The organism is Pantoea sp. (assembly GCF_028283705.1).
Lineage (GTDB): Bacteria > Pseudomonadota > Gammaproteobacteria > Enterobacterales > Enterobacteriaceae > Pantoea.
The window spans coordinates 114,653-168,786 of record NZ_JAPWKD010000034.1 but is presented as its reverse complement, the minus strand read 5'-3'; the positions used below and the strand labels follow the sequence as shown (position 1 = coordinate 168,786).

Genomic DNA, 54,134 nt, shown 5'->3' with positions numbered 1-54,134 from the left:
GCTTTAATTTCAACCACTCACCCCTTATCCTATGCGTTACCTTTGGGCACAGGATGAAATGAAATGAAACGGACTAAAAATATTCGACATGCCGCTTTCCGTAAAAGCTGGCAGGCACGCCATTTAACGCCAGTGGCACTCGCGGTGACCGCAGTGTTTATGCTGGCTGGCTGCGAACAGAGTGACGAAACCGTCTCGCTTTATCAGAATGCAGACGACTGCGCTAAGGCCAATCCGAGCCAGAGCGCACAATGTACCACCGCGTATAACAACGCGAAGAAAGAAGCGGAACGCACCGCCCCTAAATACGCGACGCGTGAAGATTGTGTGGCGGAATTTGGTGAAAACCAGTGTCAGCAGACCCCTGCTCAGGCGGGCACCAATGCCGAAGCCCAGCAGAGTGGCAGCTTCTGGATGCCACTGATGGCCGGTTATATGATGGGCCGTATGATGGGCGGTGGCGCAGGTTTTGCGCAGCAACCGTTGTTCTCACCCAAAACCCCCAACAGCCCGGCGAATGGCCAGTTTGTTGATGCATCCGGTAAGAACTACGGAACGGCAACCTCTGGCCGTACCATGAACGTGCCGAAAACCGCTATGGCACCAAAACCCGCCACCACGTCAACCATCACCCGTGGCGGTTTTGGTGAAACAGTAGCGAAACAAAATACCATGCAGCGCAGCAGTGCCACCGGCACCAGCTCCCGCTCGCTGGGAGGCTAAGCAGCATCATGCAACGTATTACCATCACCGAACGCCCGGACTGGCGCGAAAAGGCCACCGAGTATGGTTTTCAGTTTCACACCATGCATGGCGAACCTTACTGGAGTGAAGAGGCGTATTACCAGTTCACGCTGGCGCAAATTGAGCAGCTGGAAGATACCACCGCAGAGCTGCATCAGATGTGCCTCCAGGTGGTGGATAAAGTGGTGAGCAGTGAAGCACTACTCACCCGCTTCTGCATTCCAAAGCACACCTGGGACTTTGTGCGTGATTCGTGGAAATCACGCCAGCCCTCGCTCTATTCGCGTCTCGATTTGGCCTGGGACGGCAAGGGCGATATCAAACTGCTGGAGAATAATGCCGATACGCCAACCTCACTGTATGAGGCGGCATTTTTCCAATGGATTTGGCTGGAAGATCAACAGAATGCGGGTAACCTGCCGCAGGGAAGCGACCAGTTTAATAGCCTGCAGGAGAAGCTGATTGCCCGCTTCGCTGAGTTACATCAGCAGCATGGCTTTAACTGGCTGCATTTCGCCTGTTGTCGGGATACTGAAGAGGATCGCGGCACAGTGCAATATTTGCAGGATTGTGCTACCGAGGCCGGTCTACCGAGTGAATTTCTGTATATCGACGAAATTGGTTTAGGTGAAAAAGGCCAGTTTACGGATCCCAATGACCAGATAATCAGTAACCTGTTCAAGCTTTACCCGTGGGAATTTATGCTGCGCGAGGTGTTCTCCACCAAGCTGGCAGATGCTGGGGTACGCTGGCTGGAACCGGCATGGAAAAGCATCATTTCCAACAAAGCCTTGCTGCCATTGTTGTGGGAAATGTTCCCAAATCATCCCAACCTGTTGCCCGCTTACTTTGCCGATGCCGCCAATGTGCCACCGATGGACAAATACGTGGTGAAACCGCTGTTTTCGCGTGAAGGTGCCAATATCCGCATTATCGAACACGGTCAGGAAATTGCGCGTGTCGATGGGCCATATGGTGAAGAAGGGATGATTGTGCAGGAGTTCTATCCACTGCCGAAATTTGGCGATAGCTACACGCTGATTGGTAGCTGGCTGATTGACGATCAACCTGCCGGGATCGGGATACGTGAAGATCGTGCACTGATCACGCAGGATCTGTCTCGCTTCTATCCGCACACCTTTATTGAGTAATCTGCTGCCGCCCGCAACTATTGCGGGCGGCATCAACGTTACCCCACCTGAACCGAAAGCATGCTGATAGCACCCATCTCCATCCCTTCCACCGGGATAGACACGGGTTCATCTGTGCCACGCGCACCCAACACATACAGCAACGGCAGGTAATGGTCAGGGGTCGGGTTAGACAATTTCGCCCCTTCGTGTTGCAGGTAATTCACCAGCGGATTGTTCTCGATATCGCCCTGATAATCCAGGTTATCCAGCACATACTGGTTGAAGCTTTCCGCCCACGGATAGGCTTCAGTTGCGCCTTCCCAGCGTAACATGCGCAGGTTATGCACCACATTGCCGCTGGCAACAATCATCACGCCGCTATCACGCAACGCCGCGAGTTTACGTCCCAGCTCAAAGTGCCAGGCAGCGGGTTTGGTGCCATCGACGCTCAGCTGTACCACTGGGATATCGGCATCAGGATACATTTTCACCAACACGCCCCATGAGCCGTGGTCAAATCCCCATTCCTGATCGAGATGCACCGCCACCGGTGCCAGCAAATCCGCCACTTCCTGAGCCAGTTCCGGTGAACCCGGAGCCGGGTAACGCACATCAAACAACGCCTGCGGAAAACCGCCGAAGTCGTGGATGGTGCGCGGATTGTTCATCGCCGTCACCGCCGTGCCGCGCGTGTACCAGTGCGCCGATACCGCCAGAATCGCGCGTGGACGCGGTAGTGTTGCGCCTAAATGCTGCCAGGCCTGGGTATAGCGGTTGTCTTCCAGCACGTTCATCGGGCTACCGTGGCCGAGAAACAGAGCGGGCATACGGGTGTTGCTCATGATTAATCCTCTGACGAAGTGTCGTTTTCTTAAGCTTAAGATACGCCGATTCGTTGCCGGATTAACGCTGATAACCATGATGATCTTTATCAGGGAATTTGAATAAGAAAGGGGGTGAGCAAGGGGCATAAAAAAGGCCGGATGATGATCCGGCCTCAGGGGATGCTGTGTCGGCTTAGCTTGCCTGACGGGTTTCGCGCTGACGGCGATACGCCACCAGATCTTCAATTGTCACTACCGGCATATCATGCTGCTTAGCAAACACAATCGCTTCCGGAGCATGCGCCATGCTGCCATCATCGTTGGTCAGTTCACACAGCACACCCGCAGGTTTGAAGCCGGCAAGTGTAACCAGATCGATGGTGGCTTCGGTATGACCACCACGTGCCAGCACGCCGCCTTCACGGGCGCGCAGCGGGAACACATGGCCCGGACGGTTCAGATCGCTTGGTTTCGCGCCATCAGCAACAGCGGTACGAATAGTGGTGATACGATCTTTGGCAGAAACGCCAGTGGTCACACCCTGCGCGGCTTCGATAGTCACGGTAAAACCGGTGCCGAAGGAGCTGGTGTTGTTCTCCACCATCATCGGCAGATCGAGCTGCTGACGGCGTTCTTCAGTCAGGCACAGGCAAACAATGCCGCTGCCGTGGCGGATGGTCAGCGCCATCTGCTCAACAGTCATGGTTTCGGCGGCAAAGATCATGTCGCCTTCGTTTTCACGATTTTCATCGTCCAGCACCATCACACCGCGACCATTACGCAGTGCATCGATGGCGCGTTCTACACGCTGTTCCGGCGTGCCAAATTCAGAAAGTAGCGTCTGATTCATGGTAAAAAACCTTTATTTAAAATATGAGTTACCAGAATCAGGGCGAGCTTAGGAGTGCGTAAAAAACACATGGCAATAACGTGATACGGGCATAGCCCGTTTGATGTCGTTACCCTCTCCCATCCGGACTTTAACCGTCGGCCCCGGAATTACACCGGATCTGCTGACCTTCCACTTTGCAGTGGAAGCGCTCGCGGGCTTTCAGCCGAAGCTGATTTACCGCCGGTGGGGAATTTCGCCCCGCCCTGAGAATAAGCAAAATCACTATAGCGCCAATCATCTGGTCGGGCAATCAACAAAAGCGCAAATGCTTTTGCATTTCCTGCTGTGCAGATTTCAGGTTTAACCTTTTCGTTTCTGGCATTACACTTAAGGCTTATAAAGACCGAACACGTGCTGTCATCGGCCCCGTAACCAGGAAATTATCATGATCGACACGAAAAAAATTGAACAACTGGCTCGCCAGGTGCACGAAGCCATGCCAAAAGGAATTCGCGAATTTGGCGACGATGTCGAAAAGAAAATTCGTCAGGTTTTGCAGGCGCAATTAACCCGTATGGACCTGGTTAATCGTGAAGAGTTTGATGTGCAGACCCAGGTACTGCTGCGTACCCGCGAGAAACTGGCGGCGCTGGAACAGCGTCTGGCTCAGCTGGAAAGCCGCAGCGTGCCACCCGCCGCTGACGTGGTGAAGGCTGAAGAAAGCAAATAAAAAATGGGAGCCTGAGGCTCCCATTTTTATGCCGCTTAATGGCTGCGAATGGTTTTGATGATATTGGTGGTAGAGATACCGTCTTCAAAGTTGAGCACCCGCACGTCACCGCCGTTGGCCCACACCTCTTTACTGCCTGCGATATCTTCCGGTTTGTAGTCACCGCCTTTCACCAGCAGGTCCGGCAGCACTTCAGCGATCAGGCGCTGCGGCGTGTCCTCTTCGAATGACACCACCCAATCCACCGCCTCCAGTGCACCCAGGACAATCATACGATTTTCCAGCGGATTGACCGGACGCGTCTCGCCTTTCAGGCGTTTGGTCGAGGCATCACTGTTAACCGCCACAATCAGACGATCGCCCAACTTGCGCGCATTCGCCAGGTAGGAAACATGTCCCGCATGGAGGATGTCGAACACACCATTGGTCATCACCACTTTTTCGCCGCGCTGGCGAGCCATTGCCACCGCGGCTTTCAGCTGTTCCTCGTCCATAACGCCAAAACCGCTGTCCGGGCGGGCATGGATCGCATTCTCCAGTTCAACCGGGCTGACAGTTGACGTACCCAGCTTGCCAACCACCACACCCGCCGCCGCATTCGCGAGGAAACACGCTTCTTCAAGGCTTTCACCCGCAGCCAGTACCGCAGCCAGCACACCAATCACCGTGTCACCGGCACCCGTCACGTCATACACTTCCTGCGCCTGGGTGGGCAGATGCAGCGGTGCTTTACCCGGTTGCAGCAAGGTCATCCCATTCTCTGAACGGGTCACCAGCAACGCAGAAAGATCATAATCGGCCATCAGTTGCACGCCACGGCTGACAATCTCGTCTTCGTTTTTGCATTTGCCAACTACCGCTTCAAACTCTGACAGATTCGGCGTCAGCAGCGTAGCACCGCGATAGCGGGCAAAATCGGTGCCTTTCGGGTCGATCAATACGGGCACTTTGGCTTCGCGCGCCAGCTGGATCATGGTCTGCACGCTATTCAGCGCCCCTTTGGCATAGTCAGACAACACCAGCGCTCCCGCCTGGGCCAGCGACTGACGCAGACGCTGATGGATCGGCTCAGGATCGACCTGCTCAAACCCCTCTTCAAAATCGAGACGAATCAGCTGCTGATTACGCGACAGTACGCGCAATTTGGTAATGGTCGGATGGCTTTTTACCGCCACGAAATCGCAGTCCACCTTCACCTGCTGCAATGTGCTGCTCAGCACACGCGCCGCATCATCTTCGCCGGTCAGGCCAATCAGACGTGAAGCCGCCCCCAGTGCTGCAATGTTCATCGCCACGTTGGCCGCGCCGCCAGGACGCTCCTCCACGGTATCCACTTTCACCACCGGCACCGGTGCTTCAGGAGAGATACGGCTGGTAGGGCCATACCAGTAGCGGTCTAACATCACATCACCGACAACCAGCACAGCGGCCTGGTTAAATGCGGGCAGTGTTACTTTCATTCCAGAGACTCCAGACTGCGATAAAAATAGTGCGCGGATAATAGCACAGAATGCTTAGTGTTCCGCGCTGTCAGATTCAGCCAGCCAGCGTTGCCAGCTGGCATTAACCGTAGCGCGTTCTGCCGCAAAGGCTTCCGGCTCCACATGACCAGGCAGCTCCTGCAAAGCCAGATGATGCAACGCATCGCGCAGGGTGACATAAGCATGCGTCAGCGCTCGCGCCTCCTCATCCGGCATAATGTCGTGCTGCGCCATCAGCTCAAAGATGCGCACATTATCAGACCAGCGTGTCAGAGCGGGCTGCCGGGCGGCGTAGCATAAGACAAGATATTGCGCGATGAATTCAATATCGGTAATGCCGCCTTCATCAGTTTTGATTTCCCAGCGCCCTTTATGTTTGTTACTCAGGTGCGCCCGCATTTTTTCCCGCATCTCACGTACGTCTTTACGCAGCGTATCTTCATCCCGTGGCAGACAGAGAATGCCGCGTCGGATCTGATTGAATTGTTCGCACAGCGCCGCTTCGCCAAACACAATGCGCGCACGCACCAGCGCCTGATGTTCCCAGGTCCAGGCCTCGTTACGCTGATAATCATCAAACGCGGCAAACGTGCTGACCAGCATCCCGGCCGCACCGGACGGGCGCAGGCGTGCATCCACTTCATACAAAATGCCGGAGGAGGTACGCGTGCTGAACAGATGCATCACTCGCTGTGCCAGACGCAGATAGAACTGCCGACCATCAATGGCACGTTCGCCGTCAGTCACCGCGTCATCCGGGCAGTCATGCAGGAAAACCAGGTCGAGGTCGGAGCTGTAGCCCAGTTCCCAGCCGCCGAGCTTGCCGTAACCCACCACGGCAAAACCCCGTTCGCCGTCATGAGTCAGATGGGACGGACGCCCATAACGCTGCACCATCATGTTCCACGCCTGCTGAACCACCGATTCGATAATCGCTTCGGCCAGCCAGGTTAAGTGATCACTCACTTTCATCACCGGCAGCGTTTCGGCGATGTCGGCTGCCGCGATGCGCAGATGCTGCGCCTGCTTAAACTGGCGCAACGCCTCCAGCTGCTGCTCTTCATCATCCGTGGGAATGCGCATCAGGTACTGGCGCAGTTCATCACGATAGGCATCCGTGGCGGTGGGTTGATACAGCGTCGCCGGGTCGAGCAGTTCATCCAGCAGCAAGGGATAACGCGCCAGCTGGCTGGCAATCATCGGTGAGGCGGCGCACAGACGAATCAGATGACGTAACGCGCCGTGGTATTCGGTTAACAGCTCCAGATAGGTGCTACGCGTCAGGACACCAAGTAGCAGCGGTGTCAGGCGGCTAAGGATCACCGCCGCATCGGGACGTGGGCAAACCTCGCTCAGCAGGCGCGGCATCAGTTGATCGAGCGCCTGACGACCGCGTGGCCCAATGGTGCGACGCCCCACATCCAGACGAAAAGCGTTCAGCGCTTCATACAACACACGTTGCTGTGCTTCATCCAGCTGCGGCACCAGCGCCGCCAGTTCGCTCTCTTCGAGCGTGTCCTGCCACAACACCGCAAATTCGGCCAGCTCGCGCTGGTCATCGATATCTGGCGTATCGTCGCCAATCAATTCATCGAAAATGGCACGCACACCCGCCATATGCTGTTCAAGGCTGGCAATCAACGTTGGCCAATCCGCTGCCCCCATGCCCCAGGCCAGGCGCTGACGGTCAAGATCGTTTTCCGGTAACGTCTGGGTTTGTTCATCATTCAGGCTTTGCAGCAGGTTTTCCAGACGACGTAAGAACAGATACGCCTCGCGCAAATGCTCTACCTGCTGCGCCGTCAGTAAACCCAGTTCGCCAATCGCCGCAAGCGTGGGTAACAAGGATCGCAGTTGAAGTGAACGCTCACGTCCACCGCGTATCAGCTGAAATACCTGCACGATAAACTCGGTCTCGCGGATACCGCCCGCACCCAGCTTGATGTTGTCTTTCAGGCCACGGCGGCGAACTTCACGGGCAATCATCCCCTTCATGTTACGCAGCGATTGGATGACGCTGAAATCGATGTAACGGCGATAGACAAAAGGCCGCAACATTTGCTGCAATTCCTGGCTCCAGCGTCCATGGTCATCGCCCATCAGACGCGCTTTGACCATGGCATAGCGCTCCCAGTCGCGCCCCTGCTCCTGATAATAATCTTCCAGCGCGGCAAAACTCAGCACCAGAGGACCACTATCGCCAAACGGACGCAGACGCATATCCACCCGGTAGACAAAGCCATCCACCGTCGGTTGATCGAGCACTTTTATCAAACGCTGGCCCATGCGGGTAAAGAACTGGGCATTATCGAGTTCACGCCGACCACCGCGAGTTACGCCGTTTTCCGGCCAGGCAAAAATCAGGTCGATATCTGAGGAGAAATTAAGCTCGTTGCCGCCCAGTTTGCCCATGCCAAGAATCAACATCGGCTGGGGTTCACCGGCTTCATTGCAGGGGGTGCCAAAATCGCGACAGCAATCCTGCCATACCCAGTCACGCGCTGCTGCAATCAGGGTTTCGGCCAGCACGCTGAGTTGTTGCAAACTCTGTGTGGTGCTGGCCTGATGCAGACACTGCATCCAGGCGATACGCACCAGCATATGGCGGCGGAACAGACGCAGCTCACGCATCAGGCTGGCTTCGCCATCCACATTTTCTAGCGTCTGATTCAGCCAGCTGGCATACGACTGCCACTCATCAGGCTCAGGGGGTTGTTGTTGTAGCTGTTGCCACCACTCAGGGTGCTGCTGCAGGTTGTCGACAATAAAGTCACTGAAAGCGAGCGCACCTGCCTGCTCAGGCGTCAGTGCGTCGGGCGACACATTGAGCTTTTCCGCCGCACTGGTCAGTTGCGCCTGCATCAGCGCCGATAACGGTAACAACATCTTCCCTCCCTGATTCTGTTTTGTGTGGCGTTAGCGTGGTGTCCCGCTGTTAAGCCAGAATGGGGCCTGCTTCACCGCCTGATTCACCAGCGTATTCAGGCCTCGCTCCTGCTGGATGGCAATGGCATGTTGCAATGTCTGCCAGCCTGACAGCCAGTTGTTCACCTCTTCAGCCGGATACGCCCCTGCCAGCAGATGCACCGCCAGCAGCTGGCGATTCAGACGCGTGGCTTTATCCTGAAACTCATTAAACAGCTGCACATCGGCAAACGTGTCTTTCAAATCAGCGGTGATACGGCTCAGCATAATGTCGCTAAAGCGTTTGAATGAACCCTGCAGTTTGCTTTTGCTCTTATCATCCAGCCAGTTTTGCCATTGCGCCTCTACCAACCAGTGAGTAAGCGCTAACTGAGCATCGACAGAGCTGAGTGAAAAACTGAGAGCCGACGCATCCTGCTGGCTATCGGCCAGCAACTCTTCTATACGGGTCAGCTTCTGCCGCAAATCACTGCTGGCTTTACGCGGCACCAGCGCACCAAATAGCGAGAATGCCTGACGCAGGGTTTCTAATGCCTCCAGCACCGACGCTCGCGCTGCCGGATTACCACGCAACCACACTTCTTCATGGTATTGCCAGTGATTCAGCCCTGCGGACAACGCGTTGATCATGCCCTGCTCTACCGTCGCCTTTGCCGGGATTTTCAGTAGCGGCAGGTTGCGCAATGGGCGCGGTGTATTGCCCTGTGCCAGCTGATAACCGCGGGCGGCTTTGCTCAGGCTGCCGAGGCGCAACCCTCCCATAGCAATAAGCTGTTGGGCAAATTGCAGCAGATCTTTACGCTGCCCCTGCTTCAACTCCAGCTCCACCTCATATAAAGGTTCGCTGAACTCACCAGCGGCTACCGCTCCGCGATCAAACGCCACCTCAATTTCGCTATCGGCAAACTGCAGCAGCCACATCTCGCGCTGGAAATGGGTGCTGAACAGGGGTTCCAGCCGTTGCTGCAACGCTGCCACATCTGTTCCCTGCGGCCAGATTTCGGCGGGTAACAAGGCGATATCCAAATCCGGCGTGTTGATATCGACGTTATATTCCGGTCGCTGATGCAACCCACCCACGCTTTTTCCTGCCGCTTTGAGCGTCATTTCATAGCGCTGGTCGACGCCGCGAATGCGCAGTCCCATATCCCAGCGCCGCAGCTGGTTGTCATCGGTTTCAAAATAGATGTTGGTCAGCTCACGCGCTGATACATGTTGATGAGGCCATGCTGCAAGAGTTGTAGCCAGTTTTTCGGCCGCTTCCGGCGTGGCAATGAACTTTAATTCGATTTCGATGGTCATAATTTTTTATTGAATACGCTGCTGGCACTTAAGAAGTTAATCTGGCGAAGAGTAATGCACAGAATGCATGCTGTCTCGGCTTTCTTTTGCTTTTACGACCCTTTTCACTCCAGATTGAGACCAGGATAGTTCTCATTCAGATTTATGGGAAGCCTCTCCAGACTGTGCCGGTAATTTTACGCCATGACGAAAAATTGATATCGAATGAAAAAAATCACACTTGCAGCTCTTTCATTGCTGGCTTTCAGCGCCATCACTCCAGCTCATGCAGACGAAAAACGTTACATCTCCGATGAATTATCCACCTGGGTGCGCAGCGGCCCTGGCGATCAATTTCGCCTGGTTGGCAAGCTGAATGCCGGGGAAGAAGTACAGTTGTTGCAAACCAACAACGATACGCAGTACGGCCAGATTAAAGATTCGCAGGGTCGCACCACCTGGATTCCTCTCTCCCAGTTGAGTGCCGATCCCAGTCTGCGTACCCGCGTGCCGCAGCTTGAGCAGCAGGTGAAGGACCTTACCGACAAACTGCAAAACATCGACAACAGCTGGAATCAGCGTACGTCCGATATGCAGAACAAGGTAGCCAGCAGCGATAGCACCATCAACGGCCTGAAAGACGAAAATCAGAAGCTGAAAAACGAGCTGATTGTCGCGCAGAAAAAAGTCAGTGCCGCTAACGTTCAGCTGGATGACAAACAGCGCACCATTATCATGCAATGGTTTATGTATGGCGGTGGCGTGCTGGGCGTGGGTCTGTTACTGGGTCTGTTGCTGCCGCATATGGTGCCGCGTCGCAAAAAGAACGATCGCTGGATGAATTAAGCCGATCATTGTTCTTTTTTTGGGAGGGGATCGTAAGATGCCCCTTTTGGCATGCCCGAATTTTGGCCAAACTGTGCAACAATTAGAGATTGATGCGTGCCCGACACGCAAAGGTAGATGGCCTCTGGAGTAGTTGAGTGAAGACGTTTCTGGTCGGTGGCGCAGTGCGTGATGCGTTGTTGCGTTTACCGGTAAAAGATAAAGATTGGGTCGTGGTAGGCACCACGCCTGATGCGATGCTGGCGCAGGGCTTTCAGCAAGTTGGCCGGGATTTTCCGGTTTTTTTGCATCCACAAAGCCGCGAAGAGTATGCGCTGGCGCGTACTGAGCGCAAAAGTGGTAACGGATATACCGGGTTTGTGACCTGGTTTGCGCCGGATGTCACGCTGGAGCAGGATTTGCTACGACGCGATCTGACCATCAATGCCATCGCGCAGGCGGATAGTGGTGAGTTAATCGATCCCTATTCCGGACAGCGCGATCTGGCCGATCGTATCCTGCGCCATGTTTCCGCCGCTTTTAATGAAGATCCCCTGCGCGTCTTACGCGTGGCGCGGTTTGCTGCCCGTTTTGCCCACCTGAACTTCCGTATCGCTGGTGAAACTCAGGCGTTGATGCGTGATATGGTCTCCAGTGGCGAGCTGGTGCATCTCACGCCCGAACGCGTCTGGAAAGAAACGGAAAAGGCACTGCTGACGCGTAATCCACAGGTTTATTTCCAGGTACTGCGTGATTGCGGCGCGTTGCAGGTGCTGTTCCCGGAACTCGATAATCTGTATGGCATCCCCGCCCCCATCAAATGGCACCCGGAGATTGATAGCGGTATCCATTCGTTGATGACTCTGACGATGGCAGCTGCGCTGTCCGACCAGCTGGATGTGCGCTTTGCCACGCTGTTCCACGACGCAGGTAAAGCCCTCACACCGCCGGAGAAGTGGCCGAGCCATCATGGTCATGGTCTGGCCGGAGTGCCGATTGTGGCAGCCTTATGTGAGCGGTTGCGCGTACCCAACTCGGTGCGTGATCTGGCACTGCTGGTCACCGAATTTCACGATATGGTTCACACCATCGAACGCCAGCCAGCCGCAGCGCTGATTGCGCTGTTTGATCGCATTGATGCCTGGCGCAAGCCGCAGCGTGTGGAGCAAATGGCGCTGACCAGCGAAGCCGATGCTCGCGGCCGAGCCGGGCTGGAAAACAATGCCTATCCGCAGGGTGATTATCTGCGCACAGCATTCTCGCTGGCACAGGCCGTTCCCACCAAAGCCGTGGTGGACGCTGGATTCAAAGGAGCAGAAGTTCGGGAAGAGTTAACACGGCGGCGAATTGAGGTACTGCAGGAAAGGCTGATTAACGCGCGGCCAGCGTAACTGGCCGCGCATTGCATCACATGAACAGCATGTAAACCACGCCCGCGATGATAAAGCGGTAGATGGCAAATGAGACAAAGGAGATGCGTTTAATCAGCTCAAGGAAGGCTTTGATGGCAACCAATGCCACCACGAAGGCGGTGACAAAGCCAACGGCGAACATCGGCAGATCCTGCATCGTCAGGAAGCCAATGCTTTTGTACAGATCCAGCACTGTCGCACCCATCATCATCGGTACTGCGAGGATGAAGGAGAACTCCGATGCAGCATAGCGGCTCACGCCCATCAGCATACCGCCAGAGATGGTGGCCCCCGAACGTGAGAAGCCCGGCCACAGCGCCAGACACTGGAAGCAGCCAATCATAAACGCCTGACGATAGGTAATATCGTCAATCCCCACCGCTTTCGGCTGCTTTGGTTTAAGGTATTCCGCCACCAGCAGCAGCACACCCCCCACCACCAACGCATACATCACGTTAATCGGGTTGAACAGCGATTTGATTTTATCGTGCAGCAGCAAACCAATGACCACCGCAGGCACCATACCCAGCAGGATATGAATCAGAGTCAGATGGCCTTTGCCGGTACCTTCATGTTTCACTTCACCAAAATGAATACCGATTAAGCCAAAGAGTCGACGCCAGAACATCACCACGACAGCAAGAATAGAACCGAGCTGAATCACCACTTCAAAGGTATCGGCGGTGTCGCCTTCAAAACCTAACAAGTGGCCAACAATAATCATGTGGCCAGTGGACGAGACCGGTAAGAATTCGGTCAGACCTTCCACTATCCCCAGGATTGCAGCTACCCACAGCTGATGAATATCTGCCATCAAATTTTCCTCTATCCGTTTTAAACAGTAAAAAGGCGGTCGCATCTGCCTACCGCCTTAAATTATGCCTGCGCCAGTCTGAAGGAAACCTTAAGGTTTCCGGTAACTAAGCCGCACTAAACGCAACGGCTCTCGCTGAGACACACCATAATTTGGTTTGGTTTCATTGTGATGGCAATCACGTCAGATTTATTTAGGAATAGTCCCGCGCTCAATTCGTACGCCAACCGTGGCTGCCTGCGCTACAGCCCCCGGTTTTCCTACGCGGATGCGCACGCCGGGCGTTTTGAAACGATTCATCAACAGATCCGCAATTTCTTCCGCTACCCGTTCAACCAGAGCAAAACGCTGCCCGTTAAGATGGTTTAAAATTGCCTCGGTGACATCGGCATAACTGAGGCAATCATCGACATCATCGCTGGCAGCCGCCTGGCGGTTATCCCACGCCATTTCGACATCGAGCACCAGCTTCTGCTGCATGCCCTGCTCCCAGTCGTAAACGCCAATAGTGGTGAACACGGTGAGTTGCTCAATAAATACGATATCCATGATGTAGTCTCTGTTTTTGGCTAAGCCGGATACCACTTCCGGCGGATTATGCGTATTATCCACACTTACCGAGAACAAAACGACCCTACAGGAACGGTATGGAACTATGAGTGCTATCGCGCTTGGTATGATTATTTTCGCGTATCTTTGCGGCTCCATTTCCAGCGCGATACTGGTGTGCAAACTCGCTGGTCTGCCGGATCCACGCACCCAGGGTTCAGGTAACCCCGGTGCGACGAATGTGTTACGTATCGGGGGGAAAGCACCCGCCGCTGCGGTACTGATCTTTGATATCGCCAAAGGGATGCTGCCGGTGTGGATCGCTTATCTGCTGCATATTCCGCCGTTGTATCTTGGCCTGACGGCGATTGCCGCCTGCCTGGGCCACATCTATCCCGTTTTCTTTCGTTTTCGCGGCGGCAAAGGCGTGGCGACAGCGTTTGGTGCCATTGCGCCGATTGGCTGGGATCTGACCGGATTGATGACCGGTACCTGGCTGCTGACGGTGCTACTGAGCGGCTACTCGTCGCTGGGTGCGATTGTCAGCGCGTTAATCGCCCCTTTTTATGTCTGGTGGTTTAAGCCGCAATTCACCTTTCCGGTGTCGATGCTTTCCTGCCTGATTTTGCTACGTCATCACGACAACATTCAGCGTCTGTGGCGTGGTCAGGAAAATAAAATCTGGAAGCGGAAAAAAAAGCAGCAGAAATAAAAAAACCGGCGCGCAGGCCGGTTTTTTTATGTCAGATGGCAGGCAGTTCAGCCAGCGGCCAGCGCGGTCGGACACTGACGCCCAGTTCACCCCGTGTTCCGCCTTTCAGTCGCACCATACCCGCATAAGCAATCATGGCACCGTTATCGGTACAGAATTCCGGGCGTGCGTAAAATACTTCACCACCGCGCGCGCGCATCATCTCCGCCATGCGCTCGCGTAACGTGCGGTTGGCGCTGACGCCGCCGGCGATCACCAGACGTTTGAACCCCGTCTGCTCCAGAGCACGCTTGCATTTGATCATCAGCGTATCCACCACCGCATCTTCGAAGGCACGGGCGATATCGGCACGTGCCTGATCGTCGCCCGCATGTTCGCGGATGGTATTGGCAGCGAAGGTTTTCAGGCCGGAGAAGCTGAAATCAAGGCCGGGGCGATCGGTCATCGGGCGCGGGAAAGTGAAACGACCCGGCGTGCCCTGCTGTGCCATGCGCGAGAGCATCGGGCCACCCGGATAGTCGAGGCCCAGCAGTTTGGCGGTTTTGTCGAAAGCTTCACCCGCCGCATCGTCAATGGATTCGCCCAGCAGGGTGTATTCACCAATGCCGGTGACGCTAATCAGCTGGGTGTGACCGCCCGAAACCAGCAGCGCCACAAACGGGAATTCCGGCGGGTTGTCTTCCAGCATGGGGGCCAGCAGATGGCCTTCCATATGATGGACTGGCACCGCAGGAACATTCCAGGCGAATGCCAGCGCACGACCAATGGTGGCACCAACCAGCAGCGCACCGACCAAACCTGGTCCGGCCGTATAGGCCACGGCATCAATCTGCTGCGGCTGCAATCCAGCCTGTTTCAACGCCGCCTGAATCAGCGGCACGGTTTTACGCACATGATCGCGCGATGCCAGTTCTGGCACCACACCGCCGTAATCGGCATGCAATTTTACCTGGCTATATAATTGATTTGCCAGCAGACCGGACGCATCGTCATAAATCGCGATGCCGGTTTCATCGCAGGACGTTTCAATACCCAGAACTCGCATAGCTTTTCGTACCCTCTTCTTGCGGCGCGCAGTGTACCACAGGGAGATCACCGGCCGGGCAACTTTGACCGCGAAAAAGTGTTTTTCCGTCGCACAAAGAGTGCGCTATACTCCACGGCCTGAAAAAACCGGCAGCCGCAAGGCACAAGCCCCTGTTGGTTTCAATTTGTTCCTGGTGCTTTACAAGCCAACCTCGGTTGGAGTAGAATTATGCACCATTTTGAAATGTGCTGGCGCCGCAGTCAGCAGCAAAAACCGAATTTTATCGAGGTGAGAGTTACATGCCGGTAATTAAAGTACGTGAAAACGAGCCGTTCGACGTAGCACTGCGTCGCTTCAAGCGTTCCTGCGAAAAAGCAGGCGTTCTGGCTGAAGTTCGTCGTCGTGAGTTCTATGAAAAACCGACTACCGAACGTAAGCGCGCTAAAGCGTCTGCAGTTAAGCGTCATGCCAAGAAACTGGCTCGCGAAAACGCACGCCGCACTCGTCTGTACTAATTTCTTTCGGAGGTTCGCCTCCGCCGCGTGATAAACGCAGACAGAGTCAAGTAAGAGGCCGTGCTTTCCGAAAGGAAGCGCGGCTTGTTGCCGTTTATGAGCTGAAAAACCGGGGCTTATGGCTGGACGAATTCCACGCGTATTTATCAATGACTTACTTGCCCGCACGGACATCGTGGACCTTATCGATGCCCGCGTTAAGCTGAAAAAGCAGGGTAAGAACTATCATGCGTGCTGCCCATTCCATAACGAGAAAACCCCCTCTTTCACCGTAAACGGTGATAAGCAGTTTTATCACTGCTTCGGCTGTGGTGCCCATGGCAATGCTATCGACTTCCTGATGAATTTCGATCGTCTGGAGTTTGTCGAAAGCATTGAGGAACTGGCCACACAGCACGGCCTTGAAGTGCCTTATGAAGCGGGCAACGGCCCCAGCCAGATGGAACGCCATCAGCGCCAAAGCCTTTATCAGCTGCTGGAAGGTCTGAACACCTTCTATCAGCAGAGTCTGCGTCAATCGCAGGCCCAGCCCGCTCAGCAATATCTCGCCACGCGTGGCCTTAGCCAGCAAGTGATTGATCACTTTGCCATTGGCTATGCACCGCCCGGCTGGGATAACGCGCTGAAGCGTTTTGGTCAGCAGAAAGAGGATCGTGAGTCGCTGATGGAAGCAGGCATGCTGGTCAGCAATGACAAAGGCCGCACTTACGATCGTTTTCGCGACCGGGTCATGTTTCCGATTCGCGATAAACGCGGCCGGGTGATTGGTTTTGGTGGCCGTGTGCTGGGCAACGATACGCCGAAATACCTGAACTCGCCGGAAACACCGATTTTCCATAAAGGTCGTCAGTTGTATGGCCTGTATGAAGCGCTGAAAAATCATCCGCAACCGGCTCGTCTGCTGGTGGTGGAAGGGTATATGGATGTGGTGGCCCTGGCGCAGTTCGGCATTGATTATGCCGTTGCCTCGCTGGGAACTTCGACCACTGCGGAACATATTCAGCTGCTGTTTCGCTCGACGGAAAACGTGATTTGCTGTTACGACGGTGACCGTGCCGGCCGTGAAGCCGCCTGGCGTGCACTCGAAACCGCATTGCCTTACATGAATGACGGTCGTCAGCTACGCTTTATGTTTTTGCCTGATGGCGAGGACCCGGACACGCTGGTGCGCAAAGAAGGCAAAGCCGCGTTTGAATCAAGGATGGAGCAGGCTATGCCGCTCTCCACGTTTCTGTTCGACAGCCTGCTGCCGCAGGTTGATCTGAGTACGCGCGACGGTAAAGCACGCCTGAGTACGCTGGCGTTACCGTTGATCAGGCAGATCCCCGGTGAAACCTTGCGTATTTATATGCGTCAGGAATTAGGTAATAAACTCGGCATTCTTGACGATAACCAGTTAGAGAAGTTATTGCCGAAGCAGGCTGAGAGTGGAGCCGCACCCACCGCACCACCGCTGAAGCGCACAACCATGCGCGTGCTGGTGGCGTTACTGGTGCAGAACCCGCAATTTGCCGCCATGGTACCTGCTCTCGAAGGTCTGGAGCAGTCAAAAATGGCGGGTTTACCGCTGTTTGTGGAGTTAGTCAGCCGTTGTTGTGAGAATCCTGGCCTGACGACCGGACAGCTACTAGAGTTATATCGCGGGACAAATTTTAGTCAGACCCTTGAAACACTGGCCACCTGGAACCACATGATAGTGGATGAAGAGGCGGAAACGGTGTTCCAGGATTCTCTGGCGAGTCTTTACGATTCCGCGCTGGAACAGCGTCTTGAAGCGCTCATTGCACGCGATCGTACCGAAGGATTAAGTGCTGCCGAACGCCGCGAATTCTGGGCACTGAGCCAGGCACTGGCAAAGAAATAACCGTTTTAGACGCTCTGGTTGCCGATACCGTTAAAATGGCAGGGAACCGGGGCGATAAGCATTAGCGGAACCAGGCGAGAAGCCTGGCCCGAAAAAAGCATCCAAGCGGCTTAAGTGCCGAATATCAGAGGGCAAATGCCCTGGCCGCGACGAAGGCAGCGGCAAAAACACAACGCCTTCACTGTTATTGTTGGCTCGCTGCCGACCGACACCAATCTAATTAACAGAAGTGTGGATACCGTCTTATGGAGCAAAACCCGCAGTCACAGCTTAAGCTACTTGTCACCCGTGGTAAGGAGCAGGGCTATCTGACCTATGCTGAGGTCAATGACCATCTGCCGGAAGATATCGTCGACTCCGATCAGATCGAAGACATCATCCAGATGATTAACGATATGGGTATTCAGGTGGTGGAAGAAGCCCCTGATGCCGATGATCTGATGCTGAATGAAAACAGTGCCGATACTGACGAAGATGCTGCGGAAGCCGCCGCTCAGGTGTTATCCAGCGTTGAATCTGAAATTGGCCGTACCACCGACCCAGTGCGCATGTACATGCGCGAAATGGGGACTGTTGAACTGCTGACGCGTGAAGGCGAAATTGACATCGCTAAACGCATCGAAGACGGCATCAACCAGGTTCAGTGCTCCGTTGCAGAATATCCGGAAGCAATCACCTATCTGCTCGATCAGTACGATCGTGTTGAAGCAGGCGAATCACGTCTGTCCGACCTGATCACCGGTTTTGTCGATCCGAACGCTGAAGAAGATCTGGCCCCTACCGCCACTCACGTGGGTTCTGAGCTGTCTGAAGAAGACCGCGATGACGACGATGAAGACGACGAAGAGAGCGACGACGACAGTTCTGATGACGATAACTCTATCGATCCGGAACTGGCGCGTGAGAAATTCGTTGAGCTGCGCACCCAGTACGAAACCACCCGTACGGTGATCAAGGCCAAAGGCCGCAGCCACGCCGACGCGGTTGCCGAAATTCAGAACCTTTCTGAAGTGTTTAAACAGTTCCGCCTGGTACCGAAGCAGTTCGACTACCTGGTAAATAACATGCGTGAAATGATGGAGCGCGTGCGTACTCAAGAACGCATCATCATGAAGCTGTGTGTTGAACTGTGCAAAATGCCGAAGAAAAACTTCATCACCCTGTTCACCGGTAATGAAACCAGTGAAAGCTGGTTCAAAGCCGCGCTGGCGATGAACAAGCCGTGGTCGGAAAAACTGCTGGAAGTGCAGGACGACGTCATGCGTTGCCTGCAGAAGCTGCTCCAGATTGAAGAAGAAACCGGTTTGACCATCGAGCAGGTGAAGGACATCAACCGTCGTATGTCTATCGGCGAAGCCAAAGCGCGTCGTGCGAAGAAAGAAATGGTGGAAGCTAACCTGCGTCTGGTGATTTCAATCGCTAAGAAATACACCAACCGTGGTCTGCAATTCCTCGACCTGATTCAGGAAGGCAACATCGGTCTGATGAAGGCGGTTGATAAGTTTGAATATCGTCGTGGTTATAAGTTCTCAACTTATGCCACCTGGTGGATCCGTCAGGCTATCACCCGTTCTATCGCCGACCAGGCGCGTACCATCCGTATTCCGGTGCATATGATTGAGACCATCAACAAGCTCAACCGTATTTCGCGCCAGATGTTGCAGGAAATGGGCCGCGAGCCGACGCCGGAAGAACTGGCTGAGCGTATGCTGATGCCGGAAGATAAAATCCGCAAAGTGCTGAAAATTGCCAAAGAGCCAATCTCTATGGAGACGCCGATCGGTGATGATGAAGATTCACATCTGGGCGATTTTATCGAGGACACCACGCTGGAGCTGCCGCTGGACTCTGCAACTTCTGAGAGCCTGCGTTCTGCCACCCACGACGTACTGGCTGGCCTGACCGCGCGTGAAGCGAAGGTACTGCGTATGCGTTTCGGTATCGATATGAATACCGACCACACGCTGGAAGAGGTAGGCAAGCAGTTTGATGTAACGCGTGAGCGTATTCGTCAGATTGAAGCCAAGGCGCTGCGTAAACTGCGTCATCCAAGCCGTTCCGAAGTGCTGCGTAGCTTCCTTGACGACTAATCGGTCTGAGATAAAAAAACCCCGGCTCGCCGGGGTTTTTTATTTCACTCGCTTTTCTGCAACCATAGATAAAGTTGTCGATAAGCAGCGGCCATCTCCTCCAGCGAAGCACGATTCAGGCCACTCGGATTGGGCAACACCCACAGCCGGGTATTGCCGAGAGTGTGTGGCTGCTCACCCCACTCCACTTTGCGCTGACGAAATGCGCGCTGGAACGCATCTTTTCCTAACACCGCCAATGCACGCGGCTGATAGTTCAGCACTTTCTCCTGCAATCGACTGCCACCATCACGCAGCTCATCCCCAGCCAATTCCGTCGCCTGCACCGTTGGTCTTTCCACCAGCATAGTAATGCCGCAGCTGGTCTCCAGCAGCCGCTGTTCCTGTTCCGGCTTAAGCTGTTCATGGGTGAATCCTGCCAGATGAATCACCTTCCAGAAGCGATTGCCCGGATGGGCAAAATGAAAGCCAGTATGCGCCGAGGAATGACCCGGATTGATGCCGCAGAACAGCACCTGTAAATGTGGAGCGATGATGTCGCGAATATTGTGATCACTCATGCCGGCTTCAACCCTGCACGCTGTTTCACGGACAGGCGACTGTCAGCCAGAATCTGACTCGCCTCAGTATCATCCGGGCAGGCGCGTGCCAGCGCCATCGCACCAACCATTTCAGCCAGGATGCTGGCGGCCAGCCTATCCGCCTGAGGATTGCCGAGTTCCTGTAGTGGCTGAGCCAGTCTCTGACGCACCACTTCGCGCCGCTGTGAAAATAGCGTCCGAGCCTCAAGTGGCAAATGCGCCATCTCGCTGGCAAGTGCGGGGAGCGGACAGCCCTCACCCGGTGTGACGCGATGCACATCGGAGAGATAATTATCGATCAGCTGGTTCAAACGCTGTGCCGGATCCTCAATCTGCACAATCGCCGCTAATCGTTGTGCGGAATCAGCAAACATCTGAGCAATCACCGCTTCTACCAACACATCACGTGAAGCGAAATGAGCATAGAAACCGCCATGCGTTAAACCAACGCGCTTCATCAACGACGCAACACCGATGCTTTCCGTGCCGCATTCACGCATCACTTTGGCTGCCTCATCCAGAATGCGCTGACGCGTGCGCGCTTTGTGACTCAGCTTTTCCATCCTCTGCTCTCCGGTTCATCAGTTACGGCAATCATAGTAATTATTACGACCATCATATTCCAGCTTGACGACAAATATTATGAGCGTCATATTTAGCACGTCAAATATGATAACCATCATTTCGAGGAATCGACCATGTCATCATCTCAACTGGCTTTGATCACCGGCGCATCCAGCGGTATTGGCGCTACCTACGCAAAACAACTGGCCGCCCGCGGCTATAACCTGATTCTGGTGGCACGCGATGTCGCTCGTCTGAATGCACTGGCGCAGAGCTTACGTGAATCGGCTGGCGTGGAAGTCAGCGTCTTACCTGCGGATCTCACCAAAACACAGGATTTACAGCGTATCGAACAGGAACTACGTGAAAATCACCACATCACGTTGCTGCTGAATAACGCAGGTATGAGCGTCGAAGGGGAATTTATCGATGCTGACCTGGAACGCATTCAAACCATGCTGGCGTTGAATATCGTGGCTCCTACCCAACTGGCCCACACTGCTGCACAGGCATTTCGTGCGCGTGGCCACGGCACCATTATCAATATTGCTTCCGTGCTGTCACTGATACATGAACAGTTCAACGGTGCCTACAATGCGACCAAATCCTTTGTGCTCACACTGACGCGCGCCATGCAGCGCGAGCTGGTTGATAGCGGTGTGCATGTACAGGCGGTTCTCCCCGGCGCGACCCGTACTGAGATTTTTGATCGTTCGGGCACTCCGATTACGGCATTTCCGGCAGAGATGTTGATGGAGGTTGAGGATCTGGTCAGTGCTGCCCTGCGCGGGCTCGACGCTGGTGAACTGGTAACCATCCCATCGCTGGAGAATACTGACCTGTGGCATGACTTCGACAATGCGCGTGTGGCACTCCAGCCATACTTATCCCGGAATAAACCGGCATCACGTTATCAGTAAGCACGATGGTAATGAGAGACAGGGCTTTCCCGCCCTGTCTCAGAATCATCTGCAGATTAGGTTATTTTTGCAACAATGGCCGTGGGATCTGCGAATTTTCTCATTGATATCAAAGAGTCAGAGGTTGGTTTAATTTTCAGCAACCAGCTATCAATGGCTGGATCGCCCTGGCGAGATACTTTATAATCCCCGCTCCGCTGGCCCCTTAGCTCAGTGGTTAGAGCAGGCGACTCATAATCGCTTGGTCGCTGGTTCAAACCCAGCAGGGGCCACCAAATTTAGTGATAAATATCATGCAATTAAGCCGCTCTCCGAAGCGGTTTTTTTGTAGCCAAAAAATCGATTGGCAGCAAAATGGCAGCAGATTTTTTCACCCTCCCCCACTGCCAGTGCTAGTCGTGTTGAACTGATCCACCTGCTTGTTTCACACAACTCTTAAAGGTGCTTACTGGAAAGAAATCCATGTTGTTTATGGGGATGCATAAGAGTTAGTCTGATATCTAGTCAATAGATGATTTGAACTAACGTTTGGTTTCAGGAACTAACGTCACAAAATGTGCTCTGTGTTAATCAACAGGTTCAGATCATCATTCCATTTTGATTCAATCGCTTAGTCAACCGTATTTTAAGATATCTTAATTAGGAAATATGATGGTAACCAGAGAAAGCATGAAACAATGGATCATTGAGTGCCTTCAAGAACGAAATGGCAGCGCCTGGCCCCGTGAGGTCTCAAAATATGTTTGGGATAACTATGAGTCAATACTCAAGTGCTCAGGTGATATGTTATATACGTGGCAATATGATATTCGTTGGGCAGCTCAACAATTGAGAGACGATGGTGTTCTTAGACCTGTAAATGGACGCAAAGATTTGCCATGGGAATTAGCGTAATAACAGAAAGTTTAATGTCTGTTTTTCACTTTGACTGATCGCATCGTCATGCAACCTTTCCGCTTGGTGTCGATAGCACACTCCATAAGGGTGAAAAATGTTATCTGCTTTCGGGAAGCTCTCATAGGTTATCCAAAAAGTTAGGCCGCAAAATCTGCGGCCTAACATGTAATTAAGGTTTAACTAACTGATACCAATCAACCTTTGAGTTATGATGCCATTGCCAGCCACCAAGTTCGATCCAGTCACTATTGCTTTCGTGGTCATATTCCCAATTGACCCTTGCAATCAAACCGGAAACCAAATTTGCATTGAAACCCTCGGAGAAGGACATTAGCTCAATTCCTGAGCAATCATTTTCTATATCATCTTCAGTTGGCAAACGAGTAAGTACCAATAGTGCTTGCTTTATCATGTGTAGTGCTCCAGATTATTGTTAGATGGATATAAAGAAAATACAGATAGTAAATCGAAAGAATGCCCATCTAATCTATTCTCAGCACAAGACCTTATCAATCAGACAAATCACTAAGGCACTTAAAATAAAACTTCATTACTGGGCCTCGTTATTTGTGTTTTATCTCTGTTGCTGCAACGCCTCTTAGCTGGCTGAGACTGCTTTTCAAAGAACCTTATCTGACTCTAATAACCTAGCCCATGGACTACACCGTTTTCCGTAATGCTCACAACCACAGTGGTTGCTGCTGGTTTCTTCCTGGATGCGGCGGCACAGGTTTAACGCTGCCCGGTTTCATGATGATCTCTGACACTGTCTCATGAGATTTGAAGGTGCAACTGCAATTGATGTTCTGGCACTGGTTATAACGTTCTTTGGTTGTTGCCGATACCTGAAAGCTGCTTCGTGTATGTGCGGCATTTCCGCACAGTGGACAATTCATCATTTTAACGCCTCCGCAATCCCAATTGAGATGGATATTAATCATTATTTCCCTTTTGCGATAGTATTCATTCCATTTCAAGAGAATCAATTTTTACTTCAAGATCCATACTGGTGGTAAATCCGCTGTCACTCAGGCTGTGCGTCAGCGTTGTGATAATCCATTCCCCGCCATCAATCTGCTGTTTAAACCCGCTTACCTTTACCGGCATTTCCGTGTAGAGATCAGCACGGCCACGCGCCAGCTGAATGGAGAACGTCGCAACGCCGCGTTGCAGACGCTCCCACTGCATTTTGGCGGCTCGCTCGGCGTTTGCCCTGGTGGCATAAGTCCTGCTCAGCACCAGCACGTTTTCATCCGTCCCGATCAGGTAGTCGCCCTGTTTAGCTTCCGGCTCCTTATTCGTTGCTGTGCTGGTTTTGTGGCGACGCTTCACCTTTGTCACTTCTTTCTTTTCCGGTTCACGCGTATGCAGCCAGCTGGCAATCACGCCGGTGTAGGCGTCACGGTCAGCCAGGGTAAAGCGGTGGCTGTCGCCATCTTTGCGCTGCAACGTCATCACCGGCAGGACTTTGCCGCTGGCCGTTTTCCCCTGCCCCTGACGGATAAACAGCAGGTTGCCGTTTTTTACGCAGGCAATCGCACCGCACTGACGCGCCAGCCGCATCAGGAAGCTGGCGTCTGATTCGTTGGTCTGGTCCAGATGGTCAATCGCCATCTTTGCCACGTCATCACCCAGCGCCATGTCCAGTTTGTGCCTGGCCGCAATCTCTTTCACCATGTCGCCCACGGTGGTGTCATGCCATGACTTTTCACGCCGGGTATTCAGCGTTTCCCGAAAATCCGCGCTGCGGGCACGAAGGACAAGCCGGTCAGGGCTGCCGGTGTGCTCGATTTCGTCCACGGTGTAACTTCCCTTTGGTGTCAGCAGCTGCCCCTGCCAGCCCAGCGCCAGCGAGAGCACCACGCCCCTACGCGGCAGCTGTAACTGGCCGTCGGCGTCGTCCAGCTCAATATCCAGCTGGTCGGCCTCAAATCCCCGGTTGTCCGTCAGAGTCAGGCTGATAAGCCGTTTCTCAATCTTCTGCGTGATGTCAGCCCCTTCCAGCGTCAGCCGGAACGCGGGCGCGTTAGCGGCCCCTGTTACCCATTCTGCACCGGTCATGACAGCAGCCCACCCACAGCAGACGTTAACTGACCGGCGGCACTGGTGGCCGCGCTTTTGATTGCCGTCAGCTGGTCGCTGAGGCTGCCGAACATCTCACCCAGCGACTCATCGGTACGTTTTAGCGTGAGCGTGAACTCAATACGACGGCAGACGCCGTTACTGAAAAACTCCGCTTTTGTCTGGCTCAGGCTCTCAATCACGAACATGCCGTAAATCGTCCCGCTCCCCTCAATCAGCGGCCACGCACGCCCCAGCTCGGCTATCTGTTCCAGCGCAAACAGCGACAGCCGCCCGCCGGTGATTTCCGGCAGCAGCACGCCGGACAGCGTCACGGTGTCGTTATCCGGTCCGAGGAACTGCACGGAAGGGCGAAAGCCAACCCGGTTGTTGGTCGGAAACCGCCAGCTGCGCTGGAGTTGCAGCTGCTGGTAAGGGACCGTCTTCAGCATAAAAACGAATAACCCCAGCGTCATCATCATGAATCAAACCCTCCCCGGTCACTGTAGGAACTGCGCGCCCGTGCCTGCGCGTGGCGCTCTTTTTCTTCCAGCCTGCGCATCAGCTCATCCAGCAGGTCGCCCGTGTTCTGCCCCGGCTGCTGCACAATATGGATATCGTATTTACCCTGCATGATGATCGGCGGCCCGGACTGCCCGGCACCGGCTGTGCCTGCTGCTGCGGTCTGCGCTTTCGCGGGCAGGGCCATCGGGTGCACCGGGCGGGCAGCGGCTGGCGTGGCGGCAACACCCATTGCCAGCGCGGCAGAGGCAGCCAGCGAAGCGGTGCGGCGGCGGCTGGTGATACTGGCCGGGCCGTTCACAATTTCCGGCCCGTTCTCGCCCACGATGCCGAACTGCCCGGACGGGATAAACCCGCCGGTGTCATACAGCCCGGCAAAGCCGGTTGCGGATTTCTCGCTGCGGCCCGGCACAACCGGCACGCCGGTCTTATCCCCGCCCGGCTTCAGAAAGTCCGGCAGGTAGTCGGTGAGTGAAGACAGCTTGCTTTTCAGCGCATCCCACTTCTCACTGACACCTGCCAGCAGGCCGTCAATCATCTGCGAGCCAGCAGCCTGGAATCGGGCGGGGAGTGCCTGCACATCCGCCACGATTTCATCCCATTTAGTGCTGATGTAGGTGCGTATTGCCGTCCAGACACCAGACACTTTTGTGCTGATTGCGTCCCACAGCGCGGCGAGTTTTGGTCCCAGCGTGTCCCAGTTCTGCCAGATATACAGCGCACCGGCAGCAATCAGACCGATAACTGCCAGAATGGGGTTTGCCATCATCAGCCGTCCCAGCCACAGCACGCCATTCCCGACAATACCCATTGCCCCACGGATAAGGCTGAAGGCGCTGACGGCTTTGATACCCAGCACGCCACAACTCAGGCGCAGCAGCGCCAGCGGGCCGAGAATTGCAGCAGCTGCCAGTGACAGGGCACCCACTGCCGTGGCGGCAATAGCAAACCCGGCACCCAGCTTAAACAATCCCGCCGTCAGCTGCGGGTGCTGCTTAACGAACTCACCCAGCGCGCTGGCAAGGTTGCCGAGCCAGTCAGCCAGTTGTTTCAGCGCGGGTGCAACGGTTTCCCCGATGGCGGCCATTGAGTTAGTAAACGAACCGGTAGCGGCTTCCCATTTGTTGCCCAGGGTGTTCAGTGAGGCGTCCACACGCTCGCGCAGTGATGCCTGATTTTCCAGTTTTGCAGCGGTTTCGCGGTAGCCATCAATCCCTTTGCTGATCATGATGTTCAGTGCCTGGAGGGTTTCGGCGTCATCGCCAAAAAGGGTATTGATAACCGACTGTCGCTTGCCGTCATTGGTGATTGTTTTCAGTTTCGCCAGCTGCGCATAAAGGTTCTCCAGTCCGGCAAACTGGCCTTTACTGTTCTGAAAATTCAGCGCGATGCCTGTTCCCTTCAGTGCGTTATTTGCCTTACCTATCTTTGTGTTGTTAAGTGTGGCCTGAAAAATCTTGCGGTAGGCGTTGCCTGCGGACTCACCGGCCATGCTCGCCTGATCGGCCATCACCAGCAGCGGCGCAAAAGTTTTTGCGGCGGTGATACCTTTCTGATGCAGGATGTCCATCGCACTGCCGATTTTAGAAAAGCCCTGGAGCATGTTGTCCGAATCAACGCCCGCATAAAATCCCTTCTGAATGATGTCAGTCAGGGCCATCATGTCCTTTTCACTGGTCTGCGTGGCGTCCTGTAATTTCGCCGCAAACTCTGCCGCATCGGTGGGAGCCATTTTCAACTGCACGCCGAGATAGGCGGTTGCTTCACCCAGCCCGCCTAAAATCGCCTGCGCGCTCATGCCCTGACGTCGCAGCATGGTCATCATGTTCTGAAAGTCCGCAGTGGTGCCGGGCAGTTTGTCGCCCAGGCTGACGGCCAGCCGGTTGATTTTCTCAAACTCCGGCGCGACTTTAGCCCCCGGTCCCATCAGGGAGGCGGCCATCTGCGTGGCGGCGTCTTCCGACTCGGCATAGGCACGCACCGGGGCCAGCATCGTCATGCCGGTGGTCACGCCGGTTGCCACCATGCCCGCGCCGTTTCCGGCCAGGCTGTTACGCATTGCGGTGGTCTTTTCATGGCGTGCCCGGATGGCGGCCAGTTTCTGCTGTCGTTCGCCCAGCTTACGCAGCTCTCCCTGCTGGCGCTCAATGGCTCCGCTGGCTGCGTTTGCATCCGTCTTCAGGCGGCGTTGAGCTGCACTCAGCTGCTTTGTATCGATCCCGGCGGCGTTCAGCGCCTCGCGTTGACGCTGCACGGACAGGCGCAGCCCGTTAAAGGTCTGCTGTAGCTCACTGGCGCGGGTCTTTGCCTGCTCCAGCACTCTGGCCTGTTGTGCCGTGGGCCGGTTCGTTGCGGCAAACTGCGTTGCCAGCGCGGCCGCTTCCTGCCGGGCAGTTGCCAGATTCTTTTCCGTGATGGCAAGCTGGGAACGGGTTTTGCGAAAACCATCAATACGGCCAGCCTGCTCGTTAAGCGTTTTCAGGCTGTCTTTGCTGGCCTTCAGGGCGGCGGACAGCTCCTTAGAGCCGTCACGCGCGTTGCGAAAGGGGCGGGTGATTTTATCCACCGCGCTTAATACCACCTGCATACGCAGGTTTTTGTCACTCATCGTCACCGGCTCCGCTGCGAAGAATTGCCCTGTGCCGCCACTCCAGCACTTCGGGCAGTGGCATATCGTCCGTAACGGAGGGCGGCCAGTGAAACACCGTGGCGATATCCGCCACTAAATCGTCTACCGTCAGGCCGTCGGGAAAGCCGACAGCGCCGACTTCGGCAACAAAAAAGTGACCACCTCCACCGACAGGGAAAGCAGGTCCGCCGGGTCCATTTCCACGATTTCGTGTGGCTGTAACGCCGGTACACTGATGCGCGGCAGCACCACCATCATGGCGTTCACGTCCATGTCCATCAGCGCCTGAAGGCGGGTGCCGCGCAGTGAGCCGGACTGCGGCTTGCGCAGCAATACCTGGGTGATGGTTTCCTTGCCGCGCTGGATGGGCGTATCCAGCTCAACGGTTTTTTCGGTGGTTTTGTCAGTCATGATTACGTTCCGCTAAAGATGTTAAAAGCGGCAGGGTTTCCCCTGCCGGGGTTATCAGAGGCCGAGTGCGTTACGGTGTTCTTCCATCAGATCGGTGCCATCCACAATGTGGATCATGTTCACGAGATCAATCTCGTAAAGCACTTCGCCGTTGATGGTCAGCTTCGCGTAGCTGTTGGTGCCGGACACTTTGGTGGTGCTGGATTCGCCGGTCTTCCACTCGCCGGAATCCAGCTCTTTGTGGCGGCCACGCACCACCAGTTCCACCGCCTGAATTTCGCCCGTGTCGTCGCGCTGGAGAGAGCCGGTAAAGCGCAGCTGAATGCCGTCCACGGTGGCCGTACCCAGCTGTTTGAACAGCAGGGACTCGGTGCCGCCAATGGTGAATTCGGTATCCAGCGCGCCGTCATCCAGCCCCATATCGATATCCACCGCACCGGCCATGCCGCCGCCGCGATACTTTTCAAACTTGCGGGTGACTTTCGGCAGCGTCAGGGATTCAACCAGCCCCTGCCAGTTGTTACCGGCGTTGAACAGGTTCAGGTGCTTGAGTTTGCGGGGTAATGCCATCGGTCTGTCTCCTTATGCGCTGACGCGGCTGGCGAAATCCACCAGGTACTGGTCAGTGATACGCTGACGCAGCAGCAGGTTTTCCAGCGGCGGCACCGGGGTGTAGTCGTAATCGATCAGCAGTTTCCCGGCCTTCAGCGTGTCTTTGTCGTTCACGCTTTCATCCAGCCAGCAGTCCGCGCCGATGAGATAGCCCTGATTCACCAGGCTGCGCAGCTTCGCGCGAATGCTCTCGATAATGTCGCGGGCCAGCGACGGGTTCAGCGCGCCATCCACTGCCCACATCTGCGCTTCGGCAATCGTGTCCATCAGCACCTGTGCGGTGCGGGTGTAGCTCTCAAATGCAAACAGCGCATCGTCACTCAGGCAGCGCGAACCCCAGAAGCGGTAGCCGTCTTTGCGGATCAGCGTGGTGATGTCGTTCTGGTTCAGCAGGCCCGCATCGGTAGCCGGGTCCTGCAGATCCCAGAACACATCTTTTGAAATGCCGGTGACGCCGTTCACGCCAACGTTAGAAAGGGATTTGTGCCAGCCGGTCTGTTCATCGATTTTGGCGCGCAGGCCGAGCGCGCGGGCTGTGGCATAGGCTGCTGCATCTGCGTTCAGTACGGTGTCAAAGCTGATAAAGTCCGGCCAGATAAGCATCCCTTCGCGCTGGCTGAAGTTGGCACGGTAGGCGATGGCCTCTTCCATCGTTTCGCAGCCGTAGGCCGACAGGTAGGAAAAGGCGCGCAGGCTCTGCGCCACACTCAGCAGTTCGGTGGCAACAGCTTGCGTATCATGCCCCGGCACGCCGAGGATACGCGGTTTGACGCCACAAACGGACTGCGCGGCCAGCAGCGCTTTCATGCCGGTGCGCTGCCCGTTAACCACGCCGCCGATAATGTTGGAGGTGGTTTCCGCCTCGGTTTCCCCCTGGGGAACGCGCACCACAACGGTGACAGGTTTGGCCTGGTCGGCAATCGCGTCCAGTGAACGGGCCAGCGTGCCGGATTCCCCGGCCTTGCCGCTGGCGGTCAGCACATCGGTTAACAGTACCGGGCGGTTAAGCGGGAATGTGGCCGCGTCGGCGTCATCGCCGGTGCAGACCATGCCCACAATCGCCGTGCTGACGGTGGTGATGGTTCGGGTGCCTTCGTTGATTTCCTCAACGCGCACGCCGTGGTGGTAATCCTGAGCCATAAAACGAATCTCCGGTTAAGGGGTTTCGCTATGGTGGAAGCTATCGGACACGGGTGCATCCGGTGGGCGTTGTAAGGGGGATGGCACAAAAGAAACAGGCCCGAAACGGGCCTGATGATTACTCCGGTTTGTCCGGCCAGCTGATATCCGGGGCACTGCCGGTATCAATGGCCTGCACTGCCTGGATGTATTTCATCCATTCGGTGAGCTTTTCTTTATCCGCATCGGTAATGATGCCGAGCATCAGCTGCGTCTGCCATGCCTGTGTAACGGCATTGGCGCTGCTGATTAGCGCGCTCTTTTGCTTATCGGCCTCTGCCACATCAGCCAGTTTCTGCGCGTCAGCATCCGTTACCCACTTTTCCCCGTCCCACTTATCGAAGCCGCTCGCAGGTTTTAACGTTGTGGTATCCGCCGGATAATCACCGGTTTCCGTTATCACCCAGGGGGAACCGTCAGCCGTTGAATAAACCGTCTCGCCACGGTGATCGCTGACTGTCTGCCAGACGTCATCACGCCAGACAGCGATACTGCCTGCCGCTACATCAGGCGGCGCGGTTGTGGTGGCGTTCGCGGGCAGGCCCAGCCCCTGCAAAAGATATTCGTCAGAGGCTCCGGTAAATCCGCCGCTGACGGCGTCATAACTGTACACGGTCAGGGTGCCGGACGTCTTCGCCAGCCCGTTTTTATCAAAGGTCACTTTCGCCATTATGCAGCCCTCACGATGTAGTTAAATGCGACGTTTCGCGGGCGGGTTTCCGCCGCATAATTCCCCACAGGGCCGTTACTCTGTGATGTCCACTGGCCGCCAATGGTGCCGTTACTGACAGCCGAATCCCCGTTAGTCTGCGAGTTATTAACATTGTCCAGTGGTGCCCACACGCTCCCGGCCAGTGCGCCCTGCGTGTACATGTAATGGGTATGCTGCTGCATCGCATGGTCCTGAAGACTCAGTAACGCGCGCCCGCTGTCCACGCCGCGCCCGTCATCCCAGCCGCGAAGAAATTCCCCGCGCAGGTCAGGCAGTTTCAGCGCGGGATACGCTTTCGCCAGTTCGGGATAAGTGGCTGCGCTGAATGACGCCCCATTGCACTTAATCCAGCCCGAAGGCGCGGTTGCTGTCGGCCACGGCAACGGAACGCCGACCGGCATTGCGCTGCCATCACCCAGGAGGCTTAAACCGAGATTGCTTAATGCATCAGCCGTTTTACCCGCCTCTTTTATTTCCTTCATGGCGTTCGCCGTCTGGAGGTACTGAGCGTGGGGATTCGCTGCTGCAACGTGTTTCGCCAGCAGGTCATCAGCATAAGCTTTAACCTCGATCACGGCGTTATCGACGTACTGCCGCGTTGCCAGTACCACGGACGGATCAATCTTCAGTGTGATGGCGTCGGTGCTGTTCACGATGATAATCATGCGCACGGTCTGCGTACGTCCGCTGCCTTCCTGCAGTGTCGGCTTGTAGGTGGGCGGCGTATTACAGACCGCAATCAGCGTACCGTCTGCATCATACAGCCCCATTTCCCTGATCCAGAATCCGCCTTCGGTTTCCGGGATTATCTGTTCGGCAACCATCTGACTGGTATTGTCTTTATCAATGGACAGCGTATTGATGGCAGCCCGCCGGACCTCATGCACCAGCGCCGTCTGCGTGGCGGTCGGTGTCGGCAACACACCGTTACCATCCCCCACGGCCATCTGTGTGATGTTCAGTTTTGTGCCCAGCGCGGCGGCGTTGGCAATCTTCGCTGCGCCCAGGTTGGTGACGATTGCGTAATAAGTCTGTGTCATGGTCCCACTTCCAGCAGATCGATAACGTGAACCGCCGCGCCGCCGTAAACCGGGCCGCTGACGGAGATAAGTTCAGGGGTGTAGGGGTAAACGGTGAGATCATCACCGTCATAGCTGGCGGCTGTGAGGCGTGTTTCACCACTGACCTGCAGATTAATGGACATACCCAGCAGATGACGGCTGCATGGCTTCGCGTCACTGATGAGCCGCTCCAGTTCGCTGTAGGTTTCCTCGGTTATGCCCTGGTCCTGCACGCCGATATCCAGGCGGAACGTGCCGGGCGTTTCGCCGGTCTGCCACCACTCAATCACCCGGATAAGAAAGCCGAACGGCTCCACCACGCGGCGCACCGCACTGATGGTGCCCTTGTGCTGATGGATGTAAAACGCATCCTGTACCACCTTACGCTTAACGCTTTCCGCCCAGCTTTCATCCCAGCGGTCCACCGAAAACGCCCAGGCGAGATAAGGCAGAAAGGCAATCGGACAGGTGGCGGGATTCCACAGGTTGCGCAGCGGCACATCCAGCCCGGAAATGCCGCTGCACGCCTGTGCCAGACGACGCTCAAGCACGGAAGAACCGGGGGGCAACAGGCTGTCGTTCAGACTCATGCCATCACCTCATCGTCCGCCACCGTGACCAGCACCGACGTGCAGTTTCCGGCCTGGGTGCGGTCCATGATGATGTCAGCCGCCGGTTCGGTGATTTCCACCCAGTCCACACCGGCCACGCGCAGCACTGCCCCGTAGGACTCACGGCGCACGCTGCGGCCCAGCTTTTTCTGGTCAGCAACATAGGCCGTCATCGCGGCATTCGCCGCCTCCAGACAGGGACCCGCGGCCACACCATCAAACAGGTGCAGCTTCGCCTCCACGCGGTAATCGAAAATTTCCGCACCCTGCACGGTCACGCGGTCCGCCACCGGGCGCACGCTTTCGGCGTTAAGCGCAGTGTCCACTACAGTCAGCAAATCATCTGCCGCTTTTCCGTCATTCTCCCGGCTAAGTACGGTGATCACCACCTCCGCCGGGGCCGGGCTGGTCGCGGATACGTCCGACACGCGCCCGTCAGCACTGCGGGCGTGAAATTCATAGGCCGCCGTCGGACCGGCAACGGACAGCCCCTCAAAGGCCGCGGGCACCCGCAGGCGCAGCGCATCGTCCGATTCCATCACCGCATCCACCGACGGCACCGCTTCGGTGTCGGCGGGTGTGACCGTGAGACGTTCAACGTTATACCTGGCGGCCATCTGGTCCAGATCGCTGCCGAGTGCATACGCCACCATCACGGCCTGCGCCGCTTCATTGATGCGCTGGCGCAGCAGGATTTCCCGATAGACGCTTTCCTGGAGGCTTTTCACCATCGGTTCAGATTCCAGCGCCAGCACGCGCTCTACCCGCCGCCTGCTCATCCGCCGGGTAGAGCGCGATCAGTGCCTCTTTGCGCTCAGTCAGCAGCGTTTCAAATTCCGGCACCTCGATCACTTCCGGTGCGGGTAACTGTGAAAGGTCAATTACTGCCACTGCTTACCCCCGTTGAAATGGACAAGGAAACCGGCGAACCGTCGGCCCGCTGGCCGGTCAGTTCGACCACCATTGAGCCGTCAAAAGCGCTGGTGATGCTCACCGAGTCCAGCCGCACGCGCGGCTCCCAGCGACACAGGGCGGTGTAAACTGCCGCCATCACCTGAAGGCGCGTTACCTCGTTTTGCGGCTGGTCAATCAGCACCGACAGCAGGGAACCGTATTCACGCCGGGCGATGCGGCTGCCTTCCGGGGTGATCAGAATGTCGCGCATAGACTGGCGGATGTGGTCGATATCAGTGATAGCTTCACCGGTCTGCCGGTTCATACCGATATACATGGTCATTGCGGCTCTCCTGACAGATCGCTGCCCTGTTTCACGCCGTCGTGTTTGTGTTTATCTGCGACAACGCCGTTGGAACTCATTTCACCGCCGCCCTGCGTCACATCACCGTTCATCACGGTATCGCTGTTAATCTGCGTCTGGTCCGCTGTCACGCCAAACTGGCCCGTTTTGAACTGAATGCCGTCTTCCGCTTCAATCAGTACGCTTTTGATGTTCTTAATCAGCAGCTGGCCGGTTTCAGGTTCGTACTGGAACCAGCCGCCATCCTGAAACACGGTGGTGGTGCCGTTCTCTGAAGTGTCAGGCGGCGGGAAGGCATCGGAATAAACAGAAGGCAGCGCAAAGGCGGTTTCCAGATTGCCACCGAGACTCAGCAGCACAACCTGCTCGCCCACGGTGGGTTTCCACCAGGTGCGGGTATTCCCGGCGCGACAGGTGAGCCAGTTAATCCAGTTGGTTTCAAGGTCGCCCGTTTTCACCCGGCAAAGCCATTTGTCCTTATTCACAGCCGAGACGGTCCCGGTGCGGATCAGGTTGGTGATGAGGCGCATGATTTCGGTGAGTTGTGTATTCATTCCTACATGCTGGCATGGCACGAAAGCATATAGGAGTTTTTAACTTTGTGTGGATTATGGTACAAAATATCTCATCATGGCACTTTTCAAAAATGCCAGTCCTATCACACAACAATTAAATTGGTAAAAATATAAAATGCTTTATAAATACCGAGACTTTAGCAAACGAACAAATGAAATAATAACAACAAAGAAAATATGGCTTGCCACCCCTTCTACTTTAAATGACCCATTAGAATGCAGACCACCTATATTTAGTGAAAAAGAAATCAATCACTATATAGAAGAAACATACACGTATCAACTTATGGGGTTCATAGACCAAATTCGTCATTGTCAAAAAAATGGAGAGCATTTTTTCGGTTTATCCGGAAAAGATTTAAGCAAGCTACTCAAAAGAATCCAAAAAAAAGATGATTTACATAGAAAATTACGAGTTGCACATGAGTTTATGATAGATGTTGGAGCTACCGGTTTTTCAGACCCTAAGGGTAAAGTCATTTCAATTCAGGATACACTAAGCAATGTTGGTATTTTTAGTTTATCTGAAGACCCCTTAAACACACTTTTATGGTCTCATTATTCAAAAAACCATACTGGGGTAGCATTAGGATTCGAAGAGGACTTTAAACTTAATGATGAAAAGTATTGCACTCGCGTTAAATATTTAGACACCCTGCCAAGGTTAAACCTTAATCAGTTTGGGCGTATGCAGTTGACAATTTATGCAGGCGATCGAAGACCAGAAAACAAAGTCACCTTTGAAGATCAATCCATTAGAAGCATTTTATCAACAAAAACTTTGGATTGGAGTTATGAAAAGGAATGGCGTTACTTTGAAAAGAAAAGCGGACTTTATGACTTTCCAGGAAAATTAAGCGAAGTTGTATTTGGAGTCAATAGTGACAAAAAAGATGTCGAAGCATTCACTAAACTTTGCGAAGATAACATTGAAAACAAGATAACATTCAAGAAATGTTTTTATGGCAAAAACTCATCTAAGATTGAGATAAAAAAAATAAACTAGAACTCCGCTTGGCTACTAATAAAAAGTAGCCAAGAAAAAACACACCTGACATAAAAAAGAAAAGCCACCCTAACATTTCATAATCCAACGGACTATTTTTTCACTTATATTCTCTTCAATTTTAACATCGAACCCTAACAGCTGCCGTTGCTTATACTTAACTCCCGGCCCATGTGCATTAATTTTTTCCCGCAGCCCATAATGATGTACCTGTGCTAGTCTCTGAGTGGAACGAATAAAATACACATCGGCACTTCTTATATCACTTTTAACTTTAAGAAACTTAACTGTTTTTATCTTGATAAACATCTTACTGCGGATTCGGCCTGGCTTGGTCCGGGCTGTAACACGCCTAGGTTCCCACGCAGTACCGTCAGGCGCGCGCTGTGCGGTGATGTTGGCCTGCTGAATGCGGCGCACGTCTCGTGCCACCTCACGCAACATCTTTGTCCTGGCCTCAGGTTCTAGTTGCCCTAGCAACGCATCCAGCCAGGCATCCACTTCATGGAGATCATCCACGTTTCACCGTCCAGAATTCCTCGGGTATTTCCGGTTCAGCTACAACCTCAATCCCCATAGTGCCGTCCACCTCGCACGCGATCACCCGCTCTGTCAGCTTCAGGTTCAGACTGAGATCACAGCGGTCATTACCGAGAATATCCACCTCAAACGTAAACAACTTTTCGCGTTCGGCATCGTTCTGCAACGCATCCGGCTGGTTATCGCGCAGCCAGAACAGAATCGGGGCCATCAGCAGATTCTGGTCCCCGCTGAAATCCGTTATCACCACGTTCAGCGTGTAGCGGTATTCCCACGAAATCGATGCTGCGGAAGTGGCGACCAGCGAACCGTTATCCACGAACAGGTGCAGCCGGTCCGGGTTATCTGCTACATACTTAACGGCTTTAGTCAGGGCGCTGCGCAAGGACTGCGGCTTGTTCATCGTCTTTTTCCTGGCAGTTCACAATGGTGTCCACCTTATCGGCACAGTTCGCCCAGGCGGCCTCGGTTTCATCCAGCAAAGCGTTCAGGTCGCCGTTACTGCGTGGGCCTGCCTGTTCCAGGCGGCACCGGGTGATTTTGGGACATCCACTCACGGTAAGACTGACCTCCTGTAAGGGCCGGCCGCTGCCGCAGCCGGATAACAGCATCAGGCAAAGAGGCACCAGCCCAGCGGCGAAATTCTTCGTTTTCACGTTTCAGTTCCTCTATGGTGCGCTGCCTGTCGCGGAGCAGCCTGTTGTTTTGTTCGGCGGCGGCATAAAGCTGCGTCTGGGCGCGGCTGTTGGTCTGCGTCAGGATGTTCAGCGCAATCAACTGGCTGTTTTTCTGCGTTAACTTTTTACCCTGCGCCTTAATGGCTGACTGTTGCGCGTCGATTTTTGTATGTGCGCTACTGAGCCGCCAGGACTGCACACCCAGCGCCACAATCACCACCAACAGGATCACTGTCAGAGTGCGCATCATCCCCGGACTCCTTTCAGGCACCATGCCAGTTCACGTTGACGCCGGTTATCCAGCCCCTGATTAAACACGCCCAGCACATACACCCAGCGGGGCAGTTGCAGACAGGCATCCCGCCATCGCCCTTTCTTCAGCAGCGCCACCATCGTGGAGCCGCACACGTTACCTGTGCCGACGTTAAACGCCAGCGACACCAGCGCGTCATAAACCTGCTGTGGCATAGTGACCGCCACGCAGCGCGCCAGTGCCGCCTCAACGCGTAACACGTTGGTAATGAAGTTCCCCGCCGCCTGCCGTTCGGTAATGCTCCTGCCCGGCACGACGCCGGATGTGTTGCCGATACCGTCGGTCCATTTGCCCGCGTCGCACTGGTACGGCTTCAGGCGGCAACCCTCGGCGTCGGCAATGAGTTTCAGCCCCTCCGGGGAGGTGTGCAGCTGCTGAAAACCCGGTAGCGTGACGGCAAGAGCCAGCACCGCGCCGACAGCACATCGCTTAACGGTTTGCAGATTCATACTCCTCCCGCGTGATGCGCCCGCGCGCCAGTAACTGATAGGTTTTGTGTTTGTAGTACCAGCTGATAAGCGCCATCAGCAGGCCGATAAACACCCCGGCCACGGTGGACACGTCCTTCAGGTCCAGGCCACCCAGCCACGCCATCACCACCGCAACGCACCAGGTGATAAAGGTGCTGATTTTTTCCCACATAGTTCAGTCCCAAAGCTGGACGGCCTGCACGGTGGCCGCCGTTGTCACGTCCGGAAGCTCCACCTCCAGCCCGTGCGGAAGGATCGGACCGTGTTCCGCCAGCCCCGGATTTGCCTGTAACACCTGTTCGGTCATGCCCTGCGTGCGCCCATAGTGACGCCAGCAGAGTGCGTCCAGCGTGTCGTACTGCTGCGCACGCACTTTCATCAGATAAGCTCTACCGTGCAGTGCGGCAGGTTCTGCACGCGGCTGATGGCCCAGCGGGCATCCCGCCACAGGTCGCCGGTGGCGTCCGCCAGCTCATCACCCCTTTTCACGGCGGCGGCGGTGGCGTCATAGTCCTGATAGCGTTCATTGAGCACGGCACGGGTCCAGCACCACACCGCATTCTGGTAGTGATGCAGGCGGGCACTTTCCCCGGCCAGCTTCTCGCCCGGCACGTCGGCAAGCTGGTTGTGACCGGCCAGCTCCTGACGCTCCCGCCACGCATACAGTTCGGCGTTCACTTCCGACATGGCGGTGAGTACCACCTGTTTCAGACGCTCCGGCGTCACGGTGCCGTCAACGCGCATGGCGCTGCGGAATTTCGCCAGATCAACGTCCGGCCAGAATGAGTTATTGGGGATAATTTCGGGCGTATCCTGCGCCTGCTCCGCCGCAACAAATTTCATTGCTGTGTTTCTCCTGAATAGGTGGGCGGTGGACGGGGTTTTGATAAGGCGCTGCCTGTCGCCACCCCGTGCCGCCCCGCGCGTGGGCACGTCCGGTTATCAGCTGGCGTTACGGATTTTCCGCTCCAGCTGCTCAATTTCTTTTTTCACGCCGCATTTCTCATCCAGTTGCAGGGCGCGGCGTAAGTGATTCAGTGCGGACACGGGCTGTGATTCGGTCAGCACGTTGCCAATGGATTTATGAAGACGGGCGCGTGACTGGTCCGGCATATCCAGCGAGCCGATCACATCCAGCGTCTGCATCAGCAGTTCAGCATCAAAGGGGGTATCCGCCAGAAGGGCGTTCTTTGCGGCGTCGGCCATTTCCTCGGCCAGCAGCGTCGGCACGTTGCGGTTAAAGCCCTGCGGCATCACCCAGCCGTGTTTAATGGCATGACGGCCAATCGCCAGCGCACCGGCGTAATCACCGGCATCAATGCGCCACAGCATCACGTACATCAGTACGTCGTCCTGTTGCGCGCCGTCGGCGGCCAGCACGCCTTCCACCCAGGCGGCGTATTTCGGCAGCACTTCCACTTTGATTTCGGCCTTTTTGACCGTGGACTGGATACCCTTGAGGCGGCGGCGGTCTTCCGTCAGCTGCAACAGCATCAGCTCATAGCCGGACGCGTGGCGGGCAGAACCGCCCATTCGGGCGGACTGCTCGGCCTGAACGCGCTGGCGGTTACGCCGTGCGGGACTCAGGCTCATGCGTTACTCTCCGGTTTCGGCGGGCGCAGCTTCGGTAAAGTCACCAAAGGTGATGTTCTCGACCAGCGCGGCACCGCGATAGTCTTCAATCACATAGGCTTCGTTGACTGACTCAAAGTTTTCGATGCGGTCACGCTTCGGATTGTCGATAACGGAACGGCGGCGGGTGTCTTCCTGCCAGTAGATGGACAGGTTATCCAGACGGGTGATCATCAGGGCATTGGCCGGGAAGAACGGCGCACGCACCGCCTGCAAGCCACCCATACGTTTCTGGCTGATGATCAGATCGGCGGCCAGCTTCTCGCTGTTGTCCTGCTCCTTGTTGACCAGCGGGAAATACTTGTCAGACAGCAGTTCACGCCCGCAGATCACCACCAGTTCATCATCGTCCTGGAACACTTCATCAATCAGCTCATTCACGGCATCCATCACCACCGCGTCCAGGTTGATGTAGGTGCCGCCTTTGCCGACCTTCACTTCGCCTGGCGTGGTAGTACCATCTTCGGCGGTGGTGCTGCCCAAGACATTTTCCGGCTTGTCTTCGCGCAGTTTCTGCAACCAGCCTTTGTTGACGTCCTGCAACAGGGTGTTTTCCAGACGGTTGGAGGTTTTCGCGCGCTTCACACCGTTAAAGCCGATCATGATGCGGTCCAGTGCCTGGCGTTTCACGATGGCGTTACGAATGCGGGTCTGGAAGTCCTGGAACTTCGCCCACATGTCCAGCTTCGCGTAGGTCAGAGCCGTATCGAAGTTGGTCTGTTCGCACTTGTATTCCACGTCCGACATCTGCGTGGGATCGGTGGGTTCGCGGTCTTTTGCGCCGGTGTCGGTGGTTCCGGCAATGGTGCCGCCCACGCCGAGGCCCAGCAGCTGACCGGACTGGTCCGGCACGCCGACCACGTTCACCTGCGTCAGGAACGCGGCGGACTGCTGAATGGTGTCCTCCAGCGTCTGCGCGACAGAAGGCTCCACGCTGAATTTGCTGGAAAGCTCCTCAACCGGTACGCCGTTGAGTTTTGCCAGCTGCGTCAGGTAGGCGTTAAATGCAAAACGGGTATTCTTTTTCATGGGGGTTGTTGCTCCTTTAGCAGTTGGTCAGGTGTCCGGCTGGCGCACTGCCACCCGGTGCGCGCTGGCGAAAATCTTTGCGGCCGTCTTCGCGTTCCAGCTTCTCTCTCATTTCGCTGAATGCTTCGCGCTGAACTTTCAGATCGGCCAGGTGTTCAGCCATTCCAGCTTCCAGTTTGCTCCGGCGCTCCACCTGTTCGCCCAGCGCCTTGTCAGTACGGGTGCTGAAGTCCTGCTGCTCGGTGGCAATCAGTTCAACCGCCTGATGCACATCTGAAAAACGCGCGTCATCGGTCTGCTGCTGCTTTTTGAACATGGCGGTAATGCGGGTAAAGAGAGCGGGCTTTTCTTCCGGCGCGTCTTCCAGTTCGATGACGGTTTCGGTGGCAGCGCTGAACAGGTTTTCCGGGTGCTGCTTACGGTTTGCCAGCGGGTTATGCTCGGCTGAAGCACTGAACTGCAGCATTTCGGTACCGAGGCTTGCCGGGTCATCGGTGACGGCCAGACCAACCAGATAAGGCGCGCCGGTGCCCGCGAACTTCAGAGCGATTTCCATTGAGGTGAAAATTTTCTGCAATTTCCCGGTCATACCGACCAGATCGTCCGTCGGCGTGATGGAAGCAAACAGGCCCAGCTTCCCGTCCAGCAGGCCGCCCGTAATTTCTTCTGTGTCGAGCGAATCCACGACACCAAAGCGGCGAAACGGGCTGTCAGGGGTATATCCCTTGATGTGCTCCATGTTGATCACGGCGGTGTAAACAGCCGGGTCATAGTTCGCCGCCATCTGCTCCAGCCATGAGCGTTCAATCGTGCGTCCGTCGGTAGTGGCACCTTCCACCCCGATACGAAAACGCTTTGCTTTCTTTGGCATTGTTCATGCTCCGTTGATGAGAAACGCTTGAGAGCCTTATGTTTGCGGCGGGAGGGGTATCGAAACAACGCGGGGACGTTGTGGGGCAGACCACACAACGAGGGGCAGCGGAAATACTGTCATCCGGGCCGTATTTTGAGGCCATGACAACGACACTCGACCCCGAAGACCTTGATCCCCGCAGACAGGCCATGCTGCTGTACTTTCAGGGATACCGTATTGCCCGCATTGCTGAAATGCTGGGAGAGAAACCCGCAACCGTTCACAGCTGGAAAAAGCGCGATAAGTGGGGCGACTACGGCCCGCTGGATCAGATGCAGCTGACCACCGCCGCACGCTATTGCCAGCTGGTCATGAAGGAGACGAAAGAAGGGAAGGACTACAAGGAAATTGACCTGCTGGCGCGCCAGTCAGAGCGGCATGCCCGCATCGGTAAATTTAACAACGGTGGAAACGAAGCGGACCTTAACCCGAAGGTGGCAAACCGAAACAGCGGACCACGTAAGCCGCCGGAAAAGAATGTTTTCAGCGACGAACAGATCGAGAAACTCCAGGAGATTTTCCACGGTTCGATGTTCGACTACCAGCGCCAGTGGTGGGATGCAGGCAATAAGCACCGCATCCGCAACGTGCTTAAATCCCGCCAGATTGGTGCCACCTACTACTTTGCCCGCGAAGCGCTGATTGACGCGCTGATCACCGGGCGCAACCAGATTTTCCTCTCAGCCAGTAAGGCGCAGGCACACGTCTTTAAGCAGTACATTATCGAGTTCGCCAAAGAGGTGGATGTGGAACTGAAAGGCGACCCGATGACACTCAGCAACGGTGCTGGCCTGTATTTCCTCGGCACCAACGCCCGCACCGCGCAGAGCTATCACGGCAACCTGTACCTGGATGAATATTTCTGGATACCGAAATTCCAGGAACTGCGCAAGGTGGCTTCAGGGATGGCGCTACATAAGAAATGGCGACAGACCTATTTTTCCACGCCGTCGAGCCTGACGCACAGCGCCTATCCGTTCTGGTCCGGTGCACTCTTTAACCGGGGGCGCACCAAAGCCGACCGCGTAGACATCGACCTGACGCACCCAAGCCTTGCGCCGGGCCGCTTCTGTGATGACGGCCAGTTTCGCCAGATTGTCACCGTGGAGGATGCAGTGCGCGGCGGATGTAACCTGTTTGACCTCGACCAGCTGCGCATGGAGTACAGCCCGCCGGAATACCAGAACCTGCTGATGTGCGAATTTGTGGACGACCTCGCCTCTGTGTTCCCGCTGCAACTGTTGCAGAAATGCATGGTGGACAGCTGGGAGGTGTGGGCCGATTTTGAAGCGCTGGCACTGCGCCCGTTCGGCTGGCGCGAGGTCTGGATCGGTTACGACCCGGCGAAAGGCACGCAGAACGGCGACAGCGCCGGATGCGTGGTCATCGCGCCGCCCTCCGTTCCGGGAGGCAAGTTCCGCATACTGGAGCGTCACCAGTGGCGCGGAATGGACTTCCGCGCGCAGGCCGAATCCATCCGCAAACTGACGCAGCAATACAACGTGACCTATATCGGCATCGACTCCACCGGCGTCGGCCTCGGCGTGTACGAGAACGTGAAGATGTTTTTCCCGGCGGTGAAAGAGTTTGTCTACAACCCGAACGTCAAAAACGCCCTGGTGCTGAAGGCGTTCGACATCATCAGCAGCGGGCGTCTGGAGTTTGACGCCGGGCACCTCGACATCGCGCAGTCATTCATGGCAATCCGCCGGACCACCACGGTCAGCGGCAACCGCCCGACCTATGAAGCCAGCCGCAGCGAAGAAGCCAGCCACGCTGATTTGGCCTGGGCAACCATGCACGCGCTGGCAAACGAACCACTGCAGGGTGAAGCCTCACATACCCGCAACATTATGGAGATTTTTTAAATGAGTAAACGCAGGAACCGCACACGCACGCAGCCCGTGCAGCAACAGCAGATGAACAGCGACGCGGCAGCAGAGGCGTTTACCTTTGGCGACCCGGTGCCGGTGCTGGACCGCCGCGAACTGCTGGACTATGTGGAATGCGTGATAACGGATCGCTGGTATGAGCCACCGGTGAGTTTTGACGGGCTGGCCCGCACGTTCCGCGCCGCTGTGCATCACAGTTCACCTATCAATGTGAAGCGCAATATTCTCACCAGTACCTTTATCCCGCACCCGCTGTTGAGCCAGCAGGCTTTCAGTCGCTTTGTGCAGGATTATCTGGTGTTCGGCAATGCTTACCTGGAGAAGCGCAGCAACCGGCTCGGCGGGGTGCTGTCGCTGGAGCCATCACTGGCGAAATTTACCCGGCGCGGCACGGATTTAGACACCTACTGGTTTGTGCAGTACGGCCTGAATACGCAGCCCTATGAGTTCACGAAAGGCAGCGTTTTCCACCTGATGGAGCCAGATCTCAATCAGGAGGTTTACGGCCTGCCTGAATATCTGTCGGCCATTCCGTCCACCCTGCTAAACGAGTCGGCAACGCTGTTTCGTCGCAAATATTACCTTAACGGTAGCCATGCCGGTTTTATCATGTACATGACTGACGCAGCGCAGAATCAGGAAGACGTGGACAATATTCGCAAGGCGATGAAAAGCGCCAAAGGACCGGGCAATTTCCGTAACCTGTTTATGTATTCGCCCAGCGGGAAGAAAGACGGGATTCAGATCATTCCGCTGTCAGAGGTAGCAGCTAAGGATGAGTTTCTGAATATCAAGAATGTGAGCCGGGACGACATGATGGCCGCGCACCGTGTACCGCCGCAGATGATGGGCATCATTCCGAACAACACCGGCGGGTTTGGTGACGTTGAAAAAGCCAGCCGCGTGTTTGTTCGCAACGAACTTTTACCTCTGCAAAAGAGATTTACAGAAATTAACAATTGGCTAGGCGAAGAAGTTATTAGATTTATACCTTATTCTCTCGAAGAACCGGAATAAAACTATAAGCTGCAGCGATGCAGCTTATAGTTAACAAAAGATTACATGTTCGCTAGTCTTATGAAACTTGGCATCCTCGGATCTGTGATTTTATAAACTCCACGACCAACTTTTTTTATAATTGCGCCTCTTTCTGGCTTAGTAAGCCTACCAGTGTAGTTACTCATATGTTGGTTATTGTAGCGTTTCCCTGTGTCATCTTCGATTTGCCTTATCCACTCTTGAACTTTGAATTCTCTATTTCTAAATTTTGAAGCTGATAATAAAATTTCCTTGTAGACATTTGTAATTGAAGAACGTGAGGCAATTTCATACTCTCTGATTAAACGCCCCTCAGCATTTTGTACTGACTTCTCAATTGACCTGTGAAACAGGATATCATCGACTTCACTCCTATCTTCCTGAAGAGCAATCTCAGCAGCTTCCTTGCATAATAGATGTGTAAAATAAGGAAAGCCATTACTGATATCGACAATGTTATCCTTGACGCCGCTTTTGAATATTATATTTAAACCTTCCTCACCTAGCTTTATTATTTCTTCGAGGTGATTATTTGCTACGGCACCCAGACGAACCTCATGGAGACACCTATTTACTGACTCATGACCGGCAGTTAGACTCTGTCCATCCTTAGAGATTCCTACCAATAATACTTTAAGTTTAGAACCCGAATCGCTTAGGTGCTTTATAAACTCGGCAACAGCTCTTTTAGTGAATTCATCAACAACATCAAATTCGTCTATAAACAGTAAGCCTTGTATCATTGACAATACGTCAGCAGCTTTTCTTGGTGTAATTTCCTCCTTTTCAATAATTATCTTTTCATCTTGACTTAAGTCAGCTGAAAAAAAATTGAGAAACTTCACACCAATCCCAGCCTTTATTGTCCTTTCTTCTTTATATTTATCAGGATGCATATTCACATAAACGGCACACTTAGCAACTAAATCTTTAAATTTAGTATCACTATCACAGCTGACAGAAAATATTTCACCTTTAATTATGTTATATTCTTTCCCACCGTTTACCGTTGCATTTGCTAGTGAGCTTTTACCGATTCCCCTATCCCCATAAATCATACAATGTCGCCCGGGAACTGTAAGATTATCGAGAATGCTTCTTACTTCAACATCTCTACCTTTAAGATGTTCAGGTGTAGTAATTGGCGTTGAAGGAGTAAAAAAGTTATTAACGGGAGAACTCTTGCTTTGCTGGGCTGCATAGTCTTGAAAAATATTCATATCAAATCCATGTGGGAATGAGAGAACAAGAAAATTCCATAATACTTGATAGGGCCATCCTATTGTCAATAGATTCGCTAACCCGTTTACTTTCCCTCGCAGCGCGCGCTCGTACCCCCGCCACGCCTGCCCGCTTTATGTAGTGGTTTTCATGCACCTGCATGACATATGAAAAAACCCGCCAGAACTGGCGGGCCGGGGATAAAACGGTCCTGAAACGATCATGCGATTTCATGCAGCATAGTCATGCACTATTCTGCCCCGCATCGTCAGTAGTCCTACGCCTTCCGGCTGATGGCTTTCTACCACCCAGCTTACGACTGTCTTTTCTATCACGCGCTTCATCTTCTTTAAATTTGTTGTACGTTTCAGTGTCGAAGAACGAGATGGTTTCAACTTCATCTTTTGGAATCAACACGCGAAAGTCCTGGATATTAAGACGCGACATTCCACCAATGACGCCGCTTTCAAGATAGTGCTGATGATAGTTGGTCGTGATATTTATAGTAAGATCATCTTTATCACGATAACCGCTCAACATGGGGAGAATTTCCAGATGCTCCGATAATCCATTTTCCAGAGCAGGGCACGTTACCAGACCAACATAGATTTTGCGTGATGAAAGCGTCGCTATGATGGGAAATTGTCGCGCGGAAGCTTCCATAAGTAGTGACTCAAAAGCGTTATTACCCACTACCTTAGCCAGTGCATCCCAACGGCGATCCCCCTTCGATGTTCGACGTTTGTTCAACCAACCGAACAGAGCCGACAAAACGATTGAAATCACAACCCATGCAATCTGTTTGATTTCATTGATACGCTGAGATTTATCAGTTGTTGTTGATAACATCCCATTAAAGCTGTTTGGAGTTAGATTCAGTGCATTGGAGAGCCAGCGAAACCCACCGCTGATGTTAAGAGCGAAGGTAAGAAAACCGCCAGCAAGGAAAAATACGATTCCCCATGCTGCCACAAAAAAATAAGCGTCCCAGCCATTGGAACGCTTATATCTGTAACGTGTTGAAAGTGATAGGTTTACAAATATAAACCCGCTAACCAAAATTACTGCTAAAAGTAATGTTGCCATTATCGGGTTCTATAAAAATGTTTTGTTTTAACTGTACTCGTTTTGATGCCTTCAAGCTTATCCATCTGATCTCTGATGGCCTTTAAAGCTTCTTCGTTGGACAAATCTACAGACACAAAACCATCTTTACTCAGATTGAGCTTGTCCTGGTTCTCTTTAAGAACCCGTGCCAAACGTTCAACTGGATTACCCAGCCTCAATGCAGCAATACTTGACATAACTCCCTCCTTTTATATGGCGCGAAAGTGTACACTTCGTCACCAGCAACCACAACAGCAGATCCCTTATAAATGAAGACAACAGTTTTAACTGTGGGTTGCGTTACTTAACTTAAGTTCATTGTCCCAGGTCGCGCAAGATGTTTCTGTTCTAACGCACTACATTTAGCATATATAGTGCCTCTTACGGGAAGTAGGCACTAACCGAGACAATCTCTAACGCCTCGCTACGTTCGTTGTTCAACCCTGCCGACGCCAAAAACTGGTTTTTGACGCCAGCACGGTTATCAATGCTGCCAGCTATCGTACTGCCAGACGGCCTGGAGAATATCCATCACGTCCTTTTTTTCTTCGTCCAGTTTAAGGCCGCTCAGTTCAACGCCGTTAGCGCTGCCCTTCCTGATACGAATGCTGGTTTTGGGGTATATAGGTAACAGGTTCTTGTAAAGTTCGCACTCAAGAGCGGCAAGCGTTCCCTGGCTGATCTTCTGCTCTTTATCGATCATTATCTCAACGCGCATTGGCTATCCCCTTAGTCGGATACTTGCATCAATCGTGAATAATCATGAGTCCGAACCTTGCGCAATAATTCATCAGTCAGTTCGGATACCCACTGGATAGCAAGGCGCTTTTCCTCTTCGGTACAATCACTGCCAGCAACAAGTTTTAGAAAGAAATCAATACGCTGAAGTTTCATTGATTCCAAAAAATAATCCTGCATAGTCCCTCCGCATAAAAACAACTGGTTATACATACAGTATATTATCAATTTTGAAATGTGAAATGATTTTTTACCGTATGATGCGATTTGCCTTACAAAAATCAGAGAGTAAAAATCTATGAGGGTTAATGAGTTATGAGAAAAGCATGTATCGATCTGATTGGGGCCACTAACGCCGCCTGTTTGATGGCGGGAGACTTAGGTACAGGCAGATGCCTATTTATGGTGGTAGTTGCTAAGGATATGTTTAAACAGGCTCCTGCTGAAAAATGGGCAGAGGCTCTAGACCTGTGCCAGCAAAAGGCTATTGAATTGAAATATGAAGTTACCCGCATTCGTGGCGGTGATTTGGCCGGACTTTCCCGCGCTTAACCAGCACCTTTAAGTCCACTGTCGCCATTTGTCATCTTCCTGAAGGCGCTCGTTACGGTAAAAAATTCGCAAGCCTGCGCCTGAATTCAGACTCCCGCCACCGATAAGCAGTTCAATCTCATCATGATCCCCCTTAAAGCCTCTTGCTTTCAGTTCCGCTACCAGCTGTATTCTCAGGTAGTCGTCAATTTGCTGTTTGTAGCTCTGTCGGTTACGTGGTTTTACCATTCTCATCCTGGTAAGAAGTATCCGACGCTCTTTCTTACTCATGTTTTCAAGATCGGATGCTGAAAGCAGGGTTGTTTCAGGCTGGCTGGACAGCTCCCTGCTGAAAGAAACATCACCTGATTCGTGTGATTTTTCATCAAGGGGACAGTTATTGCCACGAGTCCAAGGGTCGCAAGCGCCCTGGTCGGCTGTCGCCTCCTGAACGTCAACGGCCTTACGGACCATTTTCCATTTGGTTGCATGCGTGCAAATCCGGCCCGCAACTAACGGGGACCAGATGCCATAAATGCGGGTGCCATGATCACCGTAAGCGCTCGGCTCGTCGTTGAGTTCGTAGGCGGTTCTGACAATGTGGTGTTTGCGGGGAACCAGTACGCCGCCCTGTTTCATGATGTAGGTGGCAAAGCAGCCCACATCAGCAGCGGCCAGAACTGCATCCAGTTGCGGATTATCCAGTACCGGCGCACCCGCTTTTTTGTTGTTTTGCATTCTCAGCGCCTGACCGGCCAGCAAACGCAACTCGCGGTAAGCCTGGCGGCCCGGAATACCAAAGAAGCGGAATTGCTGAACACGATGTAGTGAGGCCCATGCGCCGACGTTTTCAGCGTTGTCACGCAGGGACTTGCCCGTCTCTGCGCTGATTTCGTCAGACAACCCACGGCCATCGATGTTTTTGCTCACGTACTTAGCGATGTAGCTGGTTGGCGTGCCTTTGCGTGGGTTAATCAGTTCCGACTTAAAACGCGGCCCGGTATTATTTCCCAGCTCCTCGCGGTCTTCCCGGATGGCAAATTTACGTAACAGTGCTGTGATCGAGCGGCGCTCTTTTTTGCGCATAAAGCAGAGCAGGTGCCAGTGTACTGTGCCGTCGTGATGAGGTTCGGCAACGCGGACGCCATACCAGCGTAGCCCGGCTTTGTGCATGGCTTTGCGGAAGGCGGCAAACGTATCAACCAGATAATCACTGCTTTCGCGCACGGTGGCGCTGTTCCATTTCGGATTTGGCCTGCCGTTATTGAGGGTTGCATGGAAGCGAGACGGGCAGGTGATTGTGTAGAACACCGCGCAGTCTCCACGCATTTCGGCGATCAGCTCCAGCCCTTTTACACAGGCCATCATTTCATTACGGCGGTGTGCCGGGTTGCTGTTGCTGGCGTTAACCACGTCTTCCATATCCAGCGTGTCGCCATCATTATTAACCAGCTCATGAGAGCGGAAAAACTCCAGCGATTTGCGGCGCTGCTCGCGCTTATGGATCACCGCCTCAAAGCTGACGTAAGGCGACGCTTTTTTGTTGACCAGGCAAACAGCACGCAGCTGTTCCTCACGCCACTCGCATCGCATCTGCCACAGCTTGCGATACCACCAGTCCGCGCAAAGCATACGGGCCAGTGATGGCGGGATCAGGTCATAGGGGACGGGTTTACGACGGCGCTTTTTACGGCGCAGCTGTTCGAATGCAGGCGGGATGACATCAAGCCGCATTGCTTCAGCGGCCACTATTTCCCATGCCTGGCGGATTTGTTCCGGCTTCACTTCATCAATTACAAACAGGTGATCGCTCGCCCTGTCGAGGCACATGCTCATGTGTGCAGCGACCAGCGTTGACAGCCTCTTAACCTGGTTTTGATTCATTTCAGGTAAAACAAGCAGGCCATCCAGCCCATTATGACTCGCCATAAACCGGAAAGAAGCAGACACCTGGCTGTCACGCACACATGCCAGCCTTTCGAGGCAGGGGCGGATCGTTTCTCGCAGGTAACGTGAATAGGCTTTTGGCCTGCCGAGATTGTGGAAGAATTTGATTCTTTCCATCAGCGGCTTACTGATGTGGGCAGGCTGTGCGCTCACATCACCCACGATAACCAGATCAGGATTAAAGCGCTGCTGTTCGCGGGCCATTTTGGCCCGGCTAATCAGCCGGTCCTGCTCCATTTCACGCTGGACTGGATCGCGGGATTCATTGAAGAAAAAACGCTCCCAGGCCTCATCACTCAGCGCCTCACGGCGCAACTGCTCCTGTTGGTTATCCGCAGCATAAAGAGTGATCAGGTTTGCAAGCGCAGAAACCGGCGCAACTTCCGCCGGGTCCAGTTTAGGGTTAATCGCTTTTTTCGGGGCATTCCACGGGTAAGCGTATTCCTGAATCACTCGCTTACCCCGGAGTAATCCCAGCCAATCACTACGTTGCTTACCTCAGGTTTGCGTACAGCGATAATTTCCGTGGCGCGCTTTCCTTTTCCAGCAGCAACGCCAACCGAACGGGCTACGCTGATTTTTGTGATGTCGAAAGTGCGGAAAATGCTGCGCGTGAAAAGGGTATCGCTGTTAGATACAACCACGGGGTTACTCTCAGACACTCCCAGCAGGTAACAGGCCAGTGAGTGCTGATCGTCTTCGGTAAAACCTCCGGTGTGATAATTGGTGAATGTGCCGTGATACGGCGGATCGCAATAAACGACATCACCAGATTTCACCATATCCAGCGTTTTGCGGTAATCCGCACAAATGAATGTTGCCCGCCTCGCTTTTTCGGCAAACGTTTCTATTTCAGCCAGGGGAAAATATGGCTCATCATAATGGCCGTAAGGGATGTTGAATTCACCCCGGCGATTATAGCGACAGACCCCCCTATATCCGTGACGATTCAAATAGAGGAAATAGGCAGCACGCTCCAGCAGTGGCATTGAAGCGTTACTGTTGAATTTTTCACGTAGCTGGTAATAATTTTCCGCTGTCTTGTTTTGAGTGAAAAGAGAAAACGCCACCACGATAAATGGGCTGGTGTACTCTTTTATCTGGTTATAAAGATTAATCAAATCGTGGTTGATATCGGCTATCAGATATTCCCGGTAATCAGTACTCATCATTACTGCGCAGGAACCCGCAAACGGTTCAACCAGGCGATTACCTGCTGGCAGGTGCGCCAGTAGCTCAGGCATTACACGGGACTTATTACCCGCCCATTTAAGAATGGTGCTCATAACGCCACCCCTTTGTAATGCGTGGTTTTCAGCTCGCTGATTTCTTTGCAGGTCACGCAAAGTTCCACGCCTGGTAATACACGGCGACGTGTTTCGGGAATTTCTTCACCACATGAAAGGCAGAAAAACTCACTCGCCCCTGACGGGCGGTGAGTTGCATTTGCCAGGTTGCGTGCCAGTTCTTCCTGAACACGCTGCTGCACTAAATCCATTGAATCAGCCATTAGTGCACGGCCTCCTGTGCTTCGTTCTGATAACGCTCTGCCTCCTGGCGAATAAGCTCGGCTGCTTCCACGCTGTTCAGGCCGTTTTGCTGGATACGCATTGCAATATCAGTCAAGCGGCGAGCTACCAGCAGGCCGCGCTCGGCTCGTTCCTCAGCACGAGCCGATGTGATGATTGTTGAAAGCTGTTCAACATCCGCGTCAAATTTTCTTATTTCAATATTCCGCATATTTCTTTCTCCAGAATTTGGGCAAAAAAATGCCCGACGGGTTTACGCCATTTAATTTCGTTGGGTTAATTAATTAGGAAGTGTCAATCTCTTAGGAAATAAACTCACGACTGCACGAAAGTGATTCATTGCACTAATCAGCGCTGTAACTTCGTCACTCGTCAGCTCACTGTATTCAACGTTGTGACGCTCTTTGCTGATATTTGCCAGAAAGAATATTGCGCTCAATGCGCGACTGTTTTTTTCATACTGCGAATCACGTTTATTGCGCATAACGTTTATGAAGCGCTTTAGTTCATGACTGCAATCACCATTCATCATGGTGCGAAGTACAGAAATATGATTGAGAGCATTAGCACGCTGACCGGCATTCATCTGAACAGTGATACTTTCAGCTTTGTAAGCCATGATTTTTTCCTCTTACCGGTTAATCCTGCCAGCAGCTCAACCTGAGAATTAGCCGGGTGCCAGCGCTTGCCGTTTTCCCCTGTAATCCAGCCGTGACCGTAGGCGTGAGAAGGGTTTTGCCGCTTTAGTAGCGGGGCCACAGAGAACGCCATCATTTACCCAATCCCTATTGATGCTCCGATACCGCTTATCACATCGGCAGTGCCTGCCAGCGCAGGGTTTGAATGAACCCGCGCCTGAACTGCAAGAGCAGCCAGAGTAAGACAGCGAATCCCAGCGTGAACGTTCTCGACCAGACCACGACGACTGGCAGGTGTTAATTTCTCCTGGCTAACGACACCGGCAGCAAGCTGGCCGACCTCTGCCGTAGCTTTCAACACATAAGCTGGCAGGTTTTCCTGCGCCATTTCATTAACCGGAACGCAAGGCAGGCACTGCAATTGGGCCAACGCGCCGTCAACCAACGTTGAATCCTCGGTTAAGTCAGTGAGGATCAGCATTTCTCGGACGGTTAACTGATGCACCTGTTCCGGGTTTAACTTGTTGCTTATGGTCTGCGGATTCAGACCTGCTTTTTTAGCCAGTTGAATGATGTTGTGTTTAAGCGCAAACGCCCTACACGCGTCATCAAAATGGCTATGTGTGGAGACACTAAAATCAAACATGATTATCCCCTTTCGTTATCCCAATATGGATTTATCAGGCCTGCATTGTGATGTGGTAATCGGATGCAGCTTCGACGATGAGGGCAAGCATGTTTATCTCAACAAGTTCGTTAACGCCGCCTTTCTTTCTGATTGGTAACCTGTTTTCTTTACACATCTGGCGAGCAGTACGCTTACAGATTCCAGTGCGACGGCAGTACTCATCCAGTGAAATGAAAGGCTCAGAAATCACAAAGTTGAGATTTGGTCGCATTGAAAATTCATTCTTCATAATGCAAGATTCCTTTTGGGTGGAAATATGTCTCTAAATGTCACTATCTGCCACATCACAAAACGGAATATAGGATCACAAAACGCCAATGTCAAACGATAAGATCACAAAACGCCATGATTCGAGTTCGATTCGTGAATCCGTGGAGAGCCATAAAGGCGGCAAGGATGTCATTTTTCGCATAGTCGAGGCTTATGGATTCAGCAGCAGGCAGGCTTTATGTAACCATCTTGGCGTTTCACAAAGCACACTCGCTAACCGTTCAGCACGCGACACATTTCCAGCAGATTGGGTAATCATTTGCCATGTAGAAACAGGGGCTTCATTGTTTTGGCTCACTACCGGTCAAGGTCACGCATTTGAAACAGCAACAGAATCCCATTCCATGTGCATTGCCCATAAAAAAATCACAAATGGGATGTTAAATGATGTGGACGACTTCGTGATTGATAAAACTGCACTACCAGAAGGCTTACAAAGTCCGCTGATGGTAAGTACTGAAAGAAGTATCTACTTAACAGATAGATACGATGGTGAGATTCTTGATGGTATGTGGTTAATTGAGATAGACGGCTTAGTTAGTATTCGTGAGTTAATTCGTTTTCCCGGCGGCCGGGTTCGTGTTGAAAACGGCAAAACATACTTCGAATGTCAGGTTGAAGACATTAAAGTGTTGGGAAAAGTTGTTTCCAGAACGGAATTTTTATAAAGGCTATGGCTGTTAGTAAATTATCCAATGGTAAATGGCAGGCGCAGATTTTCCCTAACGGGCGCGATGGCAAACGCATACGACGCCAATTCGCTACCAAAGGTGAAGCGCTGGCCTATGAAAAGCACACCAAAGATCAGGCGCAAGATAAACCCTGGCTTGGTGAGAAGGCTGATAAACGAACCGTTTTCGACCTTGTAAAGACCTGGTATAACGCACACGGTACAACATTAGCCGACGGACAAAAGCGCAAAGACGCAATGGAGTTTGCCTGTAAGGCTATGGGTAATCCGCTCGCCACTGAGTTTAATGCGCGTATTTTCTCAGCTTACCGCGAGCAACGCCTGGCAGGAAAAATCACCCGTTCATCTCGTGTGAAGAAAGTAACGCCGAGAACCGTCAATCTTGAGCTTGCCTATTTCAGAGCAGTGTTTAATGAGTTGCGTCGATTGGACGAATGGCAGGCACCTAACCCATTAGATAACGTCAGAGAATACAAAATAGCAGAATCAGAAATGGCGTATCTAACGGATGAGGAAATACGAGCATTATTGAAGGAGTGCGAAGCAAGCACATCTAAGGACTTACTGTCAGTCGTTAAACTATGCCTTGCTACCGGGGCAAGATGGGGAGAAGCGGAAACCCTTAAAGGAAACCAAATCAGAGCAGGCAAAGTAATTTTCACTAAAACAAAAGGGAAGAAAAATAGAGCAATCCCTATTAGTGATGCATTGCTTGAAGTACTGCCTACCAGTAGAAAAGCAAAACCATTATTTACATCATGTTATTCGGCATTCCGCTCTGCTTTGAAACGCGCCGATATTGAAACACCTGCCGGGCAATTGACCCATGTTTTACGCCATACTTTTGCATCACACTTTATGATGAATGGAGGCAATATTTTAGTGCTTCAGCGTATCCTGGGGCACACAGACA

At 53.6% G+C, this 54,134-nt stretch carries 65 protein-coding genes, 1 tRNA gene, 1 pseudogene and 1 riboswitch (1 of these 68 cut by a window edge); of the genes and pseudogenes, 18 read left to right on the top strand and 49 right to left on the bottom strand.

All coding sequences use genetic code 11. The features are described from left to right. Window positions 1-63 precede the first annotated feature (63 nt). Both PW844_RS27605 and PW844_RS27600 read left to right on the top strand, forming a co-directional pair. The gene (locus PW844_RS27605; RefSeq protein WP_299459511.1) at window positions 64-723 is read left to right on the top strand and encodes a DUF1190 family protein; all 660 of its coding nucleotides are present in this window, start codon (window positions 64-66) and stop codon (window positions 721-723) included. 8 nt (window positions 724-731) lie between these two features. After that, window positions 732-1,895 (top strand): glutathionylspermidine synthase family protein, encoded by a 1,164-nt coding sequence (locus PW844_RS27600; RefSeq protein WP_299459508.1) that lies wholly within the window; start codon window positions 732-734, stop codon window positions 1,893-1,895. 38 nt (window positions 1,896-1,933) lie between these two features. Here PW844_RS27600 and ygiD read toward each other — a convergent pair whose 3' ends face one another. Continuing rightward, window positions 1,934-2,719 carry a 4,5-DOPA dioxygenase extradiol gene (gene ygiD, locus PW844_RS27595; protein ID WP_299459505.1) on the bottom strand — a complete coding sequence of 262 codons (786 nt, stop codon included), beginning with the start codon at window positions 2,717-2,719 and terminating at the stop codon, window positions 1,934-1,936. Window positions 2,720-2,894: 175 nt separating this feature from the next. Continuing rightward, complete coding sequence (ribB, locus tag PW844_RS27590) at window positions 2,895-3,551, bottom strand: 3,4-dihydroxy-2-butanone-4-phosphate synthase (RefSeq protein WP_299459502.1); 657 nt, start codon at window positions 3,549-3,551, stop codon at window positions 2,895-2,897. Between the two features lie 107 nt (window positions 3,552-3,658). Then, window positions 3,659-3,808, bottom strand: a riboswitch (FMN riboswitch). Between the two features lie 170 nt (window positions 3,809-3,978). Here ribB and PW844_RS27585 point away from each other — a divergent pair. After that, a complete protein-coding gene (locus tag PW844_RS27585; RefSeq protein WP_084876862.1) occupies window positions 3,979-4,263 on the top strand; it encodes an accessory factor UbiK family protein in 285 nt (94 codons plus the stop codon). A 35-nt stretch (window positions 4,264-4,298) separates the two neighbouring features. Here the strand turns inward: PW844_RS27585 and hldE are convergent, their stop codons facing one another. From hldE to PW844_RS27570, 3 genes are read right to left on the bottom strand one after another with little or no spacing between them, the layout of a single operon-like run. Continuing rightward, entirely contained in the window at window positions 4,299-5,723 is a 1,425-nt protein-coding gene (hldE, locus tag PW844_RS27580; RefSeq protein ID WP_084876863.1) for a bifunctional D-glycero-beta-D-manno-heptose-7-phosphate kinase/D-glycero-beta-D-manno-heptose 1-phosphate adenylyltransferase HldE, read from the bottom strand. Between the two features lie 54 nt (window positions 5,724-5,777). After that, window positions 5,778-8,630 (bottom strand): bifunctional [glutamate--ammonia ligase]-adenylyl-L-tyrosine phosphorylase/[glutamate--ammonia-ligase] adenylyltransferase, encoded by a 2,853-nt coding sequence (glnE, locus tag PW844_RS27575; RefSeq protein WP_299459483.1) that lies wholly within the window; start codon window positions 8,628-8,630, stop codon window positions 5,778-5,780. Window positions 8,631-8,660: 30 nt separating this feature from the next. Further along, window positions 8,661-9,971 (bottom strand): inorganic triphosphatase, encoded by a 1,311-nt coding sequence (locus PW844_RS27570; protein WP_299459480.1) that lies wholly within the window; start codon window positions 9,969-9,971, stop codon window positions 8,661-8,663. Window positions 9,972-10,175: 204 nt separating this feature from the next. On the opposite strand from PW844_RS27570, the gene PW844_RS27565 reads away from it, so the two are divergent. Both PW844_RS27565 and PW844_RS27560 read left to right on the top strand, forming a co-directional pair. Further along, window positions 10,176-10,796, top strand: coding sequence for a TIGR04211 family SH3 domain-containing protein (locus tag PW844_RS27565; RefSeq protein WP_299459478.1), 621 nt, complete (start codon window positions 10,176-10,178; stop codon window positions 10,794-10,796). Between the two features lie 137 nt (window positions 10,797-10,933). After that, window positions 10,934-12,166 (top strand): multifunctional CCA addition/repair protein, encoded by a 1,233-nt coding sequence (locus PW844_RS27560; protein ID WP_299459475.1) that lies wholly within the window; start codon window positions 10,934-10,936, stop codon window positions 12,164-12,166. Window positions 12,167-12,182: 16 nt separating this feature from the next. Here PW844_RS27560 and bacA read toward each other — a convergent pair whose 3' ends face one another. Both bacA and folB read right to left on the bottom strand, forming a co-directional pair. Continuing rightward, window positions 12,183-13,001 (bottom strand): undecaprenyl-diphosphate phosphatase, encoded by an 819-nt coding sequence (bacA, locus tag PW844_RS27555; protein WP_084876868.1) that lies wholly within the window; start codon window positions 12,999-13,001, stop codon window positions 12,183-12,185. Between the two features lie 189 nt (window positions 13,002-13,190). Then, window positions 13,191-13,550: a bifunctional dihydroneopterin aldolase/7,8-dihydroneopterin epimerase gene (folB, locus tag PW844_RS27550; RefSeq protein ID WP_013510542.1), complete on the bottom strand. Its 360-nt coding sequence runs from the start codon at window positions 13,548-13,550 to the stop codon at window positions 13,191-13,193. Window positions 13,551-13,656: 106 nt separating this feature from the next. On the opposite strand from folB, the gene plsY reads away from it, so the two are divergent. Next, window positions 13,657-14,262 (top strand): glycerol-3-phosphate 1-O-acyltransferase PlsY, encoded by a 606-nt coding sequence (gene plsY, locus PW844_RS27545; protein WP_299459460.1) that lies wholly within the window; start codon window positions 13,657-13,659, stop codon window positions 14,260-14,262. A gap of 31 nt (window positions 14,263-14,293) precedes the next feature. Here plsY and tsaD read toward each other — a convergent pair whose 3' ends face one another. Continuing rightward, on the bottom strand, window positions 14,294-15,307 hold the full coding sequence (tsaD, locus tag PW844_RS27540) for a tRNA (adenosine(37)-N6)-threonylcarbamoyltransferase complex transferase subunit TsaD (protein ID WP_299459457.1): 1,014 nt from the start codon (window positions 15,305-15,307) through the stop codon (window positions 14,294-14,296). A gap of 281 nt (window positions 15,308-15,588) precedes the next feature. On the opposite strand from tsaD, the gene rpsU reads away from it, so the two are divergent. The 3 genes from rpsU to rpoD all read left to right on the top strand — a co-directional run bounded on the left by rpsU (window position 15,589) and on the right by rpoD (window position 19,758). Beyond that, complete coding sequence (gene rpsU / locus PW844_RS27535; protein WP_001144069.1) at window positions 15,589-15,804, top strand: 30S ribosomal protein S21; 216 nt, start codon at window positions 15,589-15,591, stop codon at window positions 15,802-15,804. Window positions 15,805-15,922: 118 nt separating this feature from the next. Next, the gene (gene dnaG, locus PW844_RS27530) at window positions 15,923-17,668 is read left to right on the top strand and encodes a DNA primase (RefSeq protein WP_299459041.1); all 1,746 of its coding nucleotides are present in this window, start codon (window positions 15,923-15,925) and stop codon (window positions 17,666-17,668) included. A 245-nt stretch (window positions 17,669-17,913) separates the two neighbouring features. Further along, window positions 17,914-19,758: an RNA polymerase sigma factor RpoD gene (gene rpoD, locus PW844_RS27525; protein ID WP_013510546.1), complete on the top strand. Its 1,845-nt coding sequence runs from the start codon at window positions 17,914-17,916 to the stop codon at window positions 19,756-19,758. Between the two features lie 44 nt (window positions 19,759-19,802). Here rpoD and mug read toward each other — a convergent pair whose 3' ends face one another. Continuing rightward, window positions 19,803-20,318, bottom strand: a complete 516-nt coding sequence (mug, locus tag PW844_RS27520) for a G/U mismatch-specific DNA glycosylase (protein ID WP_299459037.1) — start codon at window positions 20,316-20,318, stop codon at window positions 19,803-19,805. Then, complete coding sequence (locus tag PW844_RS27515) at window positions 20,315-20,902, bottom strand: TetR/AcrR family transcriptional regulator (RefSeq protein ID WP_299459035.1); 588 nt, start codon at window positions 20,900-20,902, stop codon at window positions 20,315-20,317. The genes mug and PW844_RS27515 overlap by 4 nt, the downstream gene beginning before the upstream one ends. Window positions 20,903-21,037: 135 nt before the next feature. Here PW844_RS27515 and PW844_RS27510 point away from each other — a divergent pair, with 135 nt between their 5' ends. The 3 genes from PW844_RS27510 to PW844_RS27500 all read left to right on the top strand — a co-directional run bounded on the left by PW844_RS27510 (window position 21,038) and on the right by PW844_RS27500 (window position 22,717). After that, window positions 21,038-21,823 (top strand): SDR family oxidoreductase, encoded by a 786-nt coding sequence (locus PW844_RS27510; RefSeq protein WP_299459033.1) that lies wholly within the window; start codon window positions 21,038-21,040, stop codon window positions 21,821-21,823. 199 nt (window positions 21,824-22,022) lie between these two features. Continuing rightward, window positions 22,023-22,098, top strand: a tRNA-Ile gene (locus tag PW844_RS27505). A 394-nt stretch (window positions 22,099-22,492) separates the two neighbouring features. Then, window positions 22,493-22,717: a hypothetical protein gene (locus PW844_RS27500; protein WP_299459031.1), complete on the top strand. Its 225-nt coding sequence runs from the start codon at window positions 22,493-22,495 to the stop codon at window positions 22,715-22,717. A 172-nt stretch (window positions 22,718-22,889) separates the two neighbouring features. Here PW844_RS27500 and PW844_RS27495 read toward each other — a convergent pair whose 3' ends face one another. The 15 genes and pseudogenes from PW844_RS27495 to PW844_RS27425 form a co-directional block, all read right to left on the bottom strand. Continuing rightward, a complete protein-coding gene (locus PW844_RS27495) occupies window positions 22,890-23,132 on the bottom strand; it encodes a hypothetical protein (RefSeq protein WP_299459029.1) in 243 nt (80 codons plus the stop codon). Between the two features lie 268 nt (window positions 23,133-23,400). After that, window positions 23,401-23,619: an ogr/Delta-like zinc finger family protein gene (locus PW844_RS27490; protein WP_013510553.1), complete on the bottom strand. Its 219-nt coding sequence runs from the start codon at window positions 23,617-23,619 to the stop codon at window positions 23,401-23,403. A gap of 64 nt (window positions 23,620-23,683) precedes the next feature. Continuing rightward, entirely contained in the window at window positions 23,684-24,781 is a 1,098-nt protein-coding gene (locus tag PW844_RS27485) for a phage late control D family protein (protein WP_299459027.1), read from the bottom strand. Next, window positions 24,778-25,263 (bottom strand): phage tail protein, encoded by a 486-nt coding sequence (locus PW844_RS27480; RefSeq protein ID WP_299459025.1) that lies wholly within the window; start codon window positions 25,261-25,263, stop codon window positions 24,778-24,780. The genes PW844_RS27485 and PW844_RS27480 overlap by 4 nt, the downstream gene beginning before the upstream one ends. Further along, a complete protein-coding gene (locus tag PW844_RS27475) occupies window positions 25,260-27,911 on the bottom strand; it encodes a phage tail tape measure protein (protein ID WP_299459023.1) in 2,652 nt (883 codons plus the stop codon). The genes PW844_RS27480 and PW844_RS27475 overlap by 4 nt, the downstream gene beginning before the upstream one ends. Continuing rightward, a complete protein-coding gene (locus PW844_RS27470) occupies window positions 27,904-28,026 on the bottom strand; it encodes a GpE family phage tail protein (RefSeq protein WP_013510557.1) in 123 nt (40 codons plus the stop codon). Before PW844_RS27470 ends, PW844_RS27475 begins: the two co-directional genes overlap by 8 nt. 14 nt (window positions 28,027-28,040) lie before the next feature. Then, window positions 28,041-28,343 (bottom strand): phage tail assembly protein, encoded by a 303-nt coding sequence (locus PW844_RS27465; protein WP_299459022.1) that lies wholly within the window; start codon window positions 28,341-28,343, stop codon window positions 28,041-28,043. A gap of 54 nt (window positions 28,344-28,397) precedes the next feature. Further along, entirely contained in the window at window positions 28,398-28,913 is a 516-nt protein-coding gene (locus tag PW844_RS27460; protein ID WP_299459021.1) for a phage major tail tube protein, read from the bottom strand. A gap of 12 nt (window positions 28,914-28,925) precedes the next feature. Beyond that, on the bottom strand, window positions 28,926-30,095 hold the full coding sequence (locus PW844_RS27455) for a phage tail sheath protein (RefSeq protein ID WP_299459020.1): 1,170 nt from the start codon (window positions 30,093-30,095) through the stop codon (window positions 28,926-28,928). Between the two features lie 118 nt (window positions 30,096-30,213). Next, the gene (locus PW844_RS27450; protein ID WP_299459019.1) at window positions 30,214-30,804 is read right to left on the bottom strand and encodes a tail fiber assembly protein; all 591 of its coding nucleotides are present in this window, start codon (window positions 30,802-30,804) and stop codon (window positions 30,214-30,216) included. Then, window positions 30,804-31,886 (bottom strand): phage tail protein, encoded by a 1,083-nt coding sequence (locus tag PW844_RS27445; RefSeq protein WP_299459018.1) that lies wholly within the window; start codon window positions 31,884-31,886, stop codon window positions 30,804-30,806. The genes PW844_RS27450 and PW844_RS27445 overlap by 1 nt, the downstream gene beginning before the upstream one ends. Continuing rightward, entirely contained in the window at window positions 31,883-32,497 is a 615-nt protein-coding gene (locus PW844_RS27440) for a phage tail protein I (RefSeq protein ID WP_299459016.1), read from the bottom strand. The genes PW844_RS27445 and PW844_RS27440 overlap by 4 nt, the downstream gene beginning before the upstream one ends. Next, window positions 32,494-33,409: pseudogene (locus PW844_RS27435) on the bottom strand (baseplate J/gp47 family protein). Before PW844_RS27435 ends, PW844_RS27440 begins: the two are co-directional and overlap by 4 nt. Then, window positions 33,396-33,755 carry a GPW/gp25 family protein gene (locus PW844_RS27430; protein ID WP_299459014.1) on the bottom strand — a complete coding sequence of 120 codons (360 nt, stop codon included), beginning with the start codon at window positions 33,753-33,755 and terminating at the stop codon, window positions 33,396-33,398. Before PW844_RS27430 ends, PW844_RS27435 begins: the two are co-directional and overlap by 14 nt. Beyond that, window positions 33,752-34,330 carry a phage baseplate assembly protein V gene (locus tag PW844_RS27425; RefSeq protein WP_299459012.1) on the bottom strand — a complete coding sequence of 193 codons (579 nt, stop codon included), beginning with the start codon at window positions 34,328-34,330 and terminating at the stop codon, window positions 33,752-33,754. Before PW844_RS27425 ends, PW844_RS27430 begins: the two co-directional genes overlap by 4 nt. A 136-nt stretch (window positions 34,331-34,466) precedes the next feature. Here PW844_RS27425 and PW844_RS27420 point away from each other — a divergent pair, with 136 nt between their 5' ends. Further along, window positions 34,467-35,357 (top strand): DUF2971 domain-containing protein, encoded by an 891-nt coding sequence (locus tag PW844_RS27420; RefSeq protein ID WP_299459010.1) that lies wholly within the window; start codon window positions 34,467-34,469, stop codon window positions 35,355-35,357. Window positions 35,358-35,426: 69 nt separating this feature from the next. Here PW844_RS27420 and PW844_RS27415 read toward each other — a convergent pair whose 3' ends face one another. From PW844_RS27415 to PW844_RS27365, 11 genes are all read right to left on the bottom strand, one after another. Then, complete coding sequence (locus PW844_RS27415) at window positions 35,427-35,876, bottom strand: phage virion morphogenesis protein (RefSeq protein ID WP_299459008.1); 450 nt, start codon at window positions 35,874-35,876, stop codon at window positions 35,427-35,429. Then, window positions 35,869-36,300 (bottom strand): phage tail protein, encoded by a 432-nt coding sequence (locus tag PW844_RS27410; RefSeq protein WP_299459006.1) that lies wholly within the window; start codon window positions 36,298-36,300, stop codon window positions 35,869-35,871. The genes PW844_RS27415 and PW844_RS27410 overlap by 8 nt, the downstream gene beginning before the upstream one ends. Next, on the bottom strand, window positions 36,263-36,508 hold the full coding sequence (gene lysC, locus PW844_RS27405; RefSeq protein ID WP_299459004.1) for an Rz1-like lysis system protein LysC: 246 nt from the start codon (window positions 36,506-36,508) through the stop codon (window positions 36,263-36,265). The genes PW844_RS27410 and lysC overlap by 38 nt, the downstream gene beginning before the upstream one ends. Continuing rightward, entirely contained in the window at window positions 36,396-36,824 is a 429-nt protein-coding gene (lysB, locus tag PW844_RS27400; protein WP_299459002.1) for an Rz-like lysis system protein LysB, read from the bottom strand. Before lysB ends, lysC begins: the two co-directional genes overlap by 113 nt. Then, a complete protein-coding gene (locus tag PW844_RS27395) occupies window positions 36,821-37,336 on the bottom strand; it encodes a lysozyme (RefSeq protein WP_299459000.1) in 516 nt (171 codons plus the stop codon). The genes lysB and PW844_RS27395 overlap by 4 nt, the downstream gene beginning before the upstream one ends. Then, window positions 37,317-37,529, bottom strand: coding sequence for an HP1 family phage holin (locus tag PW844_RS27390; RefSeq protein ID WP_299458998.1), 213 nt, complete (start codon window positions 37,527-37,529; stop codon window positions 37,317-37,319). Before PW844_RS27390 ends, PW844_RS27395 begins: the two co-directional genes overlap by 20 nt. Before the next feature lie 3 nt (window positions 37,530-37,532). Next, entirely contained in the window at window positions 37,533-37,736 is a 204-nt protein-coding gene (locus tag PW844_RS27385; protein WP_299458996.1) for a tail protein X, read from the bottom strand. Beyond that, window positions 37,736-38,200, bottom strand: coding sequence for a head completion/stabilization protein (locus PW844_RS27380; RefSeq protein WP_299458994.1), 465 nt, complete (start codon window positions 38,198-38,200; stop codon window positions 37,736-37,738). Before PW844_RS27380 ends, PW844_RS27385 begins: the two co-directional genes overlap by 1 nt. Before the next feature lie 99 nt (window positions 38,201-38,299). Beyond that, on the bottom strand, window positions 38,300-38,950 hold the full coding sequence (locus PW844_RS27375; protein ID WP_299458992.1) for a terminase endonuclease subunit: 651 nt from the start codon (window positions 38,948-38,950) through the stop codon (window positions 38,300-38,302). 3 nt (window positions 38,951-38,953) lie between these two features. Beyond that, a complete protein-coding gene (locus tag PW844_RS27370) occupies window positions 38,954-40,018 on the bottom strand; it encodes a phage major capsid protein, P2 family (protein ID WP_299458990.1) in 1,065 nt (354 codons plus the stop codon). Between the two features lie 16 nt (window positions 40,019-40,034). Further along, on the bottom strand, window positions 40,035-40,889 hold the full coding sequence (locus PW844_RS27365; RefSeq protein WP_299458989.1) for a GPO family capsid scaffolding protein: 855 nt from the start codon (window positions 40,887-40,889) through the stop codon (window positions 40,035-40,037). Window positions 40,890-41,032: 143 nt separating this feature from the next. Here PW844_RS27365 and PW844_RS27360 point away from each other — a divergent pair, with 143 nt between their 5' ends. Continuing rightward, window positions 41,033-42,799 (top strand): terminase ATPase subunit family protein, encoded by a 1,767-nt coding sequence (locus PW844_RS27360; RefSeq protein WP_299458987.1) that lies wholly within the window; start codon window positions 41,033-41,035, stop codon window positions 42,797-42,799. After that, complete coding sequence (locus tag PW844_RS27355) at window positions 42,800-43,840, top strand: phage portal protein (RefSeq protein ID WP_299458985.1); 1,041 nt, start codon at window positions 42,800-42,802, stop codon at window positions 43,838-43,840. Between the two features lie 41 nt (window positions 43,841-43,881). Here PW844_RS27355 and PW844_RS27350 read toward each other — a convergent pair whose 3' ends face one another. The 5 genes from PW844_RS27350 to PW844_RS27330 form a co-directional block, all read right to left on the bottom strand. Continuing rightward, on the bottom strand, window positions 43,882-45,081 hold the full coding sequence (locus PW844_RS27350) for an AAA family ATPase (protein WP_299458983.1): 1,200 nt from the start codon (window positions 45,079-45,081) through the stop codon (window positions 43,882-43,884). A gap of 244 nt (window positions 45,082-45,325) precedes the next feature. After that, window positions 45,326-46,168: a hypothetical protein gene (locus PW844_RS27345; RefSeq protein WP_299458981.1), complete on the bottom strand. Its 843-nt coding sequence runs from the start codon at window positions 46,166-46,168 to the stop codon at window positions 45,326-45,328. Next, window positions 46,168-46,386: a multidrug ABC transporter ATPase gene (locus tag PW844_RS27340; protein ID WP_299458979.1), complete on the bottom strand. Its 219-nt coding sequence runs from the start codon at window positions 46,384-46,386 to the stop codon at window positions 46,168-46,170. Before PW844_RS27340 ends, PW844_RS27345 begins: the two co-directional genes overlap by 1 nt. 287 nt (window positions 46,387-46,673) lie before the next feature. Continuing rightward, a complete protein-coding gene (locus PW844_RS27335) occupies window positions 46,674-46,907 on the bottom strand; it encodes a DinI-like family protein (protein ID WP_299458977.1) in 234 nt (77 codons plus the stop codon). Window positions 46,908-46,918: 11 nt separating this feature from the next. Continuing rightward, window positions 46,919-47,107: a hypothetical protein gene (locus PW844_RS27330; RefSeq protein ID WP_299458975.1), complete on the bottom strand. Its 189-nt coding sequence runs from the start codon at window positions 47,105-47,107 to the stop codon at window positions 46,919-46,921. Between the two features lie 135 nt (window positions 47,108-47,242). On the opposite strand from PW844_RS27330, the gene PW844_RS27325 reads away from it, so the two are divergent. Next, the gene (locus PW844_RS27325) at window positions 47,243-47,479 is read left to right on the top strand and encodes a hypothetical protein (RefSeq protein ID WP_299458973.1); all 237 of its coding nucleotides are present in this window, start codon (window positions 47,243-47,245) and stop codon (window positions 47,477-47,479) included. A gap of 9 nt (window positions 47,480-47,488) precedes the next feature. On the opposite strand, the gene PW844_RS27320 is transcribed toward PW844_RS27325, so the two are convergent. From PW844_RS27320 to PW844_RS27285, 8 genes are all read right to left on the bottom strand, one after another. Next, window positions 47,489-49,882 carry a replication endonuclease gene (locus tag PW844_RS27320; RefSeq protein WP_299460464.1) on the bottom strand — a complete coding sequence of 798 codons (2,394 nt, stop codon included), beginning with the start codon at window positions 49,880-49,882 and terminating at the stop codon, window positions 47,489-47,491. After that, entirely contained in the window at window positions 49,855-50,691 is an 837-nt protein-coding gene (locus tag PW844_RS27315) for a DNA adenine methylase (RefSeq protein ID WP_299458971.1), read from the bottom strand. Before PW844_RS27315 ends, PW844_RS27320 begins: the two co-directional genes overlap by 28 nt. Further along, window positions 50,688-50,915 carry a TraR/DksA family transcriptional regulator gene (locus tag PW844_RS27310; RefSeq protein ID WP_299458969.1) on the bottom strand — a complete coding sequence of 76 codons (228 nt, stop codon included), beginning with the start codon at window positions 50,913-50,915 and terminating at the stop codon, window positions 50,688-50,690. The genes PW844_RS27315 and PW844_RS27310 overlap by 4 nt, the downstream gene beginning before the upstream one ends. Next, complete coding sequence (locus PW844_RS27305) at window positions 50,915-51,145, bottom strand: DUF2732 family protein (protein WP_299458967.1); 231 nt, start codon at window positions 51,143-51,145, stop codon at window positions 50,915-50,917. Before PW844_RS27305 ends, PW844_RS27310 begins: the two co-directional genes overlap by 1 nt. Before the next feature lie 69 nt (window positions 51,146-51,214). Next, on the bottom strand, window positions 51,215-51,553 hold the full coding sequence (locus PW844_RS27300) for a DUF5347 family protein (protein WP_299458966.1): 339 nt from the start codon (window positions 51,551-51,553) through the stop codon (window positions 51,215-51,217). Next, complete coding sequence (locus PW844_RS27295) at window positions 51,517-51,708, bottom strand: phage filamentation protein Fil family protein (protein ID WP_299458964.1); 192 nt, start codon at window positions 51,706-51,708, stop codon at window positions 51,517-51,519. Before PW844_RS27295 ends, PW844_RS27300 begins: the two co-directional genes overlap by 37 nt. Next, window positions 51,709-52,218, bottom strand: coding sequence for a phage regulatory CII family protein (locus PW844_RS27290; protein ID WP_299458962.1), 510 nt, complete (start codon window positions 52,216-52,218; stop codon window positions 51,709-51,711). A gap of 34 nt (window positions 52,219-52,252) precedes the next feature. Continuing rightward, on the bottom strand, window positions 52,253-52,489 hold the full coding sequence (locus PW844_RS27285) for a regulator (protein WP_299458960.1): 237 nt from the start codon (window positions 52,487-52,489) through the stop codon (window positions 52,253-52,255). Window positions 52,490-52,577: 88 nt separating this feature from the next. Here PW844_RS27285 and PW844_RS27280 point away from each other — a divergent pair, with 88 nt between their 5' ends. Beyond that, window positions 52,578-53,198, top strand: a complete 621-nt coding sequence (locus tag PW844_RS27280) for a phage repressor protein CI (protein ID WP_299458958.1) — start codon at window positions 52,578-52,580, stop codon at window positions 53,196-53,198. A gap of 5 nt (window positions 53,199-53,203) precedes the next feature. Beyond that, window positions 53,204-54,134, top strand: the 5' portion of a protein-coding gene (locus PW844_RS27275) for a tyrosine-type recombinase/integrase (RefSeq protein ID WP_299458956.1). Its footprint extends 131 nt past the window's final position; the window shows 931 of its 1,062 coding nt (coding positions 1-931); the start codon lies at window positions 53,204-53,206; the stop codon falls past the right edge of the window.

Bases quoted from the DNA above. Each gene is read 5' to 3' on its own strand.
- PW844_RS27605 (WP_299459511.1), top strand. From the start codon at position 64: ATGAAACGGACTAAAAATATTCGACATGCCGCTTTCCGTAAAAGCTGG.
- PW844_RS27600 (WP_299459508.1), top strand. From the start codon at position 732: ATGCAACGTATTACCATCACCGAACGCCCGGACTGGCGCGAAAAGGCC.
- ygiD (WP_299459505.1), bottom strand. From the start codon at position 2,719: ATGAGCAACACCCGTATGCCCGCTCTGTTTCTCGGCCACGGTAGCCCG.
- ribB (WP_299459502.1), bottom strand. From the start codon at position 3,551: ATGAATCAGACGCTACTTTCTGAATTTGGCACGCCGGAACAGCGTGTA.
- PW844_RS27585 (WP_084876862.1), top strand. From the start codon at position 3,979: ATGATCGACACGAAAAAAATTGAACAACTGGCTCGCCAGGTGCACGAA.
- hldE (WP_084876863.1), bottom strand. From the start codon at position 5,723: ATGAAAGTAACACTGCCCGCATTTAACCAGGCCGCTGTGCTGGTTGTC.
- glnE (WP_299459483.1), bottom strand. From the start codon at position 8,630: ATGTTGTTACCGTTATCGGCGCTGATGCAGGCGCAACTGACCAGTGCG.
- PW844_RS27570 (WP_299459480.1), bottom strand. From the start codon at position 9,971: ATGACCATCGAAATCGAATTAAAGTTCATTGCCACGCCGGAAGCGGCC.
- PW844_RS27565 (WP_299459478.1), top strand. From the start codon at position 10,176: ATGAAAAAAATCACACTTGCAGCTCTTTCATTGCTGGCTTTCAGCGCC.
- bacA (WP_084876868.1), bottom strand. From the start codon at position 13,001: ATGGCAGATATTCATCAGCTGTGGGTAGCTGCAATCCTGGGGATAGTG.
- folB (WP_013510542.1), bottom strand. From the start codon at position 13,550: ATGGATATCGTATTTATTGAGCAACTCACCGTGTTCACCACTATTGGC.
- plsY (WP_299459460.1), top strand. From the start codon at position 13,657: ATGAGTGCTATCGCGCTTGGTATGATTATTTTCGCGTATCTTTGCGGC.
- tsaD (WP_299459457.1), bottom strand. From the start codon at position 15,307: ATGCGAGTTCTGGGTATTGAAACGTCCTGCGATGAAACCGGCATCGCG.
- rpsU (WP_001144069.1), top strand. From the start codon at position 15,589: ATGCCGGTAATTAAAGTACGTGAAAACGAGCCGTTCGACGTAGCACTG.
- dnaG (WP_299459041.1), top strand. From the start codon at position 15,923: ATGGCTGGACGAATTCCACGCGTATTTATCAATGACTTACTTGCCCGC.
- rpoD (WP_013510546.1), top strand. From the start codon at position 17,914: ATGGAGCAAAACCCGCAGTCACAGCTTAAGCTACTTGTCACCCGTGGT.
- mug (WP_299459037.1), bottom strand. From the start codon at position 20,318: ATGAGTGATCACAATATTCGCGACATCATCGCTCCACATTTACAGGTG.
- PW844_RS27515 (WP_299459035.1), bottom strand. From the start codon at position 20,902: ATGGAAAAGCTGAGTCACAAAGCGCGCACGCGTCAGCGCATTCTGGAT.
- PW844_RS27510 (WP_299459033.1), top strand. From the start codon at position 21,038: ATGTCATCATCTCAACTGGCTTTGATCACCGGCGCATCCAGCGGTATT.
- PW844_RS27500 (WP_299459031.1), top strand. From the start codon at position 22,493: ATGAAACAATGGATCATTGAGTGCCTTCAAGAACGAAATGGCAGCGCC.
- PW844_RS27495 (WP_299459029.1), bottom strand. From the start codon at position 23,132: ATGATAAAGCAAGCACTATTGGTACTTACTCGTTTGCCAACTGAAGAT.
- PW844_RS27490 (WP_013510553.1), bottom strand. From the start codon at position 23,619: ATGATGAATTGTCCACTGTGCGGAAATGCCGCACATACACGAAGCAGC.
- PW844_RS27485 (WP_299459027.1), bottom strand. From the start codon at position 24,781: ATGACCGGTGCAGAATGGGTAACAGGGGCCGCTAACGCGCCCGCGTTC.
- PW844_RS27480 (WP_299459025.1), bottom strand. From the start codon at position 25,263: ATGATGATGACGCTGGGGTTATTCGTTTTTATGCTGAAGACGGTCCCT.
- PW844_RS27475 (WP_299459023.1), bottom strand. From the start codon at position 27,911: ATGAGTGACAAAAACCTGCGTATGCAGGTGGTATTAAGCGCGGTGGAT.
- PW844_RS27465 (WP_299459022.1), bottom strand. From the start codon at position 28,343: ATGACTGACAAAACCACCGAAAAAACCGTTGAGCTGGATACGCCCATC.
- PW844_RS27460 (WP_299459021.1), bottom strand. From the start codon at position 28,913: ATGGCATTACCCCGCAAACTCAAGCACCTGAACCTGTTCAACGCCGGT.
- PW844_RS27455 (WP_299459020.1), bottom strand. From the start codon at position 30,095: ATGGCTCAGGATTACCACCACGGCGTGCGCGTTGAGGAAATCAACGAA.
- PW844_RS27450 (WP_299459019.1), bottom strand. From the start codon at position 30,804: ATGGCGAAAGTGACCTTTGATAAAAACGGGCTGGCGAAGACGTCCGGC.
- PW844_RS27445 (WP_299459018.1), bottom strand. From the start codon at position 31,886: ATGACACAGACTTATTACGCAATCGTCACCAACCTGGGCGCAGCGAAG.
- PW844_RS27440 (WP_299459016.1), bottom strand. From the start codon at position 32,497: ATGAGTCTGAACGACAGCCTGTTGCCCCCCGGTTCTTCCGTGCTTGAG.
- PW844_RS27430 (WP_299459014.1), bottom strand. From the start codon at position 33,755: ATGACCATGTATATCGGTATGAACCGGCAGACCGGTGAAGCTATCACT.
- PW844_RS27425 (WP_299459012.1), bottom strand. From the start codon at position 34,330: ATGAATACACAACTCACCGAAATCATGCGCCTCATCACCAACCTGATC.
- PW844_RS27420 (WP_299459010.1), top strand. From the start codon at position 34,467: ATGCTTTATAAATACCGAGACTTTAGCAAACGAACAAATGAAATAATA.
- PW844_RS27410 (WP_299459006.1), bottom strand. From the start codon at position 36,300: ATGAACAAGCCGCAGTCCTTGCGCAGCGCCCTGACTAAAGCCGTTAAG.
- lysC (WP_299459004.1), bottom strand. From the start codon at position 36,508: ATGCTGTTATCCGGCTGCGGCAGCGGCCGGCCCTTACAGGAGGTCAGT.
- lysB (WP_299459002.1), bottom strand. From the start codon at position 36,824: ATGATGCGCACTCTGACAGTGATCCTGTTGGTGGTGATTGTGGCGCTG.
- PW844_RS27395 (WP_299459000.1), bottom strand. From the start codon at position 37,336: ATGAATCTGCAAACCGTTAAGCGATGTGCTGTCGGCGCGGTGCTGGCT.
- PW844_RS27390 (WP_299458998.1), bottom strand. From the start codon at position 37,529: ATGTGGGAAAAAATCAGCACCTTTATCACCTGGTGCGTTGCGGTGGTG.
- PW844_RS27385 (WP_299458996.1), bottom strand. From the start codon at position 37,736: ATGAAAGTGCGTGCGCAGCAGTACGACACGCTGGACGCACTCTGCTGG.
- PW844_RS27380 (WP_299458994.1), bottom strand. From the start codon at position 38,200: ATGAAATTTGTTGCGGCGGAGCAGGCGCAGGATACGCCCGAAATTATC.
- PW844_RS27375 (WP_299458992.1), bottom strand. From the start codon at position 38,950: ATGAGCCTGAGTCCCGCACGGCGTAACCGCCAGCGCGTTCAGGCCGAG.
- PW844_RS27370 (WP_299458990.1), bottom strand. From the start codon at position 40,018: ATGAAAAAGAATACCCGTTTTGCATTTAACGCCTACCTGACGCAGCTG.
- PW844_RS27365 (WP_299458989.1), bottom strand. From the start codon at position 40,889: ATGCCAAAGAAAGCAAAGCGTTTTCGTATCGGGGTGGAAGGTGCCACT.
- PW844_RS27360 (WP_299458987.1), top strand. From the start codon at position 41,033: ATGACAACGACACTCGACCCCGAAGACCTTGATCCCCGCAGACAGGCC.
- PW844_RS27355 (WP_299458985.1), top strand. From the start codon at position 42,800: ATGAGTAAACGCAGGAACCGCACACGCACGCAGCCCGTGCAGCAACAG.
- PW844_RS27350 (WP_299458983.1), bottom strand. From the start codon at position 45,081: ATGAATATTTTTCAAGACTATGCAGCCCAGCAAAGCAAGAGTTCTCCC.
- PW844_RS27345 (WP_299458981.1), bottom strand. From the start codon at position 46,168: ATGGCAACATTACTTTTAGCAGTAATTTTGGTTAGCGGGTTTATATTT.
- PW844_RS27340 (WP_299458979.1), bottom strand. From the start codon at position 46,386: ATGTCAAGTATTGCTGCATTGAGGCTGGGTAATCCAGTTGAACGTTTG.
- PW844_RS27335 (WP_299458977.1), bottom strand. From the start codon at position 46,907: ATGCGCGTTGAGATAATGATCGATAAAGAGCAGAAGATCAGCCAGGGA.
- PW844_RS27330 (WP_299458975.1), bottom strand. From the start codon at position 47,107: ATGCAGGATTATTTTTTGGAATCAATGAAACTTCAGCGTATTGATTTC.
- PW844_RS27325 (WP_299458973.1), top strand. From the start codon at position 47,243: ATGAGAAAAGCATGTATCGATCTGATTGGGGCCACTAACGCCGCCTGT.
- PW844_RS27315 (WP_299458971.1), bottom strand. From the start codon at position 50,691: ATGAGCACCATTCTTAAATGGGCGGGTAATAAGTCCCGTGTAATGCCT.
- PW844_RS27310 (WP_299458969.1), bottom strand. From the start codon at position 50,915: ATGGCTGATTCAATGGATTTAGTGCAGCAGCGTGTTCAGGAAGAACTG.
- PW844_RS27305 (WP_299458967.1), bottom strand. From the start codon at position 51,145: ATGCGGAATATTGAAATAAGAAAATTTGACGCGGATGTTGAACAGCTT.
- PW844_RS27300 (WP_299458966.1), bottom strand. From the start codon at position 51,553: ATGGCTTACAAAGCTGAAAGTATCACTGTTCAGATGAATGCCGGTCAG.
- PW844_RS27295 (WP_299458964.1), bottom strand. From the start codon at position 51,708: ATGATGGCGTTCTCTGTGGCCCCGCTACTAAAGCGGCAAAACCCTTCT.
- PW844_RS27290 (WP_299458962.1), bottom strand. From the start codon at position 52,218: ATGTTTGATTTTAGTGTCTCCACACATAGCCATTTTGATGACGCGTGT.
- PW844_RS27285 (WP_299458960.1), bottom strand. From the start codon at position 52,489: ATGAAGAATGAATTTTCAATGCGACCAAATCTCAACTTTGTGATTTCT.
- PW844_RS27280 (WP_299458958.1), top strand. From the start codon at position 52,578: ATGTCAAACGATAAGATCACAAAACGCCATGATTCGAGTTCGATTCGT.